Raw genomic sequence first — 57,671 nt, forward strand, 5'->3', positions numbered from 1 at the left:
AAATGGTTGATACTTTGCTTGCTACTGCACTTGATTTAGTCAATCCAAAACACCTACGCAACTGGTTCACAAACTGCTGCTACTGTACTTCATGAACTTGCAATCTGCTGTATCATTAGGACTGTCAACTTTTTTCCAAATAAAAGAGGTGACGAAACTTTCTCGTCCGAACACTTCATCACCCATAACTTTTAAATAATGTGCTTCGTTATCATCGATCGTGATCCACAATGATCCATCCTCAGCCATCAGCCGTCGGATAATTTCTAGCCGATCTCTCATCATCGACAACCAGATCGAATGCTCCAGTCCATCGTCATAATGCTCAAATGCACTGCCTGTGTTATAGGGCGGGTCGATAAATACACACTTCACTTTGCCCGTAAACTCAGCCTCTAGCGCTTTTAGCGCCAGCAGGTTGTCGCCAAAAATTAGTTGATTGTCAAAAATATCGTAATCAGTTACCCGCTGCTTGGCGTGGTAGGACTTTTCTGGATCTGCCAGCAAAATACGCGGCTCCAGCTTGGGGCGGTTCTCTTTGCCAATCCAGGTTAGTTCGAGTTTCTGTTTCTTAGTCACGGGAATTAGACGATGGGGGCTGAGTAGATGCGTCTATTGCAGATGGGTTGGCTGGTTGGTCTAACCTTGCCAACAAACTGTTACGGAGGACTTGACAATCTGGAGCGGTGCTAAACACAGACCGGAAGGGTCGGGCTTGCTCAAACTGCTCTGTTCCACCTGCGATCGTTTTTCGAGTCACATATCCTTGAGCCACACAAACCTCCCAAAGTGCCTCGGCAACCTCTACCGCTTGGCGAGAAACGGCAGCGATCTCCTCAGTCGTCAATATTAAGCTATCTCCTTGTTCTGGATGTAGCCTGAGAAAAATGACATTAAGTACAATCCAACGTGCATTTTCAAAGAAGGTTTTCCGCACGCCTGAGGATGCTCTAGCATTGGACTGCATAGACTCAACCACTAATCGCTGCGTCTGCACTGCCCGCCAAACGGTTCGTGCTGAACGATCTGGACGAAAGACACGAGAGTAGTGAGAGCGAAGCAATTCTTCAGCAGGATAAACTTCTTCCATCGACCAGAGCGATCGACGGTTTGCTAAAATCCGAGCACAAAAATCGCAGTCTTTCATCTGAACCAAGCAGGCTGCTGCTGTTGTTGCTTCCTCAAGTGTAAAATTACTTTCATCTGGCGTAGGAGTCTCAACATCATCTTTGTAGTGATAGATGATCCCAGATAACTTGAGTTGATTGGAAATTGTTTCCTGCTGCTCGTCTAGGGCAACAAAGTCTCGCAACCTAATTTGATTTTGAAAATTTGTGCTGCGAGTAATGCGTTCAGCAAACTGGCGATCGTCCTCACAGCGCTCTAGAGAAATGATCTTCAAGAAAACACAACCATCTAGAATCGGATTGGGCGAATTCCTGAAGAACTTAGCCACCGAGCCAAGCGTTTGCGCTCCATTTACAATAGACAAGCCATAAGCAGTGATACGCTTCGATTCAGCCTTAGCTCGATCGAAGTTATGTACTTCAAGTCGTTCACAATAGGCAGTCAACCCATTGTTCAGATAAAAGAAATGTTCTGGCTCCTCTTTAATAGTTGCCGTAATTTGGTCATTGACATCCGTGCTGCCCTTATAAGCTCGAATATTTGCAACCACAAGTTGCTTGCCGTGCTGAGCATATAAATCAGCGAGGTCTTTTAAGGGTAGAAGTCCAAAGGCTGTTTCATAGGGTTGCTGCACCCAGCCTGGTCTGAGTAGTGTCAATTCCACCTTCGGAACTCCCAGTCCTTGATCTGCTCCAATTAGCCAGTCATAGACAGTCGTAAGATTACAAACGCAAAATTCTAGATAGTCCGAGTCTGGAGAGAAGCGTTGTTTTAAACCCTCAAACAACCAGCGGCGATCTTCAGACACCACATTAATGCCTAAATAGACAAGAATTGAGCGAACCTGAATTGAGCCATTTTTAAAGTGAGCTTCGAGACTGGGAATCAATTTTCGCCATGCCTTATTTTTATGGAAGACCTCAAAATTACCTTGGAGTAGATTTTCTAGTCCTGTTTTGAACTTAGTGACATCTCCTAAATCTGGTTCTCCACGTCCGGTAGAAATAAACTTTGACTGAGCTACCCAAAGAATCTGAGTTGCCGGTGCATAGAAAACTGCATCGATTCCGCCATCACCGCCACCATCAACTAACGCTCCCGCCCCTTCCTCAACAGAACATCCTGCTAACTTATGAATGGCATAGGCAGCCAAAGATCGTGAAAGGAAGTTTTTCTCACGTTCATCGTGATTTCCTGAAATTGCTTCCGCCACCTTGCCTGTGAACAAATTACGCAAGCAACTAGGCAAATGAAGAATTTCGAGAGGGGTTTCGACAGGCATCTACAGGCTCCATTGAATTGTAAATAGACGTTGGAGGTCAACCTTCTGAGTTAGCTTTCCCTCAATCTGTGCGATGAGTTGTTCTCGCTGACGATCTACCTCGTCCTGGGCATCGAAAAGCGAGCGACGCTTTTGGTTACGCTGCGCTTCTAAAGTCTTAATATGTTTTTGCCCAGCAAGTTTTTCTTCAAGCGACAGCGCCGCAGTTGCAGCCCGCTTCGCCTCTTTGATTTGTCGATCAATCTCCTTTAGGTCTCTCTCCAACACTACTTTGAGGTCATCTGCCCAACTATCTAACTTGTCAGCTTCAACCTCAAAAAACCGAGCATTTCGTTCAGAGATACTGCGCTGAATTTCTAACTGGCGCTGTTGGGTAAACGATTCAAGAAACGGGTGAAAAATATTCGCTAGCCTGCCTGTCACCGATCCTGGTAACAACATAAGACGGAGCGCAAGTTCCTCGTCTAGTGGTTGTCCCTCATCTGTGATAGCCGCAAAGATTAAATAATCTTCAGCTTGGTCAAGTGCTTCGATAGTAAAGAGAGATAGCGCTAGAAACCCACTCTTCTCAAGTAATGGCTGCAAAATACTCACTTTCCCTTCATGGGCAGCATAATCAAAATGAATCTCAGATGAGGGTAGATCGCGGCTTTTCGCTCGCTCAATTATAGTTTCAGCTAGGGGATGACTCAGGCGATACGTATGTGCGTCACCTGAACGACGCGGAAGCTCATACAGCCCAAGAGGAATTTCACCTTCTTTTTCTAAAAAGGAAGACGTCAGCAGACGAAAAGAAGAATCGTTTAAAAATTCAGCTTGTTGCTCTAGCTCGTGCCGAGTCAACCACATTAGAAGCCGATCAAATCGCTTCAGGGCTTCCTGGGAGTCTTTCGCTCGGATTCTAAGCTTTTCGCGCACCTCATCATCAAAGTTTTCTAGAAGCTTGCGACGGGTTTGAGTCATCGCTTCATTAATTTCGAGGCTAAGCTGAAGCTGAAGTTGATCAAATGCTTCTTTGATTTCGTCAGGCTTGCGGCAGTTTTGATAAATTTCAGCAATCCGTTTTTCAAAATCTACTCCTGATTCGATTGCCCCTAAAACCTCGTCACTTGTACCAAATACCCCATCAAAAAGCTGAAATTTTTCGGAGAGTAGTTCAAAAACGCGGCGATCGGCATCATTCTTTGGATTCAGAAAGTTGACCACGACTACATCGTGCTTCTGACCATATCGGTGACAACGTCCAATGCGCTGCTCAATGCGCTGCGGGTTCCAAGGCAAGTCATAATTGATAACTAGAGAACAGAACTGAAGGTTAATTCCTTCTGAGCCTGCCTCAGTCGCAATCATAATGCGTCCCTGCTCACGAAAATAATCGACAAGAGCAGACCGCATATCAGCGGACTTGGAACCCGTTATTCGGTCAGTCCCTTGATGCCGTTCTAGCCAAGCAGCATAAATTGCTTTTGATTGCTCATCGGTATTGGAGCCATTGAAAAGTACAATGCCATCGCGCCAAGGGCTATCAGACAATAAACGAAGCAAATAACTTTGAGTTCGACGAGACTCCGTGAAAATAATTGCCTTTTGAGCGCCACCATATTCAGTAGCTTTAGCAAAAGCAACATCTAAAGCCTTTAGCAACGCCTTGCCTTTGGCGTTATGTTCAATCGAAGTAGCGAGTTGAGTAAATTCATCAAGCTCCCTGATCTCGCGCTCTAAAATAGTGCGATTAGATTTTGAGAGTATTGATTGCTCATCTTCTACCCACTCCTCAGCCGTTTCCGCTAGGGCTTCATAATCATCATCTAGTTCTTCCACAAGCGACTGCGTCGGTTCTTGTTTACGAAGCTTAGTCTTCAGCCGATTTGAGATCGAAGTAAGCGCACCAGCGATCGCAAAGGTTGAAGACGCTAACAACTTGCGTAATACCAGCGTCATCAAAGAGCGTTGACTCACCGGGAGTGCTTGCAGGTTCTCGCGGCACAGATATTCCGAAACTAGATTATAGAGACGATCTTCACTTTCCTCAGGAGTAAATTCCTCTAGCAGTGGGTGGCGTTTGGTAAAGGGAATGTAAGCTGTAACTTGCCGCCGTAGAGTCCGATGGCAAAGTGGTTGAAGACGCTCCTTGAGTGTATTGAAAACTTGAGGCTGATTCAAATTAGAGAACTGTTCTCGAAAGCTTTTGAGATCGCCAAAAGCCAGTTCATCAATAAAACTCACTAAGCCAAATAGCTCTAGCAGCGAATTTTGTAATGGTGTCGCTGTTAATAAAAGCTTATGCCTATTCTTCAACGCTTGCTTCAATGTGTTTGAAATGACGTTGGAGGGCTTATAGACATTACGCAAGCGGTGTGCCTCATCTATTACCACAAGATCCCATAAAGTATTCGTAACATCGGTTGCTTTGTTGCGGGCGAACTGGTAAGAACAAATAACAACGGTGTTGCTTAAGCCAAAAGGGTGAGGGTTTCCTCTTTTTACTGCTGCGTTATAAGATTTTGTTTCCAAAATCTGGCAAGGCAAGAAAAACTTTTCAGATAATTCTTGATGCCACTGCTTTCGTAAGTTTGAGGGCGTGATGATTAGAATGTGACGTTTACGTTCAGCCCATTTTTGTGAGATTACAAGCCCAGCTTCGATCGTTTTCCCCAATCCTACCTCGTCCGCGAGTAACGCTCCCTTTGACAAAGGTGAGTTGAACGCGAAAAGGGCTGCATCTACCTGATGAGGATTCAGATCTACCTGTGCTCCGGCAAAAGCTCCGGTAAGTTTCTCTAAGCTATCTGAAGAACAGCGCTTCGTTAGCTCATAGGCAAAATATTTAGCATGATAGTCCGTCAGGTTCATGAGCGACTTATAGAGATTATGTTTTAGCGCACTCAAATTTAATACTGCTAGCCTCTTTTTCAAGACTGCGAAACACTTTGAGTAGGAGTCCTTTTTTATACAAAAATCAGCCTTGGAAGTAGTATTTTATTACTTCAGATAAATGGTGATCCCCCATATCACCTAGCCTTTTGTCGTTTCGCCATCCTAGCAAACGGCAGAAAACAATGCGGACATTCACCCTGTACCCACAACGCAGGAACCGGGAACGGTGTCTCGCAGTTAGTGCATTTCGCTAACAAACGCAACTGATGGCGATCGCACCCCCATCGCTCCTTAAACTGCCACTCAAGCCGATGATAGGGCTTCTCCCCATAACAAGCTGCACACAACAGAATGGGTTTTGGTTTGCTCGTTACACCTTTGGGCGGCAGCATTTCGGCGAGTCTGGTTGCATCCACTCGAATTACCTTTCCCAATGCCTCCAATTCTTTATGGGAGGGAAACGGGTTGAAATATAGTTTTTCCCATCTTCCCAAAGTTCCACCAAGCTCGGTTAGTTTTCCCAATGAATAGGCGGAAGGAAGACTGTTAGCCTTGAACCGCCGCAAGCGTCCTAAATAATGACTAATGCTCTCGCCTTCATAAGGTTCAACATAGCCTAATCTTGGTAAGTTATCATCTACTTCCTGCATTCGAGTTTTGTCAAATAAAATTTCAGGACTGCTAGATAGCAACAGAGTAATCACTCACTGTCATTTCTTGGTTGAAGGGGAACATATTTCATACCATAGTGATTGGCAATTTTCCCCAAAATTCCTTCATCAACCTTGAGAAAACCCTTTTTGAGCGAGTGTAAAACTGCCTTGGTCAAAATTTTGATTAACACTCCTATACGAGCTTCTGTACTGAGCGATAGAATTTCAAACATCGTTCCTTCCGTTAAACGAGATGCTTCCGGTAGGGCAAGGACATCAAGCTCAATAGTTTGTAAGGTTTTTCTAAAGTCTTCGTAGTTCAGTCGTTCAAAGGCGAACAGTGTTGGAAAACAACTCAGTAAATCGAAGCTATGCAATTTGCTGTCTAGTTCTTGTCCTCCAACTAAAATAATAGGAACCCCAGACTCATCAAAAAGTTGCTTCAGATCGAGCAGGGCTTCCCGTTGAAGATTTTCGGCATTGTCAACGATAACAAGTTCAATGCCAAATAGTTCAAGGCTACCTGCCAATCTAGGACGCAAATCTTCCCGCTTACCGTTTGCGGCTGCATGATTAATGTCTTTGAGGATTTGCGTAAATAATCGTTTGGAACTCGATTCTGACCACGCTCTCACATAAGAAACTCGTTTGCGATCTTCTTGTCGATAGTGGATTGATGCACGGCTTTTGCCAACATCCCTCGGCCCAATAACACGCCCACATTGTTTAAGGAACCGCAGTTCATCTAACCATCTCACGTAGTCTGAAGCACGATCGGTCGGGATAAAAGCTGTTCTGAATAACTCCTCTATTTCAGCCACCTTGGCAAGTTGGGCGGTCAAATCTAACCTAGGAGGCAGAACTTCAACAGGTGTTTGAGTTACAAGTTGCGATCGCGCCATAGTCAGCAAATCCCTTTCAATTTGCTTTTACGATTAGAAATTACCAGCCGATGCCTGTCCTGCTCTTGAGCATCAGATGTAGAGGGTAAAGTTTCTTCAGGTTGTGGTTCGGGTTGTTGAAGCTTTATTTGTTCCCTGGAAATCCGTTCTTGCAGAACCTCAAGCGGCTCATTTTTCTTGGAAGAGGTTGAAGCCCTACGCTGACGTAAGTTGACGACCTTTGAGTCTTTCTTAGAGGCTTGCCGTAACTGTTTCTGTTCCGATCGTTGCCTGTCCTTCTTATCCTGTTTGCGTTCCTCAGCTAGTTTGTTCCGTTTCCCTAGCGCCAAAAGAGCATCATAGTTTGAATGTTCCTTACGAGCTTTGCTTCGCTCTTTATTGAGCCTTTTCAGCTCATCCAAACTCAAATCCTGAGTATCCAGGTTTATGGCATGAGCATATCCCAGAAAATCTCCCAGATTGTCATCCGTTTCCTGGCTGTAGACAAACAACGTCAGGATATGGTCAGGATCGTATCGGATTGTGACGTATTTACCGCCATGTTGCCTGAGCGATTCTCCGCGATAGGTCAGATTCTCAAATTGGACAGAGCCATGAGCTTGAACCACTCGTTGAGTCTCTTTCATTAGACAAACATCGAGTTCTCGCTCGTCTGGCAGTTCAGGCAATTTTCCACCCGTTCCTTTAAACCATCGCTCAAACCTCGTATCCCTAGGGTCTTTGGGATATGGGTTGTGGTTATAGTCATCGCAGAAGAACTGAGCTAGGATTTTATCCAAATCGTGAATGGTCAAACAGGCTTCCCTTTCTGCCTGCTCCGGGCGCTCCTGAACATTTGAACCTGTGTAACCGGGGAGTCCCTTAAGAACCTGAGTATTGATGGTTTTGAAAACTCGTTCGACAATTCCGCCTTGAGGAGGGCGATCGCGTAGTTCGCACTGGAAACCTAGCTTCTTGCCAATCGCTTTTAGGTGCTTTGAGCGAAAATCCTTTCCACCGTCCGTGAAAAAATATTGGAGTGGAGGTCCAGATACTTGCCAGGGTTTTTCAAGCCCATATTCGGAGGGATAATTCTTGAGTAACATGGCATGTCTTAAAGCCAGAGCTACTTCATCAGAACCTGGTTGTTTTCTCCATAAGTGATAACCGATAACACAGCTTGAGAAGGTGTCTACGACAGTAGTTATCCAGGGTCGCTCAGGTAATAACACACCATCGCCATCAACAATTCGTATATCCAGCTTTGTGTGGTCGCATTGGACAATTTGGTTGCTAAACTCTGCTTTTAAGAGTTGCCCACTTCTTGTCTCAACTGCCAGCCAAGAGCCTGAACCCGGATTGCGAACGCGCTTTTTCCGGTTTTGATGCTCGATCAACGGTTGCAAAAATCGATAAATAGTAGCTGGATGAGGATAGTCACCCTCTTCAAGCCCAAGATCGACGATGGCGTGTCGCTTGACTTCACGAACGACTTCTGCTGGAGATAGGGGGTGTTTATCCTTAAGACTTTTCTCATAAGTTGCCTTCACAAATTCTTGCCAATATTCACTGATGCGATGCTTCCCCTTATCCGCTCGCTGCACTCCTGTTGTCTCTGGTAGCTCATCTTTGATGTATTGCTTGAGGAGGCGCTCTACCTGCCGAGTAGATACATCTAGAGTTTTTGCGATCGCCTGCTTCCTCTGAGACTTAATCGTCCGATTCGGAGACTCGGCAAGCCATTGAATGAGATTAAATTTTAATTTGTGTTTATCAGCAGTTTCTAGAAGAATTTGTGAGAGATCGACTTCAAAATTAGTCTCACTGAGGCAGAGAGTGTCTAAATCTTGTGTCAATTCTTCCGTAAGCTCAGATGAGTCGTCTAGCATTGAGGAGAAGAGCATCTATGCTGAATGAAAGAACAAATGTACCATTACTTTTGAAGAATAGCAAGACAATGCGACACTCAATTTGCGATGCCACCAAAGCAAAAGAAGCGACAATTTATTTGCGAATCCAAATTTGCGACATGGAATCTGCGAAATCGACAAAGTTGTCGCTCTTGAAATTGGAAACCTTGAAAGCTATGCAGTGAATGCTTTCAATGGTTTAAAGCCTCTATGGAAGCAATCTGCAAATCGCGACATTTAATTTGCGAATGTACATCAGCAAGGTAATTAATCTAAAGTCTACTAAAAGTCTACTAAGAATGAGTAGCTATATGGAGATTTCGGTCTTCTTAGCTGTAGGAAGCTCTACAGTTCGATGGTTTAATTGCAGATTGATAAATTGCACATCGCCTGTCACCTTAGTATCTGCGATCGCTTACAGGCAAATCCTTATCCGTCTTAGAGCGTTAACCAACTAAAAACCTGCTCAACCGTCAGTTTTAACCCAATCCCACTAAGAATAGGTAACTCAGCCGTTCCCCTTAGCAATTGTACTCGCTGCTCCGGAAACACAACTAAAATACTCTCCTCTTCTGGATCGATTAACCACCCTAACTCTGTACCATGCTGGGAGCAATGGAGCAATTTCCCTAATACTTTCGTTTGACTCTGATCGGGGGATAAGATTTCAATTGACCAATCGGGATAAATCTCGAAGTGATTGGCAATCCTTCCAGAAGGACGAAGCGGAATTCTTTCCCACCGAAACACCACAACATCTGGAACAATCGAGTCTCCCCCAAACGTACAGCGTAGTTCTGGGAATGCAATCGCAATTTTCTGCGGTTCGGCGACTTCGTTAACAACCGCGCAAAATTTAAACTGCAATCGGCTATGCTCACCTTGAGGCATGGGTTTTTGAATAACCTCTCCGTCAATAAACTCAGATGCGGGTTTAGTTTCTGGGAGTTTTAAGAACTCCTCCAGAGTTAAGGGCTGCGTGACTATACTCATCTTCTCACTCAGTAGATCGCCATTCCGCTTCTCAGCGGGTTAGGAGGGATCGTGCCTGTAATAGTTTCTTGAATTCTCGCACTTCCTCCGCCATGACCTGTTCTAACTTCAGTAACCTTTGCATCGATCGTCACCTATGGCGACTCATAAAACGGCTTATCTTGCTCAATCTGACGGTAACGACTCGCTCTTTACTTGCGCCTTTGTCACCCAAAACTAACGACTCAATTGATTGATTTCCGCTTACAACACTTGCAGCCTGAGTCTTTTAGCCTCTTTCTTGGCTCAATTTTCCTGAAACGCCTATTGAGCCTAAATTTTTTCACGAGGGTTGGGATGGGGTTTCAGAGGTCTCTACAAGCCTTGAGCGGCTCCCTTCCATCGTTAATCCGGAACCAGTTTTAACTTTCCGCCTTAGTCCCTGTCAAGTTATTGTTCGCTTTGTTAAGTATTTGGTAACTCTTGTTGCAACTTGTGCGATCGCGATTTTGGTATTACCAGATAAGTTATCGTGGAAAACTAAAGGAATAATTAAATAAGAGGCCGTGTGCCGTACCCATCTGCTCCCACCACCCACATAACACCCGTTCCCAGCCAATTCGGCACTCAGAACAGCTATCCGCTTATAGGAGGTTTTATGACTCCCACAATGCTGCGTCAGCTTTGGGCTTTAATTGAAACTACTCAGGCCAATATGTTATTGAAGCTAGACGATGCCAGCCTAGTACAGTGGCTGCTGAAGCAACTGAAACAACAGAGATCGCTCAATTCCGACGAAACAAATATTATGACTGACTATCTGCACTCAAAGCTATCCCTGATCCGGGATCTCGCTCAAGAGCGTCAGTCTGTCTGGCAAGAAACCCATTAAAAGTAGAGACGCGATGTACATCGCGTCTCTACTTTCTAAAGTGCCAATTGTTAGAAGCCAAAAGCTACCTGGGTGCCAAGGGACGCTTTGGGAAAGACTGCGGCTCTGGTGGGGGTGCGGCAGGTGTATTAACTTGTGAAGAATTCGCAAGCGTTGCCGACACGAGGGCATAGCCCAAATAAGCCGGTAAACTTATCGCTATCACAGCAGCGATCGCTGCCGCCCAGGTACGCCGCGTCAAGACAGGCCCGTAATGGCTGCGATAGGGGTCATAAGCGAGAGATTCTGATGGAATCATGTCCCTCATGGCAGTCGGTCGCTTGAACCGCACCCGCCGGTCATCCATTTTTTCTAATAAAATCCAGCCGGATTGTGCCTCTTCTTCACACAGCTTTTGAAAAACCGTTGGATTGCGAAATAAATCGCCTTTAGCTCGCACAATTTTAAATTCCCAGCCCATCAGTCGCGGATCTTTGAACGTCTGGGCAGAGGAACCATTAGAAGGCAGCTCTGCGGGTGCCAGGTCTTGTTTAGATTCATAACGAGTCAAAGTTTCTTCCTCTTCCTCATATTGCTGACCTGCACTCACCTGCTGCCAGCGCATCCATCCGCTTACCATGACTGCCTCCAGACCAAAACTTCCAACCAACAGGCTCCATACAATCACTTCGACCATATTTTGATAGCTATCAGCTTTGTGAATGGCGAATGGCAATTGACAATTAGCTATTCGCCATTCACGAATGACCAATAACCACTGACTACTGACTACTGACTGCTAAGGGTAAATAACCTTCAACCAGGCAATCTGAGCCGACAGCTCGCCAACGGACGCGCTCTAGAGTGAGTGCATCTGTCATGCTTGCAAACCCCAAATCCCCAACAGGAGAAGGAGCCAACCTGCCGCCGACAATTTTGGGAGCAATGAAGGCCAGAATTTTATGCACTGTCCCTTCTGCGATCGCACTTGCTGCTAACGTGCCGCCACATTCCCACAGCACGCCCGATAATCCACGCTCATATAAGTACGCCATTGCCTTCGTCGGTGTCAGTGGAGTCAGCTCCACTACCATCACACCCTTTTTCAGCAGCATCTGCTGAAAATCCGGATTAGCTCCCACCTCTGTTAACACTAAAGTGGGAGCCTCCGCTGTCTCCCACACATGAGCCTCTACGGGCAAATCCAGCGTGCGACTCATGACTACGCGCAAGGGATTGTGTGCCTCTGTCTGATGGCTGGTCAAGTGGGGATTATCCAGACGCACCGTATTGCCGCCCACGATCACCGCATCACACGCCACCCGCATTCGATGTACCTCATTGCGGGCATCAGGGCTGGTGATCCAGGCGCTGTGTCCGGTCGTTGTAGCAATTTTGCCATCCAAAGTCATGGCGTATTTTAAAATGCCGAACGGACGCCGGTAGAGAATGCGATGGATAAAAGCCTCATTCAGCTGCCGACAGGCGTCTTCTTCCACGCCCACCACAACTTCGATTCCTGCTGCTCGTAACCGCTCAATCCCGCCTCCCGACACGCGCGGATCGGGGTCTACCATGCCCACCACCACCTTGCTCACCCCTGCGGCTACCAACGCTTCCGAACAGGGAGGCGTCCGTCCGTAGTGGTTACAAGGTTCCAGATTGACATAAATTGTGGCTCCTTTGGCTCGTTCACCGGCGTCTCGCAGCGCAAAGACTTCTGCATGGGGATGACCGGCACCGGGATGAAACCCTTCCCCCACAATCTGCCCATCCTGGACAATGACAGAACCCACTAGGGGATTGGGCGCGGTTTGTCCTAAGGCGCGACGGGCTAGTTCTATACACCGCTGCATCATCGCGCGGTCGAAGGAGGTAAAAGGGGACTCCTGTTGGGGTGCATCCGATTGGGTGTTTGCGGAAAAGTTGTCCATGAGTTTGCTGCTGTCCTGGCTACACCTGAGTGTAATAGCCAGCCTACTTTAGCAGCAGCAGGCTTAGGGAGGGATGCTAGGTGGATTATCCCTGCAAAAAAAAGAGGATCGCGTGTTTACCTGTGAAGAGCGGAATATTAGGAGATCGTATGAGCCGATAAGCACCGTTTCATGGTGCTTCACTTTGAGGAATTCATCTGTCGGGGAACCAATCACTAAGTTTGCGATTACCCGCCTTCAAAAGTTATATTGATTTTCACCCCTATAGTTAGGCGATCGCTACATATCCCTATAAATAGGTCTAATATATTTTGATGGCTAAATCCCATGACAACTTATGTTGCACCTGTTAATGTAAATAAACGTATCAAAAAGTTCGGATTCGTAACGTCCTATGAACTGCTGCCCCGCCGCCTCAGATTTGCAACCACCTCAGCCCTACCGGGGTCAAGCCGCTGCCCCTCATTTACAAAAACTGACCGTGTTTTGCGACTTTGACGGCCCACTTGTGGACGTTTCCCACCGCTATTACAGTACCTATCAGCTAGGACTCGCTGATACTCAGGAGATATATCAGGAGCAAGGAGAAATCCTGCATCTTCAGGTATTGACTAAAGAGCAGTTCTGGCAAATGAAGCAAGATCGTGTCCCAGATGTGGAAATTGCAATGCGATCGGGCTTACAGGGTGAGCAAATTAATGTATTTTTGCAGCGTGTCGTCAGCATCGTCAATCAACCAGCGCTGTTACAGAAAGACAAAATGCAGCCAGGAGTGAACTGGGCGCTTGCATTGCTACATTCTCAGGGCATCAAGCTGGTGTTAGTGACATTACGATGTCAATCCCAAGCTCTGCAAATCTTGCAGAATCACGGTTTGGCTCGTTTGTTTAGTGGCATTTACGGGACTCAAGACAGCCATGCCGCCTATCAAAACTACGCTGAAGTGAAAACGCAACTTCTCACCACAGCGATCGCAGAACATTGTTCGCCTTGGCAAACTGCCGATGATTGTTGGATGGTCGGGGATACGGAAGCAGACATTTTAGCAGGACAAGCGCTTTCGATTCCCACCATCGCGCTGACTTGTGGCATTCGTAGCCCCCAAAGGTTGCGACAGTTCCAACCAACCCGCATTCATAGCGATTTACTTTCTGTTGCTCATTACCTGCTGGGAGTGAGTCATCACTCATTGGTCAATCGTCAATAGTCCTCATTCAATACTCAGAAGACTGAGTATTGACGATTGGCTAGAAACTACTTAGAAGACTGCCCTAACAGGTTCATCTGCTGCCACCAGCGATTTAGAGGATAGTAAACAACGGGTGCCCAAAGGCTGCTCAGGATGGCACTGGAGAGGGCAATGCGCTGGTGATATGTCCAAATTGCTCCCAGATCGCGATCGCCCTGGAGCGTGAACTGAAGGGCACTCACCGTCTCCCCCACAACCGCCATCCCAAAAACAATTAACGCCACCGAAATAAAATCTTCCTCAATATACCGCTGCTTTTGAATCCGAGCGGTCAAAATTCCTACCAATGCTAAGCTCAGGGTATGACTGGGATCGGGGGATGTCATCCCATCTTGGATCAGTCCCAACACCAACCCGGCGATCGCACCCTGCAAGACGGTTCGCTTCAAACTCCAAGCAACCACCCAAATTAACAACCAGTTGGGGCCAATTCCCAACAATTCCATTCCCGGTAGGCGCATCGGCAAGACCAATAAGCACAACAGGACAGAACCAATGGTTACTGCCCAGTTAAGCATTTGACGAGGCCAAGGTGACAAGTCAGATACATTGATCATGGGTCATGGGTCATGGGTCATCCGTGATTAGTCCTTAGTCCATCGTCTGTGGTTAATGACTAATCACTATTTACTATTGCTATTTCCTAATGACAGCTAACCGCTCATTCCTCATTTCGGGTACACAACCACCCATTCCAAGGAACTCATCGGTGCTGTCAACTCAATCACAGCTTCAGGAGCTGGAGTTTTGTCCAAATTTACAGATTCTATTCGCCCTATCGGCAACCCTGACGGAAAAAGTTTACTGACAGATGATGTTGCCACGACATCGCCCCGACGGACATCAGGAACTTTATCAAAAAACTGCATCACCGCTCGGTTAGAACCTTGTCCTCGAAGATAGCCCATATAACGGCTGCGGCTAATTGCCACCCCTACCCGGCTGCTGGGATCGCTGACCAGTAAGACCCGGCTGCTATGGGGAGTCACGTTGGTTACGCGACCGACCAAGCCACCCGTACCCATCACGACGAAATCTGCTTTGATACCGTCTTGACTTCCTCGACCGAGGGTTATCTGTTGCCACCAATGATCGGCGCTACGTCCCACAATCGGAGCGACTATCCCTGGCTGTTTTTTCTGTTTAACGTAGCCCAATAGCTCTTGTAACTTCTGATTTTGGCTTTCGAGTTCAACTAACCGCTCCTGTAGTTCCAGAACGCGGGCATTCTCGATGCGCTCTTGTGACGTGGGTTCCACTTGAAAAGGACGGGTGAGCAACTGGTAAGTCTCATAAAGAGCAGCTCCCTGAGTCTCCCGAATCGCCCACGCACTTCCAATCGTTAGCCCAGCCAATATAACTTGTATTCCGTGCCGAACCCACCAGCGACGCAGTGTAAACATTTAGGTATCAGCGATTCGTCTTGAGTCCTTTAGTTTTTAGTCCTTGTCCCTAGTCTCTAGCCTTAGCCTTTAGTTCATCGTCTACTGCCGATGACTAATGACTAATGACTAACGACTAATGACTGCTACATCTGGCGCGATCGCCCGCTGAACACCCGCTCTAGCTGTTTGAAATTCTCCAACACCCGCCCGGTTCCCAGCACCACGCACGAGAGCGGATCTGCCGCTACGTGGGTGACAATGCCAGTTTCGTGGCTGATGAGCGTGTCCAGCCCCTTTAACAAAGCACCGCCGCCAGCCAGCATGATGCCCCGGTCGATAATATCGGCTGCGAGTTCGGGAGGCGTGCGCTCTAAGGTTCGCTTCACCGCATCCACAATTACTGAAAGCGGTTCAGACATACTTTCCCGAATTTCCGGTCCCTTGATGGTGACAGTGCGCGGCAAGCCAGAGAGCAGGTGCAAGCCTCGCACTTCCATGATGGCTTCTTCATCAAAACTGGTGGGGTAGGCAGAACCAATCTGAATCTTGATTTCTTCAGACGTGCGTTCCCCAATCACCAAGTTATGGACTTTTTTCATGTACTGCATGATGGCTTCCGAAAGCTCATCCCCAGCCACGCGCACCGATTCACTTAAAACCGTTCCTTGTAAAGAAAGCACGGCAACTTCTGTGGTGCCGCCACCAATATCAATGATCATGTTGCCCGTAGGCTCAGCCACTGGTAGTCCAGCGCCAATGGCAGCAGCGACCGGCTCATCTATCAAGTACACATCCCTGGCACCTGCCTGAGATGCTGCTTCCATAACGGCTCGTCGTTCTACGCCAGTGACACCCGAAGGAATGCCAATGACAACACGAGGTGAAACTAAGGCTCTTCCCTCATGTACTCGCTGAATAAAATGCTTAAGCATTAGCTCAGCGACATCGAAATCTGCAATGACACCATCGCGCAGGGGGCGCAGGGCCACCACATTGCCGGGAGTTCTTCCCAACATTTTTTTGGCATCTTCGCCCACGGCTAGCGGGGTTTTTGTGTCCATATCCATAGCAACCACAGAGGGTTCTTGGAGAACAATACCTTTGCCGGACACATAAACCAGGGTGTTAGCAGTGCCCAGGTCGATACCCATGTCCCGGGATAAGGAAAAGCGACTGAAAAGACCCACTCGTTTCTACGCCCCCAAAATGAAATGCTGTTGTGTGAGATGGAATTCTAACGGAAATGGAACCGAGGTGGATTCTATTACGTTTTCTATCCAGAGTCTAGTCAGGTAGACGAATTTATCCAGTGAAAACGCCTCAAGGCCATTTCCAAGCATCATTCTGGTAGTTGAAGAGCAAATCAGGATAAAGTTGACTTGAGCCTACTATCTAAATTCGTTAAAGTATATTCACTGTAGTTCAGTACATTTGTACTAATCAATTTTATGAGCCTGAATGTTGTGAACTTGGTAGGTCGTGTGGGTACAGAGCCTGATGTCAAGTATTTCGAGTCAGGTAAGATTAAGTGCAATCTGACGCTGGCAGTAGATCGTCGAACTCGCAATAGCGACCAGCCTGACTGGTTTAACCTGGAACTGTGGGGGAAGACAGCGGAAGTCGCTGCGAACTATGTGAGAAAGGGCAGTTTGATAGGGGTACAAGGCTCCTTGAAAATAGAGACTTGGAGCGATAATAAGGCATCTAACCGATCTAAACCTGTTATTAAGGTGGATCGCCTAGATTTACTCGGTTCTAAACAGGATACAGACCCCAGTGCAGTAAATGGCTATAACGACACCGAATTTTAATTCGTTGCTAATTTTTAGCTGTTAACGACAAGCCATCAGTCCCCAGAGAACTGATGGCTAATGATTGTATTTGGGCGGGAAAGACGAAGAATCCCCAAATCTTTAACGTCCAAATCTTTAACGACAGTCTACCTCTTGGTGATTTGCACCGAGCCGCTGCTAGACGAGTTCAGATCGCCAAAACCAGGGATATTCGTAATCAGGTTTTTGCCGTCCATCGTGACGCTACCCGATACGTCCGCAGTCCGATAAGAGCCAACATAGCGAGAGTGCGACATACCGCCCATCCACTGATAGTGAGAACTGCTGTGACCCCGGAATGTCTCGCCTGTTCCCGTCCAATTTAGCGCTACGTCAACCGTTTTGGCAGTCGTTGAGTCGGGATTCTCTGACGAATATTCGTCAACTTTGAAGGTGCCTTTCAAACTAGCTGAGCTGAGCTGGTTATTGGCGGTGAAGGTGACATTTGGAGCGTAACCGTAACCATAGGAATACTTGCCGGTACACCAATTCGAGTTCCAATAAGAGACGTTGGCTCCCTTCTCCGAAGTCGGTGCTCCTGGTGCGCTACGGCTGACGTTATCGGCAGCCCAAACACTGACACCGCTTGAGCTACAGTCGTCAGATTGGTAAAAAGAGGCGGAAGCGTTTTGCCCTTTGACCTGGAATTTCTCTGTAGTGGCAGCCATTGCTGGAAGGCTAAAGCTCAAAATAGTTAATAAAGCGCCAGAAATTGCCCGTTTCATCGGTTTGTCTCTTCCCTATTGCTATTTACGTAATCTTGTTAACTCTTCAGAACTGATTGGAGCTAATTAGGTTCCCAGCTAAGCAATTTTCCCAAGTTGTGGAAGAAGTTATCAGTTGATCTCATAACGGAATCAGTTGCCGTGCAGCGTCCGGCAGCAGTGGCGCTGCGATCGCTTCGTTCTTGGCATCAGCGGACTGCGAGTATCCGGCACAGCCGGTGAAAACAAAAATTAAGGGAAATAAAACCAAAAATTGGTTGAATTTATTCGTCAGTTAATGGGTTGCGTCTTTTTACGAGCCAAAATAGGCAATACACACAGGAGAGTTAAAAAACTGAGCGCTAGTAGCAAGGGCAAGCGATCGCCTCCCTGCAAAGCTTGCTCACCCGTAACTCCCACCCAAGCGTAAGCCAGCGTCCCTGGAATAATTCCGATAAACGTGCCAACTGAATAAGGTACCCAGCTGATAGGCGTGAGTCCCAACAAGAAATTAACCACCGTGAAGGGGGAGATTGGCGCAAAGCGGATCGCCAGCACAAAAGCCAGAGGCTGACGGGTCACGGCTTGATTGAACCGCATCAACGCTTGATGTTGACCAAATCGGCGTTCCGCCCAGTCGCGCAGCAGGTAGCGAGACGCCAAAAATGCGCCAATTGCCCCCAGCGTTGCGCCGATGACCGACCAAAGGCTTCCCCAGACGAAACCAAAAACCGCACCAGCCGCAACAGGAAACATAATTCCAGGGATGCCGATGGCGCTGGACAGGGCAAAGACCAGGATAAACAGGCAGACTGCCCAGCTACCGAATCTTTCCAAGTGACTAACCAGGAAAGATTTATCCAACAAAAGTTTCAATGGGCTAAAGATACAGAGCAGGATGCAGATCGAGAGTGCGATCGCTATCCACAAGGGGGGACTTTTGAGCGTTCTGACCCACTGGCTGTAACGTTTCGGCATCGGGGAAGCACTTTGGTTGGTCTTATTTCTCATCCGATAAAATCCAGGCAAAATTTTATTTTGCGAACAAACTTTGCCTTGACTGAGAAGAGGGAGAATCCTACTTTTTTTGCTAGTTTCAAATCAGGGCACCCCCACAGCTAGAACCACATCCAGCCGTGCAACCATAGCAGTAAGATGCAGTTTGTATTTCTTCAATAATGTCTAAGCTGCCAGCTTCCAATATCTTGGCAACTGTCAGTTTTTCACCATTGCGGGTTTTCGCCGGTAAATTTTCCATCTGGTTAAAGTCGCAATCATAGACATTTCCCAGATAGTCAATTGAAAGTTCATCCCGACACATTAAATATTCAAGGGTGCTGCCATTGAAATTTGACTCTAGGAAGTGTAAATAAGGCCTGATTAATTTTCTGTCCTCTAAATGAAACTTTGTTCGCCCAATTGGTAAATTTGTAATCGTGAACAAGCTGTTAAAAACAATGTTGAAATGCTCTTTTAGATAAGCCTTGTAATCTTGTTCCAAATTTACCTGATTGGGGGTTAAAGAAAAGTTTTCTGTAGCTGGAACTGGAGGGTTGTATACCAGATCGAGGATTAAGTTAGGGTCAAGACCATAACCTTGCTGGTTCAAACATTGCAGTGCCTGAATTGAGTCGTTATAGACCCCAGAACCGCGCATTTTATCAACATTGTCTTCCAAATAGCATGGCAAGGAAGCAACAATTCTCGTTTGGTGTTTGGCACAGTATTCTGGAAGAGTCTCAAACCCTTTTTCAAAATAAATGGTGAGGTTAGACCGCACAATCACTTGTTTACCTGCATCCCGTGCCGCCTCTACCAGCGGTTTAAAACCATAGTTCATTTCCGGGGCACCCCCTGTCAAGTCAACAATCTTGATTTGGGGAAATCTATAGATTAGTTCAATCAGCTGATTACAAACTTCTGGGGTTAATTCTTCAGTTCGTTTTGGTCCTGCTTCTACATGACAGTGAGTACAGGCAAGGTTGCAGCGCTTCCCCAAATTGATTTGTAAAACGCTAATTTTACTTTTAGTTAAAGGGGCACCAATTTTTTCTTTAAAAGGTGTTACGTTTGAACGAGTTGATTCGAGATTAATCATGGGGTAGTCCTAAACAGGGAAACATGGTTATCGAAGGTCAGGTTGGTCATAACAATGTCAGCAGTAAAAATTCCCTGCCTAAACGATTGTTTGCCTCATCTTGATGAATATCTTGTAGAACCCGGAGAAGGCATAAGCGGCACGCAGAAAATTAGTTGCCGTAACGCCAGCAGACATTTTATGGAGAACCTTCTAATAAATTAGTACGCAGACAACTCAATGTTGGATTGAGCAAGTCTAATTGCCGCTAATCTCCTAAAAAGAAGTGACAAAAACACTGTTTTATGGTATTAAATTTTTAAGTACAACTTTAAGCACTGCTGCTGTCGCAGTAGATGCTAGCATAAGTGCCAGGATTTTTTTGTTCTGATTTTTTCTGAAATACAGCGATACTCTGATAACTCATCGTCCTATCCTAATCATTGGCTGTAGCTCAGTACATTGACCCTCGGCAAGATGCGTCGGCTGTTGCCGAACTTGCCCAAAAGATAGAGGGATGTAACCTGCATACTCTCGTGTGACTAAAATTACAGGGGTCAGGGATTAAGCTTAGATATTATTAAATCTTGGCAAGCTGAGTATCAGTTGAGAACAATCTTAGAAGTGGTATATAGCGGTTCTCACGCTTAGTGCAATGTACACACTCGTAACCCACCCCCAACGCCTCGACCTCCACGGGAGGGGAATATTGAACCCAGCCCCGGTCACGGGGCTGGGCTGGGGTCTTTCAAGGGTAGGTTTTTAAAAAGCGAGGTGTCGTTATAACCTCGGCTGAGTCGCTGCTTTTTCCTTGCGTTCGCTGTAGCGATCCGTCAGGTAGTCTACTTGATCTCGGAGTAGTAGCGTAAATTTGTAAAGTTCTTCCATTACGTCGATAACGCGATCGCGATATGCGGAATCCTTCATCGTTCCGTCTTCGTTAAACTCGTTGTACGCTTTAGCAACGGAAGACTGATTGGGGATGGTAAACATCCGCATCCAGCGTCCCAAGATTCGCATAGTATTGACGGCATTAAACGACTGAGAACCACCGCTGACCTGCATGACTGCCAAAGTTCTACCTTGAGTCGGTCTTACTGCCCCTAAAGTTAGAGGAATCCAGTCGATTTGGTTTTTCAGAATGCCGGTAATATTCCCGTGCATCTCTGGACTAGACCAAACTTGACCCTCAGACCACAAGCTTAAATTCCGCAATTCTTGAACCTTCGGATGGTCAACCTCTACGCTACCGTGAATCGGCAATTCACGCGGGTCAAAGAATTTGGTTTCTGCACCAAAACCTTCGATGATTCTGGCGGCTTCTTCTGCTAATAAACGGCTATAAGAACGCTCTCTTAAAGAGCCATACAAGAATAAAATTCTGGGTGGATGCTCGAAAGTTGTCATGAGAAGGATAACTTTTGCTCAAGAACCTGCTGAATTGGTTGCTCTATCGGTGTTTGGTTTGTCATTGAAACCTTATCCAACAGGTGTCGCTTCTTCCTTTAGCGATTCTATGAGTTTAGTCACCCGTTCTTTTATCTGATCGCGCACTCTGGGGAAAATTTCAGGCTGTTCAGCCGGATCGTCAAGCTGCCAATCTTCAAATACTTCCCGAAGTACCCAATCTGTCGGCAGATTAACTCCACAACCGCACAGGGAAATTACCACATCAAAGTCTTCAGCCTTGAAGTCGCTAAGGGGTTTCGAGTGTTGATTGGTAATGTCAATGCCGATTTCTTTCATGGTAGCGATCGCTTCCGGTCTAACCTGAGAGGCTTCTAATCCAGAGCTAATCACTTCAATTTCTCCCTTACCCAGTGTTTTTGCAAAGCCTTCTGCCATTTGGGAACGGGCAGAATTTTTCTTGCAAACAAACATCACTCGTTTCATCAGGTTTTCTCCCTTACTTAATGTCCCGAAATCCGTTGGAAAGTTGGCTGTAAATCAACACGGCTAATTGCGCCCCTAAGATGGGTGCAACCCAATAAACCCAGTGGTGCTGCCAAATGCCGCCCACTAAAGCGGGGCCGAGCGATCGCACTGGATTCATACTCGCTCCGGTAATTGGCCCCATAAAAGCTGCCTCTAACCCTACCGTCAAGCCAATCGCTAACCCCGCAAAGCCAATCGGGGCGCGGCGATCGAGACCAGAACCAAAAATCACAAACATTAAAATAAACGTGAGAACCGTTTCCAGCACCAGAGATTGCAGCCAATTCCCTTCTAGCGGCACAGTTGCACCCAGATTGCCAACGCGCCCTAAAGCCATCCAGAGTAAAGCTGAGGCGGCAATTGCCCCCAAGGACTGCGCCAAGATGTAGGGCAATACTTGGCGTTTCGGAAAAAAGCCGCTTGTCCAGAAAGCCAGCGTGACCGCGGGGTTAAAGTGAGCGCCGCTAATGTGTCCCAAGGCGTAAATTAAAGCGGCGACGACTGCGCCAAACACAAAGCTGATGCCGAGATGAGTCACCGCACCATCGCTAATTTGGTTTACCATCACGGCACCCGTACCGGCAAACACCAGGATGAATGTACCCACTCCCTCAGCGATCGCTTGTTGCTTGCACGATTGGAAAACTGAGTTACAACGCGCCATCCGCGACACTGATTTCACGACCATCCCCAGCACCAAAGAATTTTCTGCAACTTATATTTCAAAAAAAATTGATGCATTAAGCATATTTCAAAAAAAATTGATGTGTCAAGCCTAGTCTTTACAGGGAAGCGCTGATAAGAGCGGGCTGAAGCGACTGTACTCTGCCAAATACTGCTCCAAAACAACAAATTGAGGCAGATTGAGGCTGTAGTAAATCCAGCGTCCTTCTTGTCGGGAGCAAACTAAAGCGGCTTCTTTGAGAGTTTTTAGGTGAAAGGAAAGTTTAGACTGAGTGACCCCCAACTGTTCGCAGAGTTCGCAGACGCAGCGCTCTTGTTCGCGGAGCAGCTCTAACACTTGAATCCGTAGGGGGTCAGACAGGGCATGAAAGCCAGAAGAAACGGAAGGAGGTGCGATCGCAGGTAGTTTAGCCATCAAGTTTTATTGAAGAATCTCTTCAGCTATCCTATCCAAGCACCCAGCAAATTCGTCACTTAACAGCAACCGCCGCCCGTATAGTACCAGGTTGAATCAGTAATCAGGATGTCTTTTGGCATCAATGCACCAAGCTTTCCTGCTGTCTTATCGCACACCGCGGCTGGTAAACCCCGTGGAAGGATATGCCCGTTCGAGTCATCAAAAAACTCTTCGGTGCCGGTGTAAATCGCCGTTTTGCCAGTAAAAATACAAGCACCATCTTCAGGAATTGCCACTTTAAAAGAAACAGAATCCAAACTTTCTAATAGCAATGGTTCCTGCAACCCGTAGCTAGCGCAATCCAGCAGTCGGTAAGGACGCCGCGCTCGAATTTCTATCTGCCCAAATCCAGCATCAATAAGATGCTGAGTATATTGCTCGTAAGTTAAAGCACCTGACAGACACATTGCCCGTAACCGTTCATCCTGCCGCAGATGGGGTGGGATGGGACGAGTGGCAATCGGGTCGCTCATCAGTAGACGACCCCCTGGTTTTAACACCCGGAAGGCTTCTTGAAGCGCCCGATGCAGGTCAGCGGGTTCAAAGATATTAAATAGACAATTCTGCGCCACCACATCTACAGAGGCGTCTGGCACCGGCAGGGAGAAGGCATCCCCTTCCCGAATCTCCACAAAACTGGGGTCAAACCAGGAATTTTCTTGGGCAGCGATCGCTAAGTTCCGAGTCGCTGCCTCGCGCATCGCCGCCACTGGATCGACGGCAATCACCCCACCCGGACGGCGAGAAAAATAAGCAAATTGCAGCGCTTCCAAACCACCGCCAACGCCGACATATAGCACCGTCGGGTCATTAGCGAGTTCAGCGGCATGGACGGTAGTACCGCAACCGTAGTTCATCTCCTGCATCTGAGGCGAAATTTTTAGTCCTGGCAGTTGCAGGGGACTGCTTTGGACACAACAAAGTCCGACTTGTGGCGTCTGCGCTACTTCACTATAAAACTCAGCAGCAGTTTCGAGATAGCTCACTCAAATATTCTCCTAGATTGGCGTTGCGACTTTTTAGCAAATTGCTAAAAATACTCTGATTCCAATCTATAAGGCTATCAAATCCCTAATAAATGAGCATTGCCTGAAAAAGGACTCTCCCCAGCGCTACCAACTTTTTCCCTGGTCTGCTAAGGCGAAGTTAACATAGAGCCATAGGAATTTATACTGTGCTGGACTCAAAAGTGGAAACTGGTTCGCAAGAAAAGTGTTTGGAGCAAGATCGGCGTTGCGTCATCGTTTGCCAGTACCGTTCCTGTTTGGTAAATGGAAGCGCAGAGGTACTTGCCGCTTTTGAGAGTGCTGATATTCCTGGAGTCATGGTGACGGGGAGCGGTTGCCAGGGACAGTGCAGCTGTGGTCCTACAGTGCGAATTGTCCCGGAAGAAACTTGGTACTGCCGAGTTCAACCCAGCGATGTCCAGACGATCGTTGAACAACATTTACAAAAAGGGGAACCAATAGAAGCAAAGCTGAATCCCAGAATTCACATGAGAATCAGTTTTTGAAGTGATTTTCACTCCCATAACTGCCGCCGTGTCAAGTTTTCTCAGATGTAGGTTGGTTACTTGCTTAAATCAAGCAGTTTTTGTGGCAGTTTAACGACACGGCGATCGCGCATCCCTGTGATGTAGATCAAAAGCCGCTCGTTGTATTTCTAGGCTTTAATAGTTCAGTAGAACGCTGTATAAGGCTCATCAATATGCCTACTTATACCGGAATTTCCAGTGAAGCTTTTAGACATCCCCTCGACCGACAAGCCGAGCAAGCCTTACGCAGCGTGCCTGGATTTGATATGGTTGCCCGTAAATTTGTGGAATTTGCCTCTGAGCGTCCCCAGTTTGTCTACCACATGGGCAATAGCATTCAGGTCGGGCCGCGTCAGTATGCTAGCATCTATGGCATTTTCCGGGAATGCTTGCGCGATCTGGACGTTTACCCAGAACCAACGCTTTTCGTTTCCCAAGCGCCTTGGGTTAATGCCAGCGCCCTCGGACAAGAACGCCCTTATGTGATCCTGAACTCTGGACTTTTAGACCTGCTCAACGAAGCGGAACTTCGGGCAGTCATTGCACATGAATTAGGACATATTAAATGCGGTCACACGACCTTACGTCAGATGGCGGTTTGGGCTTTGCAAGCTGTCAATTTTATCGGGAACGCGACCTTTGGCTTCAGCACTTTGGTCAGTACCGGCTTGGTTTTGGCATTTATTGAATGGAGCCGTAAAGCCGAATTATCAGCAGATCGAGCCGCTTTCCTGGTGACAGACGACCTGAATCCGGTGATGCACTTAATGATGAAATTTGCTGGTGGCAGCGCCCGTTATGCCAATGAAGTAAATTTAGATGAATTTATTCGTCAATCGCAAAAATATCAGGAATTGGACGAAGACGGGTTGAATCAAGTCTACAAGTTCTTACTTTACAATAACTTTACTCAAGGTTGGTTTACGACCCATCCCTTTACGGTCGATCGCCTTCACCATTTGCAGGAGTGGGCAAACTCAGAGGAATATCGTCAGATTCGCCGGGGCAATTACCAACGTTCCCCTGTACAGGGCGCGGTGAATGTCCCATCAGAAACAGCCGTTAATGAGGTGGATGCGCTACAGCGTCAAATTGAGGAATTGCAAGAACAAATTAACCGTCTCCGGTCTGAATCCGAAGATCCTTAGCGGTTGAGAGCAAGTTCCCCAAGCGTATGTATTTTCAAGGATTGCTATGGGCAGTCAAGTCAAGTACTATACACTGCAATTAGCATTGACGCTGGGTGCCATCTACTTTCGCTCTTCACACTCTAAGGAAGGACTCAATAGTCCTAATTAATGGAATGGTCAGGGACATTCTATCAGATGGATATCAGGCCGAGTTTCGTGTCATTTCCAACCAGTCAGATCGAGATATGATCTATCGTTTTTTGGTGGACATTGTTCAGCAATGGCCCCCAGAAGCCGTTCTGCAAGAATTTAAGCAGTTATTTATTTATTACAGTCCTAACGCTGTTAATACCAACGCGATCAAAGCGCTTTCAGACATTATCTTTGCAAATGATGAAGAAGAATTTAAAAACACTCTAAAGCGCTCTTGTTATATTCTCATCAATAATTGGGAGACGACACGAAGCTATAAAGCAATTAAAGAATTAGTTTTAGTATTTAGCGATTTAAATATTAGCAAGTCAACCTTATCTCCAAGCTTAAGTAAGTTGAGAATTTGGCTTGTAAATTTTATTAAAAGCCAAGACTATCAAGATTTAAAGATATTTGCCGCTAGATACGATGAACATGAAGCAACCCATTGGAGCCATCGTTATACTTCTTATCTGTTAGTTCCTCAATATGCGAATCTCTCAAACCCCGTCGAACAGCGGGAAGCTGCCAGAGCATTGTCGCAAGAACTGAAAGATCGCTTTAAGTTTGAGCTAGCAATGTATACCACGCGATCGCAGTCGGCGATGCCTAGAGAAATTTTGCCTAAAAACCCGACTGGCTTGGGGGATGAGGTACTGCGTCTGATCAAGACAATTGTTGCGAAACGGGGGCCATTTAGCTATACAAATCTGGCAAATATTTTTCTCCAACAAACTCAAGGACTTCCCTACAAAAACTTTAAACATAGTCTACAAAAATATTTAATTTTTTCTGTGGAAAATAGAAAATTTGTAGAGGTCTTGAAAACAAAATTAGAAGAAAAGCTAGATGTTGTATATGAAAATCATCATGAAGAGACGCTGGATGATGCCCTGTTGTTAAGAACCTGTAATCGGGTGATCGAATATTTAACGACTGAAAATCATCGGGAACCTTCGCCTCTATTTATTTTATTGATGTCGCAAGGGCATCCTTTGACTTTAGTAATCGTACTGCTGAAAATTTTATTAATTTGTAAAAATGTTCGCACCCATTTAGAAACTTGCATTGCTGAGTTAATCAAATACTATATGCACTATCCAGAAGAGGATTGCAAGTGGGTAGTGAATTTCTTTGAAATATTTCATATAACCTTCGCTATCTATGGTGAAAACGTTCAATACAATTTGATCAAGATGAACGGAAATGGCACGAAGAAGCTGCCTAACGGGACGGCACAGATGTATCGAGTTTTTTCTCAACTGAAGTTAGATAGCGATATAAAAGCTGCAACTTCTGCGATCGCAGAGGCGATGTCAGATCAAGTTGCAGAGGATTAGGTTTCTGGCTACCCGTTGAAAGCGGGACAGGGGAACCCCACCCTTAATCCCTCCCCGGTTTTCGGTGAGGGGAACCTGGATTGAGGGGGAATAAAGTTGTCATAGCTGTAGTTGATAGCCCTTTTAGCGATCCTTCAGCTCGCTCAAAGTTGCCAATCCAGCAGCGGCGGCTTCCGCTAAAATACTCACCAAGCGGAATAGGGCGACGACGCTGAGGAGAATGGCGGCAGAAAAATGTTGACCGAATAGAGCGATCGCTGTCGCTTCAAATACCCCGATTCCCCCAGGTGCGCCGGGAACAATCAAACCCAACAGCCATGACAAACTAAACCCACTCAGCAGCATCGGGATTTGATTGGGATTCACTGGTGTCAGCGCTAGCATGGCAAACAAAAACCCCGCGCCACGCAGTAACAAAAAGCCAATTTCTCCCAACAAAGGAAATAGAGGATATCGCTCAAGTCGAAAAGAAGCTTCTGTCGCTTCTGTGGGGGGTGGAGAAGCTGAAGCAGAGATAGCATTTTCTTCTCCCCCGCGCCCCTGCGCCCCTGCACCTCTTGCTTTCTTTCCCTTCAATTTACTTGCCAACTGCATCAGCCGGTTCAAAATTCGGGGATGAACGCCCAGCAAAACTACACCCAAACCAAGAAGTTGTAAGGTTCTCGTCTGGGTATTCTGAGGGACACCTGCCCAACCAAACTGGCTACCTGCTAAGGCAACTAATAAAGCGGCAGCCGCCATCAGCAGGGGTTCGAGTAACACGCTGAGAGTCGCGGCACCGAAAGAACCCCCGTGGGATGTCACCGCCACGATGCGCCCGTAGTAGTGCCAGACATTCCCTGGTAAATACTTGGCAAGGTTGGTTTTCAGGTAAACTTGGAGCGCCCATCGAGGCTGAACGGGTTGCCGGAACGATTGCAAAATCCAACTCCAGACGAATCCAGACCAAGTATGAGCCAGTAAAGTGATCAAAAAGGCGATCGCTAGATTTGTCCATCCCGCACCAGTCATTCGGATGGCTGCGACTTCCCGCCAATTGTCTTTGAGAGCTTTTGCCAAAAAAAATAGCGTCCCGCCGAGAATCACCCAGCGCAAGTACGGCTTCAGGGATGACCAAATTTTTTTCATGACCTTTCACACTGGGTAGCGAGTTGAGGCAAATACCTCATCCTAGAGTATGAGAATACCAAAGTGAGAACGGTAGCGAGTCTGTAACTTTTGCCAGAGGGAGCGATCGCTCTTCTGTTTCTACACTTTGCAGACATTCGCGAACAATTTCCCAGCCAAGCTTCGCACATCTGGGATACGGATAACGATCCGCTACCTGATGGTGAGGCAAGTTTGATGTGAGCGATCGCGTTTGAGGCAGCGATGCCCAGACCCATCTGATGCTGAAAGATTGAGAAAAATCAGCCAAGTTCTAGGCTGAGCGATGTTTTTAGCTGGCATGGTCGCGAACCAACCAATATCACCGTAGTTTTGCTTATTTTTTGGGAATCTCTCTACGGTTAGAGAGAGGTTGCTTTTAGTTGCAACCAGAATGTGACCTGCGCTAGAGGTAGGAACACTGTAGCTTTTGTATTGTTTATGACAGTTCGTAAAAATCTTGGGAGTAGTGTGTGAAACACTTAACTGCTTTCTTTAAAAAACTACGGTTACGTCAAATATTGACCGTTTTTTTGGCAGGCGCGTTGCTAATTGTTACCAGCGCTTGTAACAATGGCGATTCTTTAGGGGCACGTCCACAAAATCCCCCCGTGCAAATGGGAGGGAACAACAATCCCCACAGCAATGGTGGAGATGGCTACACGAATTACAAAATGTCTACCGATCCTAACGTCAGCAAAACAGCGAATCCACGCGATCGCGCTGACTTGCAGATCCTGTCCAATCAGTTAATTGCTACCAGCGATTCTGAAATCCTCTACCCGGGTGCTGAGACACCAGCAGGTCGAGCCGCAAAGGAAAAAGAATTGCCCATAAAAACTTCAGAGGATTTTGAAGTCTCTGGAGCTGGAGGTCGTCAACCTATAATCAATCGCAGCGATCCTAATGCCAAGATATTAGAAAGTATCGGTGAAGAGTTCAAAGAGGCTTCCAGCTTCATCAAAGATAAATCAGATGAAGCCGGTCAGAGACCTGAAATGCAAAGCAACCCTGCTTTGCACAAATAAGCAAATAATTGAGATTTTCGATTGGCAGTCAATCGAAAATCTCGGATTGCAATGCTAACCAAAACAACCATTGACTCGTACAGAAAAAGGAGTTTTTTTGATGAACAGCGTAATTAATTGGTTGAAAAAAATCAACTTGGGCAAAATCCTGACCGTGTTTTTGTCCGCCACGATCATTTTTGTTACCACCGCTTGTAATGGTGGGGCACAAGCGAAGACCGCCGACCAAATTAGGGAGGACGTTCCTACAGGTGCCTTAACCAATGAGTATAAAGGTGGGATGAACGACTATAGCGATACCGATCCCAGAAGAGACACCTCAGGCGTAGCAGCTAAGGCAAAAGGCCTAATTGACAATGCTGAGCGCCACGTAATTGACGAGACCGATGACGTAGGTACAAACACCAAGCGGATTCTGGATAAGAAGGGCGAAAACGCTAAACAGTTCGGTGAGAATGTCAAGCAAAATACCGACGCAATTGGCGACAAAGCGCAAAAATCGGCTAGTGATTTCGCTAAGGGAACAAAGCAGGGAATTGAAAATCTCAAGGGCAATACTCAGGATGCAACCAAAGACCTGGGTAAAGGAACGCAGCAGGCAGCTGACAATGTCCAGGAAAATAGTAAATATGCAGGCAGAAATGTAATTGAGAGTGCTAAGCGGGCAGCAGATAAGGCTGCTGATGCGATTGATTAGCAGCGTCTGGAATTAAATAAACACCAGACTCAATCAATGATTCTAGGGGCGGGATAATCCTGCCCCTATTTGCTTTTGTATCCCTATAGCGGTTCTAACTTGAGTGCTATATCACTCGGAACCTCACTCCCAGCCCCTCTCCGTGAACGGAGAGGGGAGAATATTGAACCCCTCTAGTTGAAGTGAAGGGAAGGTCGAGGGGCAAGGGTGGGGTTAAACCGTACTGCATCGAATAGAGAATTGTGATAGTACCCTGTCAGGGTTTCTCCGGGAGAATCCTTTCGGAGAAACCGGATCAAAAATACATAACCTCAGCCTGACTAAAGATATAGCCGAATAGAACACACACTCTCGGCTATTGAAATGAAAAAATTTCTAACCGTTGTGCTGTCTCCAACTGAGGTGGCGAAGCAGCTGGCATCTGACTGTCCTGGCTATAGCGCAGCAACCCATGAAAGTATTGCTCTGTGGCTGGTGGGAGAGGAAGGAGAGCGTTTTGAAACGTTTAACGCAACTCAGAGGGTAATTGCCTTGCAAGCGATGGATTATCGCTATCGCATTTTACGGCAACGCTACTTAGGCGTGGCACCAGAGCGTGCTTATTGCAACTTGACGACTCGGCTGGGGAGTTTAGTATTGCTGAAGAATAAAATTCGGACTTGGGTGGCGCTATCGCGCGATCGCTCGGCAACGGTTGTCGATGTGTTGCAAGAAGTCATTCAGGAATTATTGCATCGCGATCGCTACATTCAACAGCAAATTGCCTGGATTAGCAAATGTACTTCAGACGCTCGCTTAGGCAACTCTCTACTGATGAGCAGCATCGAAGAATACTGTCTCAGACCAATTCGCAACCAGCCACTTTTAGTTTATAGATTTTTTAACTATCTACGTCGTTCCCGGCGGGGAGGGATGACTCATATCCCCGATGGTGAACTGGTGCGACTGATTTCTGAGGAAGTGGTGTCCCACGAGACAAACAATCCGGTTAGTTTCCTCGATATCCACGCAGTTGCCGAGTATCAAGAGAATCAAGCAATTGAAGAACAAATGTTTCTGCGGACAACCGTAAAGCAGGAGTTTTACAACTATTTAGCCGAAAATGTCAGTCGAGAAGCAGCGGTTTGGCTGGAACTTTACCTCGCTGGCAATTCTCAACAAGCGATCGCTCGCGCCTTGAATTTGCGGACTAGGGAAGTCTATCGTCTGCGGGAAAAAGTCAGTTACCATGCAATTCGCATTTTTGCTCGAAAAACAAAGCCGGAGCTGGTCGCAAGCTGGCTAAAACCCGCCGCAGCGCGTAGAACGTCTGAGCAAGTTGTGGCGATAGGAATGGAAAAGTAGCCGAGTGAAGTTTGGGGAAAAGCGGGAATTTCTTGAAGATGTCACTCGCTTTGTTTAAAGTTATCCTTATCGTTTTTAGCCGTTCAATCAGCTCCCCCGAACTTGCCTCAATTGACTTTGATCGGCATCCTGGTTTACGCGAGGCAAGGATGAGGAATTTCAGAGTCGCTTTGCATTTGCACAATTGAGTGAAATAACGATGGGTACGGCATCGAGATACTGGCTTTTGATGAGAATTGATAGTTTCGGCAAGTGTCGAACTGAAGAAGTTGAGTCGGCAAAAGCCTTTTTCTTGACTCAATTTCCCGAACTCTCTGACCGAGAGGATATGCCAGACCGGGAAATTCAACGCCAACTCATGCAGTGGTTCCAGAACGATGACACTCGCCGTCAGATGGCTGAGGTGTGTCTGCGCTGCTTTATCTCTCATCAAATTCAAGAATTTTGCTTAGAACTAGAGCAGAAGTTTGGCAAAAACCATGACTTCACCAGTATGGAGCTGTTGCCGTTGGTACTCGATAGCACTTTGCGTTCTCCGCGTCAGGAAATGGATGAAAGCCGGACAAACTATCCATCTGTAACCGCTCGAATTTTGCAAACCTTTGACCCGGATAAGAGTAAATTATCGACTTGGACGGTCAGGATGGTAAAAAGCGATCGCTTCCTCAAACGATTCTTACTCGAACACGGAATTGAGCAAGTGACTGACTGGATGATTCTGAGTTACATGAACCCCGGACGATTACAGCGAGTTTTATTAGAGTTTGACCGGACACCAGCAGAAATCAACCAAGCACTTCAGCTACTTGATAGCTACCATCAGATTTATCGCACCCAACTTTTGCAGCACCGCAAGGCTGGAGAGAAAAGCCGATATCCAGACCCAACCGCCTCGCAATTGCGTCAAATGGCTGAACAATTGTCAACCACTCGGACAATATTTCCCGAACAAATCTTAAGAGAATTGCAAGAACTCGCGCAGTTGCTCAGAGCCGAACGCCTCCGGACTCGCAAAGGCTTACCGTTAGATAATTCAGGAAATTCTGCGGAAAGAAATAGAGCATCCAGTGAGGATGATTCTAATGAGCAATCAGAGTTTTTAGCAGGTTATCACCAGCAATTTAATACCTGTTTATCTCAGTCCGTCAAGCAGGTCATTCAAGCTCGCTTTATCTATTTGCAATCCAAGAAAAATCAGAAAGCGCAAAACTTCCTCAAGGCACTTCATTTATTTCACTGTCAGGGAGTTCCCATGAAAGAAATTGCTCCCCAACTCGGCTTAAAAGACCAGCCTCAAGTAAGCCGCCTGCTGGAACTCAAAAACTTACGCAGCGATATTGGACGCCGAACCTTATTGTGCTTGAGAGCTTGCGTTTTAAAGTTAGCTCAATGTTACGTTAATCCCGTGCAGCTCCAAGATTTGGAGTCAAAAGTCCAATTCATTTTAGATAAAGAGATTTCTACAGAGATTGAGAAGGCGAAAAAAGAATCTCACATAGGACACAACCGAGTGATGAACAGTCAACTAGCGGCAACGATTTGTAACCATCTGAATAGTCAGAAAGAAGAACGAGCATGAATTACTTAACAGATTTGACAGATGATTGGGTCGAACTTGAAGAATTGCCAGAAACAATTCCCTTAGAATCGGAGCAGCTTGACCAAGCTGTACAATTGAGCAACCAAGTAGGGAATGAAGACCGAAAATGGCAAATTTATCTTCAAGCTTTAAGTTTATTTAGTTTTGAAGAATGGCTGCGGAAACGAGAACCGGAGATTTATCTAGATAAAGAACATTCTTCAGTTTTACAACCTCAGTATGCTAATGCAGTTGATGCCGTTTTTAATTTGAGAATTGGCGAATTTAAAGTTTGTTTAATTCCTACCATCACCTTAACCGATAAAGAACTTACTATCCCTAGAGCCGTAGTAGATTTACCAGAATTTGCAGCTCATTTTTATGTATTTATTGGTATTGAGGAAGAATTGGAAGTTGCAGCAATTAGAGGTTTTCTGCGTCACGATCAAATGATGAATTATTTACCACAATTAGAACCCGAAGCTGATTGGAATTATCAGATTCCGATTGCTTGGTTTAATGGCGAACCTAATGAACTATTGCTTTATTTGCAATGTTTAATTTCATCAGCAATTCCTTTACCTGAAATCCCAACGAATCGTCAGAATACCCTAGCTCGAATGCAGTCGACCCTATTAACATTATTACCCCAACTGCGTAACCGTCCTTTGTGGCAAGTCTTGACGTGGGAGCAGGGAGCAGCAGTCCTAACGACACCGGATTTACTTAATTGGCTCTACCAGCCGCTAACTGAGAATACAGCAACTGTTACCAATCATCTATCAGAGCTGCTCCAAATCTTGACTCAGCAAGCGGTAAATGTCAGGAACTGGTTACGCAACCAAATGGATGAAGTAATGCAAGAATTGTCCTGGGAAGCCTTGCCAGCACCGTCTCCTTTGCGCGGAACTGAGCCACTAAGAGAGTTGCCAGCATCATTCTCCCTTCGCAGAAACGAACAAAACCCATCTCAAGAATTAGATGAAATTTTGATAGAAATTAGTCGCAATAATCAGTTAGAGATTCCAGCCAATACGGGTCGTGCTTACCGAGACTTAACCCTAGGAAATCGGGTGCGGCTGTATGCTGTTACCTGGTCTTTCCCGGATGATGATGGCTGGACGTTATTGCTGATATTGAAGGCGATTTCTGGAAATGAACCTGACGATGAGATGACTTTGCGAGTAAGCGATCGCGTGGAAGTTTTGGCAGAAGATACACTGCACTTAGATGGGGACGAGGACTATATTTTTACTCAAGTGGCGGGGACTTATCAAGATAAATTTCTCGCAACCATTACCTCGGAAACTGGGGAATTCCAAACTTTGCCGCCGTTTGAATTTATTTTATAGCTTCTCGAAAATCATCAGAGGCAGGACAACTCCGACCTCCGCAAAATCCAAAATCCAAAATTAAATGATGGATAGAATAGTTTTTAAGCTTAGGGTTAAGCAAGTTGGCACTGTTTGCGACTTTGAGTTGTCTTGGGGGAAAGGAAAAATACTCTCTGTAGAGCTGAATTATCCCCTCTCGCTGACCAGGAGTTACGAACAGTGGCAAAGCGCCTATCTCAACTACTATAGGCGGCTGCGAGGGCACAAGGTCATCAGCGGTAAAGGCACTCTCCCAGTTGATCGACATCGCGAACTGGTGAATGCAGAGGTTCAGCTAGGGGAAGAATTTCAACACTGGTTGCTCACTCCTGAATTAGTTAGTATTCGCCGCGAGATTGTCAAGGCGGCTCATAAACCGGAACATCATACGGTTGAGGTGTTCCTGACTTGCACTCCTCTAGAACTGGCGCGATTACCGTGGGAAATTTGGGAAATTGGGACGGATTTGGGTGCTACTCAACAAATACGCATTGCTCGCACTCCCGCCAATATTCTGAATGAACCCGTTCGTCCGATTCGCCGTAAAGCTAGGGTTTTAGCGATTTTAGGGGATGACACTGGCTTGAATTTGGAAGCTGATCGAGAAGCACTGCGATCGCTTGATCGTGTTGCAGATATCCAGTTGATTGGTTGGAAACGGAACCAGGGGAAAGCTGAACTGAATATCCCTAAGAGTATAGAGGCTCGATTTTTTGATGCTGATGCACTCAAAATGGAGATCCTCAAAGCGATCGCATCTGAGCCAGGTTGGGATATCTTATTTTTTGCCGGACACAGTAATGAAACTGTCCTGACGGGTGGAGAATTAGGCATTGCACCACACACCTCAATCTCGATTTGGGAAATTGAAGAGTCACTGAAACAGGCGAAAAAACGGGGACTTCAGTTTGCAATTTTCAACTCGTGTAGTGGCATGAATATTGCCGAATCCTTGATTAACTTGGGATTGAGCCAGGTAGCAGTAATGCGGGAACCGATTCACAATCAGGTAGCACAAGAATTTTTGGTGCAGTTTCTCGCCAGTTTGACTCAATACAAGGATGTTCATTCAGCTTTGCTGGAGGCAAGTTTATTTCTTAAACAACAGGAAAAGCATCTTTCCTACCCTTCTGCTTACCTGGTTCCCTCCCTATTTCGGCATCCAGAAGCCGAGCTGTTTTGCATTAAACCTTTTGGCTTTTTTGACACACTAAACCGCTGGTTGCCAACGAAAAAAGAAGCCTGTTGGCTAGGCGCTATCCTGTTTTTAAGTTTATTACCGCCCGTACAAAACTTATTATTAGAACCGCGCATTTTACTTCAGGCTGTCTATCGCCAATTCACCTTTCAAGTGCCAGCCAAAGGAAGTTCACCCGTTCGACTTATCCAAATTGATGAGGAATCTCTAAAGGCTGATGCGGATAAAATTAAACAAATTTACCCTATCGATTATCGTTATGTAGCATTACTTTTGAATCGGGTTTCTAAATTAGAAGCTAAAACTATTGGTATTGATTATATCTTAGATGATAGAAAACAACCAAATAACAGTTTAAAACTTAAGGAATCTGTACAGAATATTGTTAATAAAAATACTTGGTTGGTATTTGGTTCTGGAGAGGGAGAATCCACTCCTAGGTCAGGGGTAAGCAAGGATATTGCCAACCTTAATTGGAGTTTGGAAGGGGATATCATGTTCTTCCCTTGGTATGTTGAACTTTTGCCAGCAGAACCCAAAAGTTCACAGATGTATCCTTTTGCTTATCTCTTAGCTATAGCGTATGTGTTGAATCAAGAATTACCACTGAATTTACCGCAACCCAATTTGCAGGCTCGAACGAATTTTAATTTATCAGTGATTAACTATTTAAATCTGATAAGCCAATCCAACCAGAAAATAGCTTTTTTACAAGAAATCCGCCTTCATTCACTTACCCGCTTTTCTCAAAATTTTATTCAAGCGTGGTTCCATCCAATTATTGACTTTTCTATTCCCCCCGAATCTGCCTACGAACGCATTTCTGCCTGTAAGTTACTAGGAGATTGCCTAGGAGAAGGAAAAGTACCAGACACCTTTAAGAATGAAGTGGTGTTGATTACTCCAGGTGGATATAAAGGAGCCGGGTTAGAAGGAGAAAATGAAGATAATTATGCGATTCCTTTAGCTGTCGGTTTCTGGCGCGGTTGGGAGGAGGAAAATTTCCCTGGCGGTGAAGCTCATGCTTATATGCTTCATCATTTATTAACGCGGCGATTGGTGATACCTATCCCCGATTTATGGATGATTTTACTTTCAGGATTGCTGGGGAAAGGCGTAACGCTGATGTTACAGGATAATCTTCATCAACGGCAACGCTGGGTAATAAAGTTAGGAACGGCTACAACCATTTATATCATCGCCTCCTTGCAAATCTATATATCGGCGGCGATGTTATTACCTTGGTTTTTACCAACAGTTTTGTTTTGGAATTATATTCGTTTAGCATTCAGGGAAAAGTCTCATGTTTAACTTAAAAAAACTCCAATCCATTTTGTTAATATCTGCCTTGATTACAACTTCTTCCTCAGTGCCTCTACAAGCGGCAATCAGACAACAACCGCATCCCGTCCTAACAGAAAGCAATGAGACATATCTAGCTTTATCGTGGGGTGATATCTGGAAGAAATTACGTCGTAAAAGGAAAGGAGGGGGCGGGAGAGGAGGAGCGATTTGCGCGATCGCTCCCGCTAAACTGGTAGACGCAGATTCGCTTCATTCAAAACAAGGGGAAATCCTTGAGATTTGGAGCGATCGCCCTCTGTTTCTCTGGAATATCCCAGGTGGAACGGTAACGCGAATTGAGCTATCTCGTCAGGGGGATAAAGAGGCATTCTGGAACCGACCAATTAAAGGAGAGACAAGGGCGGTTTATGATGGGGAACCATTGCAACCTGGACAGTCTTATGTATGGAAATTGTCTGCTTCAGAGCCGTACCCAATTGAAACCAGCGTCATGTTTCAAGTGATGGAACCGGAAAGACGCGATCGCATTTCAGCCGAATTGATCTCAATAGCACTCGTACAGCAGCTTAAAGACCCATCACCAGAGGCTTTGGCAATGGAGAAAGCCTACTATTTTGCCGAACGCGAACTCTGGTCAGATGCGCTGCGGGAACTCTATTCGGTGCCAAATCCCTCAGCAGAATTAAGGAATGCGATCGCGCTTCTTCAAGCTCATAATTTCTGTGCAGAAGATGAGCCAAACGTTTCTGCATCTCGATAGGCTACTGCTGGGGTTTTTGCATAAGTTCCCCTTGCCCAAGGATATTATATGTAAGCGGACAATATCTTAAACGCTGCGATCGCACTCCTACAGCTATGGAATTAAAAAGATTTTTCTTGCTTGCGTCTAGCACAGTTCTACTGACTGGGTTGCAGACTTGTTGGCTGAATTTTCCGGTGACATTTAGTGGATCTGCGGTGATGGCGCAGACGGTTGAGGAGAGGAAGGCGCAAGCAGATAAACTTTATCAGCAAGGTAATCAGCAGTATAAGACTAGCCAATTTCAGGAAGCATTACAGTCTTTTCAAGAAGCGCTCTTAATTTATCGGGAACTAAAAGATACCAAAGGCGAAGCATTAACCGTGAACTACATCGGGTTAATTTATCGCAGTCTCAGCCAATATCCAGAAGCCCTGAAATTTTATCGGCAAGGTTTAGAGATTTTCAGAAAACTCGGCGATCGCTGGAACGAAGGAACTGCACTTAACAACATTGGCTCAGTTTATAGAAGCTCAGATCAATATGCTCAAGCACGAGATTTCTTTCAGCAAGCCTTATCTATTCGTCGAAAAGTTCAGGATCGCGAAGGCGAAGGGGTAACTCTTAGTAACCTTGGAACGATTTATCATGGTTTGGGTCAATATTCTCAAGCATTGGAATTATACGAGCAAGCCTTAGTTATTCGTAGAGAAGTTGGTGATTTTCAAGGTGAAGTAGTAACCCTCCTTAGCTTGGGAGTTATCTATTATGATTTAGGTCAATATAATCAAGCACTGGAAACTTATCAGCAAGCTTTGAATGTAAGCAGAAAAATTAATAACAAAAATGGAGAAGCTCTTGTTCTGAATTCAATGGGAACAGTTTATATGAGCCAGGGTGACTATTCCAAAGCATTAAATTTGTATCAGCAAGCTTTAATTATTGCTAGAAAAATTGGCGTGACTGGTCTGGAAGCAGCGCTACTCAACAATATTGCCGAATTTTATAGATATCAAGGTCAATATTCGCAAGCATTAGATTTTTATCAGCAATCTCTAGTTATATATAGGAAAATTGGCAGCTTTGGTGGTGAAGAAACAGCTATTAACAACATGGGTAAAACTTATGATAATCAAGGTGATTATTCCCAAGCGCTGAAACTTTTTCAACAAGCTTTAACTATTTCCAGGAAAATAGAGAATTATCCAGGTGAAGGACGAATTCTGAGAAATATGGGTAGTAACCTCTATCAATCTGGGAAGCTAGCGGAAGCTACAGAAACCCTAACTGCTGGAATTAAGGCTTTAGAGTCTCTACGGTCAGGATTGAGTGATAGCAATAAAGTATCAATTTTTGAAACCCAGGCTAGTATCTACCGTCTACTCCAACAAGTTTTTATTGCCCAAAATAACATTAATGATGCTTTAGAAATTGCTGAACGAGGGCGTGCAAGAGCATTTGTGGAGCTATTGGTAAAGAGATTATCTTCAGAAACTAGAGGTAACGTTACTTCCCCACCACCACCAAATATTGCCCAAATTACACAAATTGCCAAAGCTCAAAATGCGACTCTCGTTCAATATTCAATTATTGATGATGACTTTAAAAGTCAAAATAAATCGCAAGTCAAGCAAACAGACCTTTACATTTGGGTGATTAAACCTACAGGCGAAGTAACCTTCCGCAAAGTTGACCTAAAACCATTGCAGCAAAAAAATACCTCTTTAAAAGACCTTGTTAGCTCTAGCCGTGACTCAATCGGAGTAGACGATCGCAGTATTTTTAAAGCAGAAGTTGTAAATCCAGGTAATCAAGAAAACTCAGCCAAAAGCTTACAGCAACTTCATCAACTATTAATTTCGCCCATCGCCGACCTTCTGCCCACCGACCAAAATCAGCGTGTAATTTTTGTCCCGCAAGGTGAATTATTTGTAGTTCCCTTCGCCGCACTGCAAGATAAAGATGGCAAATACTTAATTGAAAAACATACAATTTTGTCCGCACCTTCAATTCAGGTACTAGAACTAACACGCGCCTCACGGGAAAAGGTGAAGCAAGCATCCGCCAAAGATGCCATCATCATAGGAAATCCCACCATGCCCAGCGTAGCGCCTAAAATTGGAGAAAAGCCGCAACAGCTAGCTTCCTTACCAGGAGCAAAACGAGAAGCCGAAGAGATTGCTCCTTTATTGAACACCAACGCCCTTACTGGCAATGCAGCCACCAAAACTGCTGTTTTATCACGAATATCTCAAGCTAGAATTGTGCATCTGGCAACCCACGGCTTATTTGATGATTTCCAGGGATTGCAAAGCGCGATCGCACTCGCACCCACTAGCAGCGATCGCGGTCTACTCACTGCCGAAGAAATCCTTAATCTGAAACTAAATGCAGATTTAGTTGTCCTGAGTGCTTGCAACACCGGACGCGGGCGCATCACGGGTGATGGGGTAATTGGACTATCCCGCTCTTTGTTTATCGCCGGTACTCCCAGCGTTGTTGTCTCCCTGTGGGCTGTCCCCGATGCTCCCACGGCTGAATTAATGACCGAGTTTTATACTAATCTTTACCAAAAGAAACTTGATAAAGCCCAATCCTTGCGCCAAGCAATGCTCAAGATGATGGAAACACATCGCGATAATCCTAGAGCTTGGGCAGCTTTTACCTTAATTGGTGAAGCTGAGTAGGAGCATCGGTTGAGTAATCAGAATTTACGTGTAGGGAGAAGCATATCCTTTCCAAAGGGTATACTTCGCCCCTACTTAAATATTCCCGAATAGGATACTAGGAGGAATTAGTAATGTCCCGTATTTCTCGCCGTCATTTCTTACAATTCGCTGGCTCAACTATAACTACTTTGGGATTGAGCCAGTTAGATATTATCAACAAAGGAAATCGCTACGCTCAAGTTCTGGCGCAAAATACCTCCCGCAAGCTTGCTCTTTTAGTGGGAATTAATGATTATCCAGCCAACGATCGCTTTCTTGGAAATCTGGAAGGATGCGTTACTGATGTTGCTTTGCAAGAAGAACTCTTGGTTCATCGTTTTGGTTTTAATCCCAGTGATATTGTCAAGTTGACGAGCAATCAAGCTCCCGCTCAACAGCCGACTCGCAACAATATTTTGACAGCGTTTGAAGAACACTTAATTAAACAAGCTAAACCGGGAGATGTGGTTGTTTTCCATTTTTCCGGTCACGGTTCTCGATTGCGCGACCCTAATCCTATCCAAGGTTGTTCTAATCAGGCATTCAATGATGAATTTAATAGCACTTTAGTCGTTGCCGATGAAGGACAAAAAGGTTTAGCACCGGACATCATGGGACGCACATTGTTTTTGTTGATGTCGGCTTTAAACACAGAAAATGTCACAGTCGTACTAGATAGTTGTCACTCTGGCGGCGGTACTCGTGGTAACTTTCGAGTGCGTTCTGTACCCGGCGATAAACTCAATCCCAGTCCTGAAGAAATCGCTTATCAAAAAGGCTGGATGGAACGGCTGCAACTGTCCGAATCCGAACTGGCTCGTCGGCGCTGTGCAGGTGTTGCAAAAGGGGTTGTTTTTGCCTCTGCTCAACGAGAAGAAGAAGCTTTAGATGCTGAGTTCGATGGCTTTTCTGCTGGTGCGTTTACTTACCTGATGACGCAGTATCTCTGGCAAAAAACCGATACGGTGGGAAGCGCGATCGCTCAAATCACTAATAGCATAAATTCACTTTCTAGTCAAGTTCCTTTAGCAGATGGCGACCCCAAAAAACCAGTTTATTTCATCAACAAACAACTCCCTCCGACTGATGCCGTAATTACCAAAGTAGAAGGCGATAAGGCAACTTTGTGGTTGGGAGGAGTAGACTCTGAAAGTCTAGAAGCTTTCCAACCCGGTGCTACATTCGCAATTGTCGATGACAAAGGGCAAACATCGGGAAAATTGCAATTAATCTCTCCCCGTACCGGCTTAAGGGGAGAAGCGAAACTGGTAGACAAAGCAACCAATACATCTCTAAAACCAGGGACGCTGCTGCAAGAAGCGAGTCGGGTTGTGCCAGCAGATTTGAAGTTAAGCATTGGTCTCGATCCGTCTTTAGCTGGAGAGACGAACGCGGCTAAACAGGAACTCTCCGCGATTAATCGCATTGCAGCGGTGCCTGCACAACCGGGAAATGTCCCCTATCCGGGAGGGGTGCAGTACATCTTCAGTCGGATGACGGCAGATTATCAGCAAAAACTGCAAAAGCAAGGGGCAAATCTTCCAGCCGTCGGCAGTATTGGTTTATTTACCGAAGGACTGGAACTGGTGCCGAAATCCTTTGGCGAACCAGGGGAATCGGTAACGGCAGCGGTGGAGCGTCTGGCAGCTAAACTCAAATCTCTGTTAGCAGTTCGGATTATTAAAAAGACTTTGAATGCCGATTCTTCGCAGCTTTCTGTAGAAGTTTCGATGAACTTGGTAGAACAACCCAATCAAACCCTTGCTAGAACTTCCAGTCGAGGTAGAAACACTCGTCAGGAGTTGGAACAAACTTATGCTAATCAGTTACCAGTGAATAAACTATTTCAGTTTCGAGTTACCAATCACGAGTCTAGCGACCTCTATCTGACAACTCTACTGATTGACTCGACTGGGGGATTAGTGGTGGTGTTTCCCTATCAGTGGCCTGCGTCAAATGAGACGATGAAATTACGACCCAATCAAACGCAACTAATTGGCGACCCGCAACAGATGAAATTGAGAGCGATCGCAACCGGAACAGGAGAAGCGCTGGTAATTGTCAGCCGTTCACCCCTAGAAAGAGCTGTCAAGACATTAGCATCTCTCGCCGCTGAACTAAATCAAGATAGAGGAACGTTGGAGTTAAAAGAGCCAGTTGAGGTGATGGGCGATTTACTTGATGATTTGAGTAGCGATCGCGGTGGAATCGCTGTAGAAGCCATACCCATGAACACTTCAGAGATGGCTACTTTGTCAATCGCCTTTCAGGTAAGCGATTAGCGACTCACGGATTTAGAAGGAAAGAAAAAAGCATCTGAAACCGCTGTTGAGCAATTTCATCCTCAACTGAGGCAAGGAAATTGTCAAAATATTTACGAACAGCGCACTCTTCGGAATCTTTGGGAAGAAGTTGAGTGAATTTTTACATAACCTCCCAAGATGGGAGATATATATAAGCAGTTCGCTAACCCACTGCTAGAGAATTCTGCTATGAATTATCATCTGCGTCGCCTTAGCGTTGTTACTGCAACCTTGCTCATCTCGTTGAGTTGTCCGTTACAAGTGGTAGGGCTTACTTGGGGAAGCAATACGGTTTTGGCGCAGGCGCAGACAACAGAACAACGCGATGATGAGGCGTTACGGTTGAGCGAATTAGGTTTTCAGCAATTCAATAAAGGTCAGTTTCGAGAAGCATTGAATACGTTTCAAACTGTTTTAGTTATTACCAAAGCAATTGGCAACAAGGCGATGGAAGGTAATACGCTCAACAATATTGGAGAAGCTTACCGCAACTTGGGACAGTACCCTCAAGCTTTGGAGAATTATCAACAAGCCTTAGTCATTGCCAAACAAATTGGTAACAAGGCAGGAGAAGGTACTACGCTCAACAATATTGGGTTAGTTTACAACAACCTGGGACAGTACCCAAAAGACTTGGAGAATTATCAACAAGCCTTAGCCATTGCCAAACAAATTGGTGACAAGGCAATGGAAGGTACTACGCTCAACAATATTGGGACAGTTTACAACAATCTAGGACAATACCCTCAAGCTTTGGAGAATTATCAACAAGCCTTAGCCATTGCCAAACAAATTGGTGACAAGGCAACAGAAGGTACTACGCTCAACAATATTGGAGAAGCTTACCGCAATCTGGGACAATACCCTCAAGCTTTGGAGTATTATCAACAAGCTTTAGCTATCCAAAAACAAATTGGTGACAAGGCAGCAGAAGGTACTACGCTCAACAATATTGGGTTAGTTTACAACAACCTGGGACAATACCCTCAAGCTTTAAAGAATTATCAACAAGCCTTAGCTATTCACAAACAAATTGGCAACAAGGTGATGGAAGGTAATACGCTCATCAATATTGGAGAAGCTTACCGCAATCTGGGACAGTACCCTCAAGCTTTGGAGAATTATCAACAAGCCTTAGCCATTGCCAAACAAATTGGTTACAAGGCAGCAGAAGGTACTGCGCTCACTGGTCTTGGGTTAGTTTACAACAACCTGGGACAATACCCTCAAGCTTTGGAGAATTATCAACAAGCCTTAGCTATTCACAAACAAATTGGCAACAAGGTGATGGAAGGTAATACACTCCATAATATTGGGTTAGTTTACAACGACCTGGGACAATACCATCAAGCTTTAGAGAATTATCAACAAGGCTTAGCCATTGATAAAAAAATTGGTAACAAGGCAGGAGAAGGTGCTACACTCACCAATATTGGATTTGTTTACAATACTCTTGGTCAATATTCTCAAGCCGAAACCACGTTAATTGCAGCAATTGAAGCTTGGGAATCTCTACGACCGCGAAACTTAAAAGATGACCAGAAAATCTCTATTTTTGAACAGCAATCTAATTCATACCGCTTTCTGCAACAAGCTTTAGTTGCTCAGAATAAATTTGACAAAGCACTCTTAATTGCTGAACGTAGTCGCGGCCGTGCTTTAGTAAATTTATTAGATTCCAAGCTATCACAAAACCCCAGCAATCAACCCAATATCACACCCCCAACCCTTCAAGAAATTAAGCAAATTGCCCAAAAACAAAACGCCACACTTGTTCAATATTCAATTCTTTATGACCCGTTTAAATTTCAAGGAAAAGAAGAATGGCAGCAATCAAAAATCTACATCTGGGTCATCAAATCCACAGGTAAGATTGCCTTTAAACAAGTCGATCTAAAAAAAACATCGAATAAATCCTTACAAGACCTCGTTACCACCAGCCGTGATGATATTGGTGTCAGAAGCCGCAGTATCTTTGAAGTAACTCCCACAAATCCTCAACCCGAAAACCCAACCGAAAAATTACAGCAACTCCATAAAATCCTCATCGCACCCATTGCAGACTTGCTACCAAAAGACTCCAATGAGCGAGTCATCTTTATCCCGCAAGAATTCCTATTTCTCGTTCCCTTTCCCGCGCTGCAAGACGAGCAAAGCAAATACTTAATCGAAAAACATACCATCCTCACCGCTCCTGCAATCCAAGTTTTGGACTTAACCCGTAAGCAGAAGCAGAACAGTCAAAGATTAGCTAAGGATGTGCTGGTTGTCGGCAATCCTACCATGCCTAAAATTAAAATTGGGAAATTGGAGGCAAGCTTAGAGCCTCTGCCTGGTGCAGAAAAAGAAGCAATTCAAATTGCTAAATTATTCAATACCAAAGCACTTACAGGTAGCAATGCCACCAAAACGGCGGTAATGCAGAAAATGCAGAAAGCTCGTATCATCCATCTGGCTACCCACGGCTTACTTCATGATTTTAAAGGATTCGGTGTACCGGGAGCGATCGCGCTTGCTCCTTCTGGTAAACCTGACGACGTAGTTGATGGCTTACTTACCGCAGGCGAAATCTTTGACATGAAACTAAGCGCCGATTTAGTGGTTCTCAGCGCTTGCGATACGGGGCGCGGAGACATTACAGGTGATGGTGTGGTTGGCTTATCTCGCTCTTTAATTTCTGCGGGAGTTCCCAGCGTCATGGTCTCGCTGTGGGCAGTTAATGATAATTCTACAGCCTTTTTGATGACAGAATTCTATCGCAATTTACAACAAAATCCTGACAAAGCTGTTGCACTACGTCAAGCAATGCTGACAGCAATGAAACAATATCCCAATCCTAAACAATGGGCGGCTTTCACCCTTATCGGAGAGTCCGAGTAACAGTGCAAAACATTCGACTTTAGACAAATCTGTGCAATATCCAAACTAAGAAAGTCTTGATTATTATCCAGTGGATTAAACTCTCTGCTCTCTTTTGCATAACTTCTCCTCGCTGGGATATATATACAAGCAGTTTGTTAACCTTTAGGAAACATTGTCTATAAATTGTCATTCGTGCCTAACAAAGGTGACTCAAAGGGCATAAGGGTAGTAGCAACGTCAAATACGTAACCAATAACAAAAGATAAAATATTAGGTGAGTAAATGGATAGTCAAATCTTAGGAGCGCACTACCAAATCCACCAGGAATTAGGAAAAAAAGCTGGTCGAAGGACAATTTTGTGTAGCGAACAAGCGACTGGAGAATTAGTGGTTGTCAAGTTACTGACTTTTAACAGTGATTTTGAGTGGGATGATCTCAAACTGTTTGAGCGGGAAGCAGAAGCTTTAAAAAACTTGTCACATCCAGCTATTCCTCGTTACTTAGACTATTTTGAGATAAACGCTTCCGAGCTAAAAGGATTTGCTCTCGTTCAAAGTTATATTCCTGCACAATCTTTGTCACATCATGTCAAAGGAGGTCGAATTTTTACTGAGATAGAAGTTAAAGAAATCGCTAACGCTATCTTAAAAATCTTGATGTACCTACATCGTCAAAATCCGTCATTGATTCACCGAGATATTAAACCCAGTAATATTTTATTGGGCGATAGGTCTGGTAATAGTGTTGGCATTTATCTGGTAGATTTTGGATCGGTGCAAACTGTCGCCGCCCAAGAAGGCGCAACTCGCACAGTAGTGGGAACTTATGGATATATGCCTCCAGAGCAATTTGGTGGACGTACAGTTCCCGCTTCAGATTTATACAGTTTAGGTGCAACGTTAATTTATTTATTAACAGGTGTCCATCCTACAGATTTACCACAGAGAGATTTTCGCATTCAATTCGAGCAAAAAACGAATCTTAGTCTGACTTTTAGTGACTGGTTGCGGCGGATGTGCGAGCCAAACTTAGAAAATCGTTTTAATTCAGCATACCAAGCTCTACAAGCTTTGAATCAAAATCCCAATCTTGTAGCTATCAATCGACCACTTATCAGGAGAATTCAACTTAGAAAAAGTAGCAAATTTCTAGAAATTTTCATGCCGCCAGAACACTTAGATTTTTTTGAGGTTTTGGGAACGTTTATTTTTATTTCATTTGCTATAGGAATTGGAACCCTGTTCTTGTACGCTTTGTTTGCTGAATTCAATATGACTTATCTGCTACCTATAATATTTTTATTAGTGTACTTATATTTCCTTTCATCGTACTTTATTAGTAAAACACTTTATATAAACCAGGAAAAAGTTATTTTTACTAAAGAGTTGTTTGGATTTTTGAAATTTTATTTAGCTCCAGAATCACCGCGAGAGGAAATTGTCAAATTGGTTTATTTCTCCGAATACGTTGACCAACGTGAAAATTCTCACGGTAATAGATATTCAGTAACTGTGGGCGCACAATTGGAAATTTGGGCTGGGATTTATAAGTATAAATTTCCTGGTGTTAGCATAAATTTACCCAAAGAAGAAGTGCAATGGCTGGCAAAAGAATTAAGCACTTGGTTGGATTTGCCGATTTTATATGCAGATAAGCAAGTTTAAAAAAAATAAATTAGGGCGAACAGGTATTCAATACAATTAAATAATCCCTAGAACTATCGCTAAGTAAATATTCTGTTTGTTTCAATCGAAATTAGAAAAGTTTAAGGAGTAATATTGCTTATGCTAGTGAATAAGATATTAGACGATCGCTATCAAATTCAGCAGGAGTTAAGCAAAAAAAATGGACGAAAAACCCTCCTAGCGCATGATTTGCATACGTCAGAATTAGTAGTTATTAAATTACTATCATTAAGTAGTGATTTTGAATGGGATGACCTTAAATTATTTGAGCGAGAAGCGGAAACTCTAAAAAAACTCAATCATCCCTCGATTCCTCGTTATTTAAATTACTTCGATGTAAATTTACAAAACCTAAAAGGATTTGCTTTAGTACAAACCTATATTCCTGCAAAAACTCTAGAGCAATATTTACAAGCAGGTCGAACTTTCACTGAAGAAGAAGTAAAAGAAATAGCTCTATCTATTTTAGAAATTTTGATTTACTTGCACGAACAAAACCCACCTGTCATTCATCGCGATATCAAGCCAAGTAATATTTTATTAACCGATAGGTCTGGTAATAGTGTTGGTAACGTTTATTTAGTCGATTTTGGCTCTGTGCAAACTATTTCTGACAGCAAAGGTGGAACAATGACTATAGTAGGAACCTATGGCTATATGCCACCCGAACAATTTGGCAGACGCACTGTTGCTAGTTCCGATCTTTATAGTTTAGGTGCTACTTTAATTTATTTAGTAACCGGAGCCCATCCCGCAGATTTACCACAAAAGGATTTTCGCATTCGATTTCAGCAAAAAGCTAATCTTACCCCAAACTTTACCAACTGGTTGCAACAGATGACAGAACCCAGGTTAGAAAAGCGTCTGAAATCTGCAAACCTAGCGCTACAATCGCTTAATGAACCACGGCTAAATCTCATTTGTACGCCCGTCAAAAAACCATTGGGAAGTAGAATTACATTAACCAAAAACATACATAGTATGGAAGTTTTGATTCCTCCATCTGGCTTTTTTGACTTAATCAAAGCTGGGGCTAGTATGTTTTTTATTACTCCAATTATTTGGGGTTTAACCTGGTTTTTAACTTTTCAGTTTTTTTCTCTTGGTTTGGTAACTATATTGTTCCTACTCTTCTTCTGGCTACCATTAATGTTTCTAAGTTTATGGATATTAATTTTTTGGGTATGTTTCCCATATTCACTTATCGACTCTTTATTGGGTAAACGACGATTGCGTATAGAATCAGAGCTGATTTACTTCACCCATGAGTTGTTAGGATTTGAGTTTGAGTCTTTTCTCGCAATAAAAAATATTACTAAATTAATTTATAATCCAGGCGAATTTATTAATAAAGACAGAGAGCAATATCCAGATACTTTAGAAATTTGGGGTGAAAACCAAAAAATAAAAATTAGTAGCAGTATCAAATCAAATGTAGAAAAAGAATGGATAGCCCATGAATTAAGTGAGTGGTTAAATGTACCAATTACACAAAATTAGCTGAGTTTTCGGGTTGAAGAAATTTCAAATATACAACGGTTATTAAACTTAAATAAATACTGCAAAGCTTTTCTAATTTACTATAGGACAAGGTATATATAAAATTAATCCATATAAATTAAAACAGCAGCTACCGGAACAATAGAAAGGCCAGTAATTCCTCTGAATTAACTAGTTGCATAACCTGCTACGCCAGATAGGAGTAGTAATTCCCCATGCTAGGAGAAGAATAGATATTTTGCGATCGCAATTAGGCGATCGCAACCCTTGGGGTTCTGCGCGAGCATTCCGGGGAACGGGAACGCCTTCGGAGTCAGCTTCACGCTACTTCCAGGGAAACGCCTGCAAGAAATCTGAACGACAAACAGTGTTGGCTATTCCAGCGAGTTCTTCATCTATTGCATAAGTGCTGATGATCCAAAGATATATATTCTGCGAGCGCACAGCCTTGTATATAAAACTCGCATTGCTGTGTGTTCAACGGAGAAGCATCAACTCATCGTTTATTGGGTGTTGAAAGGTAGAACCAAGGAGCCAACGATGCAGAAAAATAAGTTGCAAATTCTGCACTGCAATTGCGGAATGCTTTATGTCAGTAAAGGTCGAGCTTTAGGAAACAAAATGACTTGTTCTAAATGCGGTCGAACTCCTCAGATAGAACAACTTAAATTAGCATCCTTTTCTTCAAAAAATATCCCCAGTCGCTCTACTCTTCTGAGGAATTACAACCGATTTTCAGCAATTTTTTTGACCAGACGCATTGTTTTAGCAGCAGTATCTATTGCCAGCTTGCTAGGGATGATGATTTATCTTCCTAGAACGCAACAAGGAACACAGTTATCTACCGTACCAGTTTCCTTAAAGTCTGCACGGAAACCAAGCCCAAACCGTCCTCCTGTTTCTCTTCAAAACGGCACTGATATTATCCCACCTCAAGATTTGCAGGGATTTGGGAAGCTAAAAATTATTAATGGAACGACCCGCGATGCGGCTGTAAAACTTGTAGATAGCGTCTCTGGAAAGACGCGCCGTTTTGTGTACGTTCAGGCTAATCGAGAAACGAACATTGCAAATATTAGCCCTTGTAACTGTCGCTTAAAGTTAAGTATGGGAATAGATTGGGAACAAAAAAAACAAAAGTTTTTGCAGAACCCTTCGTTCTCGGAATTCAGCAATCCTTTGAATTTTAAGGAAATCAAAAAAGAAGCTGGAGTAGAGTGGATGGAGTATCGGGCCACATTACATCCTGTGCCTCACGGAAGCGCCCGAACAAAGCAAATTGATGCCAGTGATTTTGAGGAGAAATAAGTTGGTTAACAGCCGTAAAATTCGGTGTAATTCTCTTTAGAGATAACAGAAACGTTAAAAGTAGAATGCTTGTTGAATCCTCATAAACTGGCATTCATATAGGCAAACTGCAAAAGACCACCAGATAGGAGCAATAATTTCCCATGCTTGCAGAAGAACAAGTATTGCGCGATCGCTATCACATTCAATGCCAACTGGGGCACAATTCTGGACGGCGTACCTTATTAGCGCAGGATTTACAAACCCAGGAACTTGTTGTGCTTAAGATTCTCACTTTTAACAGTGACTTCCGTTGGGAGGATTTAAAACTGTTTGAACGAGAAGCAGAAACCCTCAAATCTTTATCGCATCCGGCAATTCCCCGCTATCTCGATTCCTTTGAATTGCACTTACCCGATCGTCAGGGATTTGTACTCGTGCAAACTTATATTCCTGCAACATCCTTGCAGGAATGGATTAAGCGCGGACGGACATTTAGCGAAGAAGAGGTAAAACAAATCGCGAAAGCATTACTGAATGTATTGAGCTACTTGCACTCTGGTAATCCTCCGGTGATTCATCGGGATATTAAACCAAGCAATATTTTATTAACGAGCGATCGCTCTGCTCATCAGGTTGGAGATATCTACTTGGTTGATTTTGGTTCGGTGCAAACGGCTGTCCGAGAAATCGGGACGATGACGATTGTCGGAACCTATGGTTATATGCCACCCGAACAATTTAGCGGACGTGCTTTTCCAGCCTCCGATCTCTATAGTTTAGGCGCAACATTAATCTACTTGGTGACAGGGAGACACCCCGCGGATTTGTTACAAGAAGATTTGCTTCTTCAGTTTGAACCCGTGCCGCATCTAGTTCCCAGCTTTGTGCAATGGCTCAAGCAAATGACCCATCCCAACCGCAAGCAGCGATTTAGTTCAGCTCAAGCAGCTCTCGCGACATTAGAGCAGCCTTCTCTTCTGCAACTCCCATCTGTTGCATCAGCGACATCAACTCCTCTAATACTGCAAAAACCTCATGACAGTAAAATTTCACTTCTCAAGAATGCAGAAGCTCTAGAGATATCTCTACCTCCAGAAACTACTAATGCAGGAGCGGGTTGTTCAATTTCCTTTATCTTCTGTTATACGATTTTTTCGTGGATGGCGTTAATTGGCTCTTTGTTTAGTGGTAATGGGCTACTAATCTTGTTCAGCTTATTTCTTTTAGGAGTAGGTCTTTCTAGCCTCTGGCAAGCTTTTTACATCAGCAGGGTAAACACGCACATTTATATCGATCGCAAGTCAATCAAGGTAACTCAAATAGCGTGGAAAATACGGCGGCTGGTTTTTCAGGCAAGTCGCAGTAACCTCTATAAATTGACTTACCTGAAGCGCCTCTATCGTCGCGATACTGAAGCGGGCATTATGGAGGTACCGCCAGAGCTAAAAATTTGGGCTACAGATGGAGTCAATTACACAGACGCCAGCTCTAGCTATCGCATCGGGCAATCGCTGAGTACGGACAGCGAAAACCGCTTCTATGGCTATCTGACAACACAAGAACTTGATTGGTTAGCACAAGAATTAAGTAATTGGTTGGAGTTACCAATTACCAGACAATAGGGTTAAAAGTTTTTGAAAATACTGCAAGTTATAGAGTTTGTTGCAGCTTTTGTATATAGCAATCCTAAATGATTCGTCAAAGTAAGATCCCCAACTTATTAGAGAAGTCGGGGATCTGATTATAAGAGTGATTTACTATGCCGACTATCTGACAATAATTGCCCAAAGACTCACAAATAGAGCGATCGCGCCCAGATGCTGAGGCAACAGCGCTCGGAAAGATTGACGAGCAATTTTTTGGGTTAATAGCATCGTCAACAGGAGTGAGAAAATTAGCGTTGTGCCTTGCAAAAATTCAATCACAGCCGGGTGTGCGACCAACACAGGCAATCCTTCACCGCTAAGACCGAAAGTTGCCATTGTTAGCGGCAAAATGCGTCCCGCTTCCCCTAAACCCAGCCGCCAATAGTGAGCTAAATTTGCCCCCAACACCAGCGGCAAATATCCATAAGCCAACTCTATAAACGAGCGAGGCTTTACGGAACCCTTAAAGAGTTTAATAGCGCTATAAGCTAAAAACGGCACAGTCGCAGGGACGATTAAAGCTACCAAGGAAAATCCGAAATGTTGCCAAAACTGGGTTAAATCCAGATGCAATCCCAAAGTTGATTGCAATTCCGGCAATCGATGGAGATAGACGCCTCCTAATAGCAACATTAACAGTGCCACTTCAGAGCCTTGGGGGATATGAGTTGTCCACAATTCAATTCCTGGCGGACGCAAATTTAACTCGACCGAACGGTGGGGACAAGCTTTAAGACAGGTCATACACAAAACGCAGTCTTTGTTATCTTCCAACTGAGCCGGGTGAGAGTACAACGGACATCCGCCGGTTTCTAAGCCTTCCCCTTTTTGAGGGCCACCTTTGTAGCATTGATACGTGGTGCATTCTGCCGAACAAGTTCCCTGTTGCGCTCTGAGTTCAGTCATTGACAGCTTGGCAAAAAGCCCATTCATCCCGCCAATTGGACATAGATACCGACACCAAAACCGCCGCTCAAAAATGGCGGAGAAAATCATCGCCCCAGCAGTAATTAATAACAGCAAACAAGCGGATAGGTAGGCAGTATCTTCTAAATGCCAGAGTTCTTCCCACAGGTAAATGAGGACAAATAGCCCGAACAAAAACCATCCGCCCCACTTCTCGGCAGATTGTCGGGGCCAACGCTTCAGCGATCGCCCTGGAAAAAGCCACTGAGAAAGCTTTTGGGTGACTTCCCCATAAATCATGAAGGGACAAACAGCGCACCACAGGCGTCCGACAAAGGGAAAACCGATCAATATCAAAGGCCACCACCACGCCCAAAATAGGTTTAGAGCTACATTTTCGGAGCGATGCTGGGGACCCAAAAATAATAGGGCGACGACAAGCGCAAAAGCACCCAAAGTAAAGCCGTAGTTAATCCGGTCGGGCCACCAGGAACTGCGGAGAAATCGCCGCAAGTCGGGATAAGCATTTAAAAGATTGACGCGAAATCGCTTTTTATGGGTTTCGACTGACCAGAATACTTCTTCGGTGAGCAGATTCGCACCGGCACATTGAACGAGTGCCCGTTCTACCAGACTTTGCAACTCTTTCAAGTTGCCGGGGAAATCATAGGCTTGTAAGCGGCGTATAGCTTCTGGAGCGACTTTGGGTTTGCGAGTGCCCTTGGCTCGACAGAACAGGCGAATGTAGTATTCTACCTGGTCTTCAATATCCGCTTTTCGCACCCGCAGAGGCGGCACTTTGATTAAATGACCGACTTGACGCTCAATTGTCGGTAGGTGTTTTTCCGCAATCATCATAATGCGGGCTTGACACGAGCGGCTTGGGGCTGGTGGGTCTTCCGAACGGCTAAGGGGGGTGTAGGTGTTGGTTTCTAATAATTGAGCTAGCTTCGGCGTTAACTCTGGGGGAAGTTCTTGGATGTTGTTGAGGACTAAGGTGCCTGTCCCCAGGGATTCAATTAGCCCTGGTTTGCCACTAGCACGACCAAATAGTTCTGCACCACTTGCTTGCAGCGTACTACAGTCTACTTTAACGATCGGTTCGCGCCGATAGGAAGAACCAAAGTGAACCAGAGCAGCGGTATTGTCTTTTTCTAGTCCCGGTTCCCCGAAAATCAAGACTGGACGCCTTGACTCAGCCGCCTCTTTGATTTGCTGGCGCAGCCGGACTGCATAGCGGCTTTTTCCCACCACCCCGCGTCTTGCCTTTGCTACCAGATAAGGGCGCAAGGCGGTTTGACGCTCTTGTTCGTAGTTCAGTTGAGACGATAGTTGAGCGAGTTCTTGAGCCAACCGCTGGGAGAACGCTTGGGTAATTTCGGGATATTGGGCGACTATTTGCCGAAATTGCTCTGCGGGAATAAACCACAGCGTGCATTCGCTGAGTGTCTTGATAGTTCTTTGAGCCTGCTGGTCTAACAGTAGCTCTTGTAAGTGAATGGTGGCTCCAGGAAGAAAACTAATCACCCAGGCTAAACCTGTTTGGTTAGCACGTTCGCGTAGCGTCTCTGAAAGAGAATCGCCTTCTAGTTGCCCTTGTTTGAGAATATAGAGTCCTTCGGGGGGCGTTTCCTCCGCCACTAAAGTCGTTTGCGCTGGTACGACTTTTTCTTCCAGAAGTTGCGCGATCGCTTCTAACACTTCTGCCGATAGTACACCCAGCGCTGTTCTCTCTTGTAGCCATGTCACCGTATCTTTTGATGTCATGGTTGCCTTAAAAATAAATTTCGCTTTACATTTTAGCCATTTTTTATAAAAAATATTAATTAATTAAGTTGATTGCCAAGATTAAAACAACTGAGATGAGCGAGCTTGTCAATCTGTGGGTTCCCCTAGCCTTATTGGGTTTGATAGTCTTAGCGGCGATTTTCTTTAGCCGCAGCAGTAGCTAAGGAAAATTGTTATCAAAAAGAAAAGGTTAACTTTCGGGATCGGAGAAATTCGGAGGTTCGACAGGGGTTGATGGAGTGTCAGTCACCATAACTTTTGTCGCTGCTTCGCTAGCAATTCCTTGGGTTTGAGTGGAAGGACGGCGGCGCGATCGTTTATAAGCTGCCCTCTCAGCTTTTTCGCGCTCGTAGGCAATCAGCCTGCCATAATACTCGTGCTTGCTCAAATTCATCGACAAGAAAATGTGCTGGCGAGTATTGCCAAAACCTTTGCGGCTAAAAAACTTCACGGCTGGGACATTCGCGGGATCGGTATCCACCAGCATGAACCGCACCCCATCTTCAATCATCCGTTCTACCAGCTTATCAACGAGCTTGTCCCCGACGCCTCGACGCTGAAAATTCGGATTCACACCCAGCCAAATAATGTATCCATAAGTCCAGGATGCTTTGCTAATCACGGTTCCCAAAATGAACCCTGCCAGTTGTTCGTCAATTTCAGCAACCAGACAGTATTCCGGATCGGTATTGTAAAGTCCAATCACCTCCCATTCATCCCAGGTGCGATATAAATAAGGGTACAAATTGCTTATAAATACAGCTTCTCCCAAGTGGTAAACCGGGGCAAGATCGTCAATTTCAAGGTCGCGGATATAGATGGAAGAGTAGTTAGATGCAGGCTCGTTTTTATCAGGATTTGTCATAAATTTTAATTTTTTATTTTTTACAGGGAAACTTCCTGAATCTTCGCTAAATTGGGTAGCCAATCTTGATGAGAGAAATTTTCTTCACTGGTAAGATGCGAAGTATTTGAAAAATTGCGATCGCGCTGACACCGAATCGCAAAATTACAGTCAGGGCAACGATTAGCGGTTTCTGGAACTTGAGGGAAATCTTCTGCTTGCTGATAACGTTGCAAATAATTGGTTAGCTGCGTCAACAGTTCTGTTAAATCCCTTTTCGTTTGCTCGTGTTGAACGGCATTATAAGTAAATTTGAGGCTTTCTGGTTGAGGCTGAGACTGGACAAACCAGTAAGTCATAGAAATCTGTTCTGGCAAATAATCGCTAGTTTCTGCCAAAATATAAAGATACAAGCGAGTCTGCCAATCTTTTTCTAACCAACGCCGATTTTTTGGTTGAGGATAAGTTTTCCAATCCAAAATTTGAGCAGATTGGGTGTCTTCAATGAACAAATCATAGATGACCGTCAGTAAATATCCCTCAAAATTCAGCGTGCGACAATGTTCGCTTTGGCGGAAGGTTTTCGGGTTAGATATCAAGATTTCTGGCGCTGCATCCACCAATGCCGTCACCCAACGATGTAATTGGGCGTCCTCTTGCACCAAAGATTCTACCGGCAATCCCAGTTCTCGCTGCTGCATCAATAAGTGAAAGCGACTGCCCCAATTTTGCCGTTCTAGTTGTTCTGGATTGGTGGGTGAACTCAGTTTATCTAAGTAGATTTGTTGAAACTTTCGAGGACAAGTTTGTAGTAGATTTAATTGTCCTTGGGACAAGCGGAACAAAACTTCTTGCGTAGATTCCATCTGATTAATTGCTAACGGGTAATAATTTTTAGATAACTGGATATTATTTATGTGTAGTAATCCCAATTAATTCGTCAAATCCTCTTTTTCTTCCTTGGCATCCTTCGCGTTCTTAGTGGTTCGTAAAAAAAAGACTAACCCCGCCCTATTTTGCAGGAATTTATCTTCCTAATGGCTAATAGTCATTAACCATTAGCCACTAGCCATTAACCTAAGCTTTTGTTAACACAAACACGCTGCCTTCATTGCCTCGGCCTATCCGCAAATCCTCATCTAGATAAGTAGTATCCAGCCAACCTTGCTGGTTGCTGCTGTCGATACCAAAATCCAAAGCTGGAAATCGCTGACCGCTTTCAATTTGCCGAATAAATTCTGAAGGCGACTGATAGTTAATGAGACGCTGTAAACCAGAAATAGAACGCTCAAATTTTACCAATACACGACGTTCAGAAACTGGTTCAAACCGAGCAGCAACGCTGATAAATCCTTCCAAATAGGGTAAGCCATAAACTTCAGCAATATTGTAAACTTTGGCGTCTTTGGCTCGAATGCATTGATAGATTTGACCAAGTTTGAGGAATGGCAGTTGGTCAATGGTTAATAAACCGCGACTGGTGGTGTAAAGTAGTCGCCAATTGCCATCTAGTAGGTCAGTTGCCTCAACCGGACGGGGAGTAGGGTTGAGGTCTTCCAATCGGGCAACCGCTGAGAGAATCGCTATTTTGTCGGTTTCGGTTGCTAGCAGTCCGCGATTTTGAGAAGCGATCGCTTCCAACAGTGCTGCTTTCCTCATTTCCTCCTAGACCTCTCTTGTGGGTGACTTCTCTACCCCCAGCTTAACTTTTGTTCAATACGCAGATGGCATCAGCGACCAGTTGATAAGTTTGATAACAACTCCCTTGACACGCAATAATCTCCACGCCAGCGATCGCGTTTCTGGGAGTGGTAAACTCAATATGTCTAGTTAGCTCCCAATCCGAAATCCTCAAATATGTCAAATATGTACAACCCGTCTCTGCGTGAAGAACCTCGTCACCAGCTGGCTGGTCTGATTCCGTTACAACAAGAACCATCGATTCTGGACTGGCTGGAATCCACAGGACGCTTGTTGGCGCGGGATGTTCAAGCTGAAGATAGTTTCCGCGATGGTGATGCAGAAATCTCCGATCTGATGGCACCGGATGATGTTTACGATGATCTCGAAGACGATGATGAAATCATCGATGTAGACGAAGATTAGTCAGACGAAAAGAATTCAGCACTCAGGCGTCAGAGTAAATTCTGGATTCTGAAATTCTGAATTCTGGTGTGAGAAGTGAACGAAAAATTTGTGGACGCTAAATTATTTTCTGGTCGGTCGTTCAACCCCTCAGGAACTAGCCTGCTAGCGTTACTGGCAGTTGGGCTTTCCCTAGGGACGATATTATTCGATCTGCAAGCAGGTGTCTTCCCATCGGTAGGCATCTCTATGACGTTTCCCCTGTGGCTTTGCGCCTTGGTGACAGCTCTTTTAGGATATTGGGCAGTCCCCTTCCTGCAAGCCCTAAAAGCGGGTCAATTTATTCGGGAGGATGGCCCCCAAGCGCATTTACAAAAAGCAGGCACTCCGACAATGGGCGGGGTGTTTTTTGTGCCAGTCGGGGTAATCGCCGCCTTGGTGTGGTCTGGATTGGCTGTAGGCATACAAGGATTCTTTCCCGTACTTGCCGTATCAATCGTAACTTTAGCCTACGGTGCGATTGGCTGGGTTGACGATTGGCAAGTCATTAGACGCCGGTCGAATAAAGGCATCTCGCCCCGGATGAAACTGATTTTGCAGATTGGGGTGGGTGTTCT

50 protein-coding genes and 1 pseudogene (1 of these 51 running past the window's edge) are annotated in these 57,671 nt (G+C 45.0%); 24 read left to right on the top strand and 27 right to left on the bottom strand.

The window, feature by feature from the left end; all coding sequences use genetic code 11:
• Window positions 1–126: 126 nt before the first annotated feature.
• The 7 genes and pseudogenes from NDA03_RS13800 to NDA03_RS13830 form a co-directional block, all read right to left on the bottom strand.
• A pseudogene (locus NDA03_RS13800) lies at window positions 127–579 on the bottom strand (site-specific DNA-methyltransferase); the annotation flags it as partial.
• A complete protein-coding gene (locus NDA03_RS13805; RefSeq protein ID WP_348238300.1) occupies window positions 572–2,410 on the bottom strand; it encodes an AIPR family protein in 1,839 nt (612 codons plus the stop codon). The pseudogene NDA03_RS13800 and the gene NDA03_RS13805, both read right to left, overlap by 8 nt.
• Window positions 2,411–5,263, bottom strand: a complete 2,853-nt coding sequence (locus NDA03_RS13810; protein ID WP_348238301.1) for an SNF2-related protein — start codon at window positions 5,261–5,263, stop codon at window positions 2,411–2,413.
• A 158-nt stretch (window positions 5,264–5,421) separates the two neighbouring features.
• On the bottom strand, window positions 5,422–5,937 hold the full coding sequence (locus NDA03_RS13815) for a hypothetical protein (protein WP_348238390.1): 516 nt from the start codon (window positions 5,935–5,937) through the stop codon (window positions 5,422–5,424).
• A gap of 50 nt (window positions 5,938–5,987) precedes the next feature.
• On the bottom strand, window positions 5,988–6,842 hold the full coding sequence (locus NDA03_RS13820; protein ID WP_348238302.1) for an ATP-binding protein: 855 nt from the start codon (window positions 6,840–6,842) through the stop codon (window positions 5,988–5,990).
• Window positions 6,843–6,844: 2 nt separating this feature from the next.
• Complete coding sequence (locus NDA03_RS13825; protein WP_348238303.1) at window positions 6,845–8,710, bottom strand: transposase family protein; 1,866 nt, start codon at window positions 8,708–8,710, stop codon at window positions 6,845–6,847.
• Window positions 8,711–9,169: 459 nt separating this feature from the next.
• Window positions 9,170–9,724 (bottom strand): Uma2 family endonuclease, encoded by a 555-nt coding sequence (locus NDA03_RS13830; RefSeq protein ID WP_190414891.1) that lies wholly within the window; start codon window positions 9,722–9,724, stop codon window positions 9,170–9,172.
• 637 nt (window positions 9,725–10,361) lie between these two features.
• On the opposite strand from NDA03_RS13830, the gene NDA03_RS13835 reads away from it, so the two are divergent.
• Window positions 10,362–10,595: a hypothetical protein gene (locus NDA03_RS13835; RefSeq protein ID WP_190415034.1), complete on the top strand. Its 234-nt coding sequence runs from the start codon at window positions 10,362–10,364 to the stop codon at window positions 10,593–10,595.
• A 64-nt stretch (window positions 10,596–10,659) separates the two neighbouring features.
• Here NDA03_RS13835 and NDA03_RS13840 read toward each other — a convergent pair whose 3' ends face one another.
• The gene (locus NDA03_RS13840; protein WP_242037156.1) at window positions 10,660–11,310 is read right to left on the bottom strand and encodes a hypothetical protein; all 651 of its coding nucleotides are present in this window, start codon (window positions 11,308–11,310) and stop codon (window positions 10,660–10,662) included.
• A 46-nt stretch (window positions 11,311–11,356) separates the two neighbouring features.
• Complete coding sequence (ribD, locus tag NDA03_RS13845) at window positions 11,357–12,433, bottom strand: bifunctional diaminohydroxyphosphoribosylaminopyrimidine deaminase/5-amino-6-(5-phosphoribosylamino)uracil reductase RibD (protein WP_347276184.1); 1,077 nt, start codon at window positions 12,431–12,433, stop codon at window positions 11,357–11,359.
• Between the two features lie 469 nt (window positions 12,434–12,902).
• On the opposite strand from ribD, the gene NDA03_RS13850 reads away from it, so the two are divergent.
• Window positions 12,903–13,715 carry an HAD family hydrolase gene (locus tag NDA03_RS13850; protein ID WP_190414889.1) on the top strand — a complete coding sequence of 271 codons (813 nt, stop codon included), beginning with the start codon at window positions 12,903–12,905 and terminating at the stop codon, window positions 13,713–13,715.
• A 47-nt stretch (window positions 13,716–13,762) separates the two neighbouring features.
• Here NDA03_RS13850 and mreD read toward each other — a convergent pair whose 3' ends face one another.
• The 3 genes from mreD to NDA03_RS13865 all read right to left on the bottom strand — a co-directional run bounded on the left by mreD (window position 13,763) and on the right by NDA03_RS13865 (window position 16,293).
• Complete coding sequence (gene mreD / locus NDA03_RS13855; RefSeq protein WP_348238304.1) at window positions 13,763–14,314, bottom strand: rod shape-determining protein MreD; 552 nt, start codon at window positions 14,312–14,314, stop codon at window positions 13,763–13,765.
• Window positions 14,315–14,425: 111 nt separating this feature from the next.
• Window positions 14,426–15,160 (bottom strand): rod shape-determining protein MreC, encoded by a 735-nt coding sequence (gene mreC / locus NDA03_RS13860; protein WP_348238305.1) that lies wholly within the window; start codon window positions 15,158–15,160, stop codon window positions 14,426–14,428.
• Window positions 15,161–15,285: 125 nt separating this feature from the next.
• Window positions 15,286–16,293 carry a rod shape-determining protein gene (locus NDA03_RS13865; RefSeq protein WP_190414886.1) on the bottom strand — a complete coding sequence of 336 codons (1,008 nt, stop codon included), beginning with the start codon at window positions 16,291–16,293 and terminating at the stop codon, window positions 15,286–15,288.
• A gap of 297 nt (window positions 16,294–16,590) precedes the next feature.
• Here NDA03_RS13865 and NDA03_RS13870 point away from each other — a divergent pair, with 297 nt between their 5' ends.
• Window positions 16,591–16,953: a single-stranded DNA-binding protein gene (locus NDA03_RS13870; protein WP_190414885.1), complete on the top strand. Its 363-nt coding sequence runs from the start codon at window positions 16,591–16,593 to the stop codon at window positions 16,951–16,953.
• A gap of 128 nt (window positions 16,954–17,081) precedes the next feature.
• On the opposite strand, the gene NDA03_RS13875 is transcribed toward NDA03_RS13870, so the two are convergent.
• From NDA03_RS13875 to arsM, 9 genes are all read right to left on the bottom strand, one after another.
• Complete coding sequence (locus tag NDA03_RS13875; protein ID WP_190414884.1) at window positions 17,082–17,699, bottom strand: hypothetical protein; 618 nt, start codon at window positions 17,697–17,699, stop codon at window positions 17,082–17,084.
• 121 nt (window positions 17,700–17,820) lie between these two features.
• Window positions 17,821–17,949 (bottom strand): hypothetical protein, encoded by a 129-nt coding sequence (locus tag NDA03_RS13880; RefSeq protein WP_277878437.1) that lies wholly within the window; start codon window positions 17,947–17,949, stop codon window positions 17,821–17,823.
• 20 nt (window positions 17,950–17,969) lie between these two features.
• Window positions 17,970–18,689 (bottom strand): TVP38/TMEM64 family protein, encoded by a 720-nt coding sequence (locus NDA03_RS13885; protein ID WP_348238306.1) that lies wholly within the window; start codon window positions 18,687–18,689, stop codon window positions 17,970–17,972.
• An 85-nt stretch (window positions 18,690–18,774) separates the two neighbouring features.
• Window positions 18,775–19,776 carry an arsenosugar biosynthesis radical SAM (seleno)protein ArsS gene (gene arsS, locus NDA03_RS13890; protein WP_348238307.1) on the bottom strand — a complete coding sequence of 334 codons (1,002 nt, stop codon included), beginning with the start codon at window positions 19,774–19,776 and terminating at the stop codon, window positions 18,775–18,777.
• A gap of 759 nt (window positions 19,777–20,535) precedes the next feature.
• The gene (arsH, locus tag NDA03_RS13895; RefSeq protein ID WP_348238308.1) at window positions 20,536–21,162 is read right to left on the bottom strand and encodes an arsenical resistance protein ArsH; all 627 of its coding nucleotides are present in this window, start codon (window positions 21,160–21,162) and stop codon (window positions 20,536–20,538) included.
• A 72-nt stretch (window positions 21,163–21,234) separates the two neighbouring features.
• Window positions 21,235–21,648, bottom strand: a complete 414-nt coding sequence (arsC, locus tag NDA03_RS13900; RefSeq protein WP_190414880.1) for an arsenate reductase, glutathione/glutaredoxin type — start codon at window positions 21,646–21,648, stop codon at window positions 21,235–21,237.
• Between the two features lie 13 nt (window positions 21,649–21,661).
• Window positions 21,662–22,378, bottom strand: a complete 717-nt coding sequence (locus tag NDA03_RS13905) for an MIP/aquaporin family protein (RefSeq protein ID WP_242031449.1) — start codon at window positions 22,376–22,378, stop codon at window positions 21,662–21,664.
• A gap of 87 nt (window positions 22,379–22,465) precedes the next feature.
• Window positions 22,466–22,789 (bottom strand): metalloregulator ArsR/SmtB family transcription factor, encoded by a 324-nt coding sequence (locus tag NDA03_RS13910; protein WP_190414878.1) that lies wholly within the window; start codon window positions 22,787–22,789, stop codon window positions 22,466–22,468.
• 59 nt (window positions 22,790–22,848) lie between these two features.
• The gene (gene arsM / locus NDA03_RS13915; protein ID WP_190414877.1) at window positions 22,849–23,817 is read right to left on the bottom strand and encodes an arsenosugar biosynthesis arsenite methyltransferase ArsM; all 969 of its coding nucleotides are present in this window, start codon (window positions 23,815–23,817) and stop codon (window positions 22,849–22,851) included.
• A 191-nt stretch (window positions 23,818–24,008) separates the two neighbouring features.
• On the opposite strand from arsM, the gene NDA03_RS13920 reads away from it, so the two are divergent.
• The 3 genes from NDA03_RS13920 to NDA03_RS13930 all read left to right on the top strand — a co-directional run bounded on the left by NDA03_RS13920 (window position 24,009) and on the right by NDA03_RS13930 (window position 27,027).
• Entirely contained in the window at window positions 24,009–24,344 is a 336-nt protein-coding gene (locus tag NDA03_RS13920; protein WP_242030661.1) for a (2Fe-2S) ferredoxin domain-containing protein, read from the top strand.
• 194 nt (window positions 24,345–24,538) lie between these two features.
• Window positions 24,539–25,513, top strand: a complete 975-nt coding sequence (locus tag NDA03_RS13925; protein WP_190415030.1) for a M48 family metallopeptidase — start codon at window positions 24,539–24,541, stop codon at window positions 25,511–25,513.
• A gap of 227 nt (window positions 25,514–25,740) precedes the next feature.
• Window positions 25,741–27,027, top strand: a complete 1,287-nt coding sequence (locus NDA03_RS13930; RefSeq protein ID WP_242037154.1) for a hypothetical protein — start codon at window positions 25,741–25,743, stop codon at window positions 27,025–27,027.
• Between the two features lie 123 nt (window positions 27,028–27,150).
• On the opposite strand, the gene NDA03_RS13935 is transcribed toward NDA03_RS13930, so the two are convergent.
• Window positions 27,151–28,155, bottom strand: coding sequence for a lysylphosphatidylglycerol synthase domain-containing protein (locus NDA03_RS13935; RefSeq protein ID WP_190414875.1), 1,005 nt, complete (start codon window positions 28,153–28,155; stop codon window positions 27,151–27,153).
• 37 nt (window positions 28,156–28,192) lie between these two features.
• Window positions 28,193–28,444 carry a hypothetical protein gene (locus NDA03_RS13940; RefSeq protein ID WP_190414874.1) on the bottom strand — a complete coding sequence of 84 codons (252 nt, stop codon included), beginning with the start codon at window positions 28,442–28,444 and terminating at the stop codon, window positions 28,193–28,195.
• Between the two features lie 202 nt (window positions 28,445–28,646).
• On the opposite strand from NDA03_RS13940, the gene NDA03_RS13945 reads away from it, so the two are divergent.
• From NDA03_RS13945 to NDA03_RS14015, 15 genes are all read left to right on the top strand, one after another.
• Window positions 28,647–29,201: a DUF6658 family protein gene (locus NDA03_RS13945; RefSeq protein WP_190414873.1), complete on the top strand. Its 555-nt coding sequence runs from the start codon at window positions 28,647–28,649 to the stop codon at window positions 29,199–29,201.
• Between the two features lie 100 nt (window positions 29,202–29,301).
• On the top strand, window positions 29,302–29,898 hold the full coding sequence (locus tag NDA03_RS13950; RefSeq protein ID WP_190414872.1) for a DUF6658 family protein: 597 nt from the start codon (window positions 29,302–29,304) through the stop codon (window positions 29,896–29,898).
• 363 nt (window positions 29,899–30,261) lie between these two features.
• Window positions 30,262–31,242, top strand: coding sequence for a HetZ-related protein 2 (locus NDA03_RS13955; protein ID WP_190414871.1), 981 nt, complete (start codon window positions 30,262–30,264; stop codon window positions 31,240–31,242).
• Window positions 31,243–31,441: 199 nt separating this feature from the next.
• Complete coding sequence (locus NDA03_RS13960) at window positions 31,442–32,821, top strand: hypothetical protein (RefSeq protein WP_190414870.1); 1,380 nt, start codon at window positions 31,442–31,444, stop codon at window positions 32,819–32,821.
• Entirely contained in the window at window positions 32,818–34,173 is a 1,356-nt protein-coding gene (locus tag NDA03_RS13965; protein ID WP_190414869.1) for a DUF1822 family protein, read from the top strand. Before NDA03_RS13960 ends, NDA03_RS13965 begins: the two co-directional genes overlap by 4 nt.
• Window positions 34,174–34,237: 64 nt before the next feature.
• Window positions 34,238–36,703, top strand: coding sequence for a CHASE2 domain-containing protein (locus NDA03_RS13970; protein ID WP_348238309.1), 2,466 nt, complete (start codon window positions 34,238–34,240; stop codon window positions 36,701–36,703).
• Window positions 36,696–37,457: a hypothetical protein gene (locus tag NDA03_RS13975; protein ID WP_348238310.1), complete on the top strand. Its 762-nt coding sequence runs from the start codon at window positions 36,696–36,698 to the stop codon at window positions 37,455–37,457. The genes NDA03_RS13970 and NDA03_RS13975 overlap by 8 nt, the downstream gene beginning before the upstream one ends.
• 95 nt (window positions 37,458–37,552) lie before the next feature.
• Window positions 37,553–40,123 carry a CHAT domain-containing tetratricopeptide repeat protein gene (locus tag NDA03_RS13980; protein WP_348238311.1) on the top strand — a complete coding sequence of 857 codons (2,571 nt, stop codon included), beginning with the start codon at window positions 37,553–37,555 and terminating at the stop codon, window positions 40,121–40,123.
• Between the two features lie 113 nt (window positions 40,124–40,236).
• Entirely contained in the window at window positions 40,237–42,426 is a 2,190-nt protein-coding gene (locus NDA03_RS13985; RefSeq protein ID WP_348238312.1) for a caspase family protein, read from the top strand.
• Between the two features lie 210 nt (window positions 42,427–42,636).
• On the top strand, window positions 42,637–45,327 hold the full coding sequence (locus NDA03_RS13990; protein ID WP_348238313.1) for a tetratricopeptide repeat protein: 2,691 nt from the start codon (window positions 42,637–42,639) through the stop codon (window positions 45,325–45,327).
• Between the two features lie 264 nt (window positions 45,328–45,591).
• Window positions 45,592–46,974: a serine/threonine-protein kinase gene (locus NDA03_RS13995; RefSeq protein WP_348238314.1), complete on the top strand. Its 1,383-nt coding sequence runs from the start codon at window positions 45,592–45,594 to the stop codon at window positions 46,972–46,974.
• 120 nt (window positions 46,975–47,094) lie between these two features.
• A complete protein-coding gene (locus NDA03_RS14000; RefSeq protein WP_348238315.1) occupies window positions 47,095–48,495 on the top strand; it encodes a serine/threonine-protein kinase in 1,401 nt (466 codons plus the stop codon).
• 175 nt (window positions 48,496–48,670) lie between these two features.
• Window positions 48,671–48,901: a hypothetical protein gene (locus NDA03_RS14005; protein ID WP_190414862.1), complete on the top strand. Its 231-nt coding sequence runs from the start codon at window positions 48,671–48,673 to the stop codon at window positions 48,899–48,901.
• A 392-nt stretch (window positions 48,902–49,293) separates the two neighbouring features.
• On the top strand, window positions 49,294–49,803 hold the full coding sequence (locus NDA03_RS14010; protein WP_348232426.1) for a hypothetical protein: 510 nt from the start codon (window positions 49,294–49,296) through the stop codon (window positions 49,801–49,803).
• Between the two features lie 143 nt (window positions 49,804–49,946).
• Entirely contained in the window at window positions 49,947–51,407 is a 1,461-nt protein-coding gene (locus NDA03_RS14015) for a serine/threonine-protein kinase (protein ID WP_348238316.1), read from the top strand.
• Between the two features lie 144 nt (window positions 51,408–51,551).
• Here NDA03_RS14015 and NDA03_RS14020 read toward each other — a convergent pair whose 3' ends face one another.
• The 4 genes from NDA03_RS14020 to NDA03_RS14035 all read right to left on the bottom strand — a co-directional run bounded on the left by NDA03_RS14020 (window position 51,552) and on the right by NDA03_RS14035 (window position 56,628).
• Window positions 51,552–54,104, bottom strand: coding sequence for a sigma 54-interacting transcriptional regulator (locus NDA03_RS14020; RefSeq protein WP_348238317.1), 2,553 nt, complete (start codon window positions 54,102–54,104; stop codon window positions 51,552–51,554).
• A 211-nt stretch (window positions 54,105–54,315) separates the two neighbouring features.
• A complete protein-coding gene (locus tag NDA03_RS14025; RefSeq protein ID WP_348238318.1) occupies window positions 54,316–54,990 on the bottom strand; it encodes a GNAT family N-acetyltransferase in 675 nt (224 codons plus the stop codon).
• 20 nt (window positions 54,991–55,010) lie between these two features.
• The gene (locus tag NDA03_RS14030) at window positions 55,011–55,835 is read right to left on the bottom strand and encodes a PD-(D/E)XK nuclease family protein (RefSeq protein ID WP_348238319.1); all 825 of its coding nucleotides are present in this window, start codon (window positions 55,833–55,835) and stop codon (window positions 55,011–55,013) included.
• Between the two features lie 211 nt (window positions 55,836–56,046).
• Window positions 56,047–56,628, bottom strand: a complete 582-nt coding sequence (locus tag NDA03_RS14035; RefSeq protein ID WP_348238320.1) for a PAP/fibrillin family protein — start codon at window positions 56,626–56,628, stop codon at window positions 56,047–56,049.
• Window positions 56,629–56,647: 19 nt separating this feature from the next.
• On the opposite strand from NDA03_RS14035, the gene NDA03_RS14040 reads away from it, so the two are divergent.
• The 3 genes from NDA03_RS14040 to mraY all read left to right on the top strand — a co-directional run.
• Window positions 56,648–56,803 (top strand): hypothetical protein, encoded by a 156-nt coding sequence (locus NDA03_RS14040; RefSeq protein ID WP_190414855.1) that lies wholly within the window; start codon window positions 56,648–56,650, stop codon window positions 56,801–56,803.
• Window positions 56,804–56,835: 32 nt separating this feature from the next.
• The gene (locus tag NDA03_RS14045; protein ID WP_190414854.1) at window positions 56,836–57,075 is read left to right on the top strand and encodes a DUF3134 domain-containing protein; all 240 of its coding nucleotides are present in this window, start codon (window positions 56,836–56,838) and stop codon (window positions 57,073–57,075) included.
• Between the two features lie 90 nt (window positions 57,076–57,165).
• A protein-coding gene (gene mraY, locus NDA03_RS14050) for a phospho-N-acetylmuramoyl-pentapeptide-transferase (protein WP_348238393.1) crosses the window boundary here: on the top strand, window positions 57,166–57,671 show its beginning. 607 nt of this gene lie beyond the right edge of the window; the window shows 506 of its 1,113 coding nt (coding positions 1–506); its start codon is at window positions 57,166–57,168; its stop codon lies off the right edge, out of view.

The organism is Trichocoleus sp. Lan, from assembly GCF_039961855.1.
Classification (GTDB): Bacteria; Cyanobacteriota; Cyanobacteriia; order Cyanobacteriales; family FACHB-T130; genus FACHB-T130.

Bases quoted from the DNA above. Each gene is read 5' to 3' on its own strand.
- NDA03_RS13805 (WP_348238300.1), bottom strand. From the start codon at position 2,410: ATGCCTGTCGAAACCCCTCTCGAAATTCTTCATTTGCCTAGTTGCTTG.
- NDA03_RS13810 (WP_348238301.1), bottom strand. From the start codon at position 5,263: ATGAACCTGACGGACTATCATGCTAAATATTTTGCCTATGAGCTAACG.
- NDA03_RS13815 (WP_348238390.1), bottom strand. From the start codon at position 5,937: ATGCAGGAAGTAGATGATAACTTACCAAGATTAGGCTATGTTGAACCT.
- NDA03_RS13820 (WP_348238302.1), bottom strand. From the start codon at position 6,842: ATGGCGCGATCGCAACTTGTAACTCAAACACCTGTTGAAGTTCTGCCT.
- NDA03_RS13825 (WP_348238303.1), bottom strand. From the start codon at position 8,710: ATGCTAGACGACTCATCTGAGCTTACGGAAGAATTGACACAAGATTTA.
- NDA03_RS13830 (WP_190414891.1), bottom strand. From the start codon at position 9,724: ATGAGTATAGTCACGCAGCCCTTAACTCTGGAGGAGTTCTTAAAACTC.
- NDA03_RS13835 (WP_190415034.1), top strand. From the start codon at position 10,362: ATGACTCCCACAATGCTGCGTCAGCTTTGGGCTTTAATTGAAACTACT.
- ribD (WP_347276184.1), bottom strand. From the start codon at position 12,433: ATGATGCAGCGGTGTATAGAACTAGCCCGTCGCGCCTTAGGACAAACC.
- NDA03_RS13850 (WP_190414889.1), top strand. From the start codon at position 12,903: ATGAACTGCTGCCCCGCCGCCTCAGATTTGCAACCACCTCAGCCCTAC.
- mreD (WP_348238304.1), bottom strand. From the start codon at position 14,314: ATGATCAATGTATCTGACTTGTCACCTTGGCCTCGTCAAATGCTTAAC.
- mreC (WP_348238305.1), bottom strand. From the start codon at position 15,160: ATGTTTACACTGCGTCGCTGGTGGGTTCGGCACGGAATACAAGTTATA.
- NDA03_RS13865 (WP_190414886.1), bottom strand. From the start codon at position 16,293: ATGGGTATCGACCTGGGCACTGCTAACACCCTGGTTTATGTGTCCGGC.
- NDA03_RS13870 (WP_190414885.1), top strand. From the start codon at position 16,591: ATGAGCCTGAATGTTGTGAACTTGGTAGGTCGTGTGGGTACAGAGCCT.
- NDA03_RS13875 (WP_190414884.1), bottom strand. From the start codon at position 17,699: ATGAAACGGGCAATTTCTGGCGCTTTATTAACTATTTTGAGCTTTAGC.
- NDA03_RS13885 (WP_348238306.1), bottom strand. From the start codon at position 18,689: ATGAGAAATAAGACCAACCAAAGTGCTTCCCCGATGCCGAAACGTTAC.
- arsS (WP_348238307.1), bottom strand. From the start codon at position 19,776: ATGATTAATCTCGAATCAACTCGTTCAAACGTAACACCTTTTAAAGAA.
- arsH (WP_348238308.1), bottom strand. From the start codon at position 21,162: ATGACAACTTTCGAGCATCCACCCAGAATTTTATTCTTGTATGGCTCT.
- arsC (WP_190414880.1), bottom strand. From the start codon at position 21,648: ATGAAACGAGTGATGTTTGTTTGCAAGAAAAATTCTGCCCGTTCCCAA.
- NDA03_RS13905 (WP_242031449.1), bottom strand. From the start codon at position 22,378: ATGGTCGTGAAATCAGTGTCGCGGATGGCGCGTTGTAACTCAGTTTTC.
- NDA03_RS13910 (WP_190414878.1), bottom strand. From the start codon at position 22,789: ATGGCTAAACTACCTGCGATCGCACCTCCTTCCGTTTCTTCTGGCTTT.
- NDA03_RS13925 (WP_190415030.1), top strand. From the start codon at position 24,539: ATGCCTACTTATACCGGAATTTCCAGTGAAGCTTTTAGACATCCCCTC.
- NDA03_RS13930 (WP_242037154.1), top strand. From the start codon at position 25,741: ATGATCTATCGTTTTTTGGTGGACATTGTTCAGCAATGGCCCCCAGAA.
- NDA03_RS13935 (WP_190414875.1), bottom strand. From the start codon at position 28,155: ATGAAAAAAATTTGGTCATCCCTGAAGCCGTACTTGCGCTGGGTGATT.
- NDA03_RS13950 (WP_190414872.1), top strand. From the start codon at position 29,302: ATGAACAGCGTAATTAATTGGTTGAAAAAAATCAACTTGGGCAAAATC.
- NDA03_RS13955 (WP_190414871.1), top strand. From the start codon at position 30,262: ATGAAAAAATTTCTAACCGTTGTGCTGTCTCCAACTGAGGTGGCGAAG.
- NDA03_RS13960 (WP_190414870.1), top strand. From the start codon at position 31,442: ATGGGTACGGCATCGAGATACTGGCTTTTGATGAGAATTGATAGTTTC.
- NDA03_RS13965 (WP_190414869.1), top strand. From the start codon at position 32,818: ATGAATTACTTAACAGATTTGACAGATGATTGGGTCGAACTTGAAGAA.
- NDA03_RS13970 (WP_348238309.1), top strand. From the start codon at position 34,238: ATGATGGATAGAATAGTTTTTAAGCTTAGGGTTAAGCAAGTTGGCACT.
- NDA03_RS13975 (WP_348238310.1), top strand. From the start codon at position 36,696: ATGTTTAACTTAAAAAAACTCCAATCCATTTTGTTAATATCTGCCTTG.
- NDA03_RS13980 (WP_348238311.1), top strand. From the start codon at position 37,553: ATGGAATTAAAAAGATTTTTCTTGCTTGCGTCTAGCACAGTTCTACTG.
- NDA03_RS13985 (WP_348238312.1), top strand. From the start codon at position 40,237: ATGTCCCGTATTTCTCGCCGTCATTTCTTACAATTCGCTGGCTCAACT.
- NDA03_RS13990 (WP_348238313.1), top strand. From the start codon at position 42,637: ATGAATTATCATCTGCGTCGCCTTAGCGTTGTTACTGCAACCTTGCTC.
- NDA03_RS13995 (WP_348238314.1), top strand. From the start codon at position 45,592: ATGGATAGTCAAATCTTAGGAGCGCACTACCAAATCCACCAGGAATTA.
- NDA03_RS14000 (WP_348238315.1), top strand. From the start codon at position 47,095: ATGCTAGTGAATAAGATATTAGACGATCGCTATCAAATTCAGCAGGAG.
- NDA03_RS14010 (WP_348232426.1), top strand. From the start codon at position 49,294: ATGATGATTTATCTTCCTAGAACGCAACAAGGAACACAGTTATCTACC.
- NDA03_RS14015 (WP_348238316.1), top strand. From the start codon at position 49,947: ATGCTTGCAGAAGAACAAGTATTGCGCGATCGCTATCACATTCAATGC.
- NDA03_RS14020 (WP_348238317.1), bottom strand. From the start codon at position 54,104: ATGACATCAAAAGATACGGTGACATGGCTACAAGAGAGAACAGCGCTG.
- NDA03_RS14025 (WP_348238318.1), bottom strand. From the start codon at position 54,990: ATGACAAATCCTGATAAAAACGAGCCTGCATCTAACTACTCTTCCATC.
- NDA03_RS14030 (WP_348238319.1), bottom strand. From the start codon at position 55,835: ATGGAATCTACGCAAGAAGTTTTGTTCCGCTTGTCCCAAGGACAATTA.
- NDA03_RS14035 (WP_348238320.1), bottom strand. From the start codon at position 56,628: ATGAGGAAAGCAGCACTGTTGGAAGCGATCGCTTCTCAAAATCGCGGA.
- NDA03_RS14045 (WP_190414854.1), top strand. From the start codon at position 56,836: ATGTACAACCCGTCTCTGCGTGAAGAACCTCGTCACCAGCTGGCTGGT.